Source organism: Arthrobacter sp. 2RAF22 (assembly GCF_052115325.1).
Classification (GTDB): Bacteria; Actinomycetota; Actinomycetes; order Actinomycetales; family Micrococcaceae; genus Arthrobacter.
In genome coordinates, this window is sequence record NZ_JBFRGL010000014.1 from 56,864 (window position 1) to 98,782 (window position 41,919).

Sequence of the window (41,919 nt, forward strand, 5' to 3'; positions counted from 1 at the left end):
GCTTGGGTCGCTCGCCGCGGCCGGGGCCTAACGACGAAGGGTCCAGACGCGCAGCCAGGCACAAAGCCCCGACGACGGCGGTCATCCCGCGTCGTCGGGGCCAAGGTGAAAGGCCTTAGAGCGGGAACTTGCCCGAGAGCTCGAGGGTTCCCGCGCAGGTCCACGCTTCCAAACGATCCGCATCCGTGGGGCCGCCATCCAGGGGGCTGGCCAGCCGTGGGCGGCGGACCCAGCATCCGGCCTCCTCAGCGATCAACGCACCAGCCGCGTAGTCGTGTTCGTTGAGCCCGCGTTCTCCGAAGGCGTCGTGCGTTCCATCCGCCACGAGGCAGAGATCCAATGCGGCGGAGCCGAGCCGCCGGAGATCGGCGAAGCCTTCCATGAGGTTCCCGAGACCGGCGAACTGCTCAGCCCTCGTGGCGGGATCGTAGCTGAACCCGGAGGCCACAATCAGTCCCGTCCGGCCCAGGAGCGGTCCGCTCAGCTGGGTGCGCTGCCCGTTCTCTTCAAGCCAGGCCCCATGGCCGCGTGCCGCCGAGTAGATGCGTCCCAGCGCGGGGGCGTTGACGACGCCGGCCAGCCAGACGCCGTCGGCATCCGCAACGGCCACGGACGTGGCGTAGTAGACGATGTTCCGGATGAAGTTGGTGGTGCCGTCCAAAGGATCGATGGACCATCGGTAGCCGCTGGGCTGCTCCGGCCGGGTGGTGCCATGTTCCTCGCCCGTGATGGTGTCGTGCGGGCGTGCTGCCGTAATTGCGTCCCGCACAGCGTTCTCCGCCGCGACGTCGAAGGCCGTCACCCAGTCGCCGGCGTCGCCCTTGTTCACGACGCCGAGGTTCCGCGCCGAGCCGGGGCCGGCTGGCCGGGCGGCGAGCACCTCCGCTCCTGCCGCCGCCGCCACGCGGGCAACAGCGAGAAGCTCCAAGACATCGGCCGTCATTCGGCAGCGTCCACTTCCGCCGCCGCAGCGCCCGCCAGGGCAACGGCTGCGTCTTCATCATCCGGAGCCGTGCCGCCGGCGGGTTCCAGGACGCCGTCGAGCAATGCCTTGAAGCCGTCCTCGTCCAGTACCCGGATGCCGAGTTGCTCAGCCTTGTCCAGCTTGGAGCCTGCGTTCTCGCCGGCCACGACGTAACTGGTGTTCTTGGAAACCGAGCCCGCCGCTTTGCCGCCCCTGATGATGATGGCTTCCTTGGCTTCGTCCCGGCTTAGGGTGGGCAAGGAGCCTGTCACCACGATGGTGAGGCCTTCCAGGTTCCGCTGGATGCCGGCGTCGCGCTCGTCAACCATGCGCACCCCGGCAGCTGCCCAGCTATCCACGATTTCCTGGTGCCAGTCAACGGCGAACCATTCCTTGAGTGCCGCGGCGATGGTCGGTCCCACCCCGTCAACGTTGGCCAGTTCCTCCTCGGAGGCGGCCCGGATGGCGTCCATGCTCCCGAGGGCCGTGGCCAGGGCACGGGACGCAGTGGGGCCGACGTGCCGGATGGAAAGGGCAACCAGGACGCGCCAGAGAGGTTGCGTCTTGGCTTTCTCAAGTTCCTTGAACAGTTTCTCGGTGGTGGCGGTGGGTTTGGAAGGGGTCTTGGCGGTGGCCTTGGAATAGAAGTAGGGCACCAATTCGAACGTTCCCGTGCCCACGCCTTTGGAGCGCTTCTCGCGGTGGATGCGGACGTCGGCGAGGTCCTCCGGCGTGAGGCTGAACAAGGCCGCCTCGCTGCGCAGGGGCGGAGTTTCCGGTTCCGCAGGCTGGGTGAGTGCGATGGCTGCCTCCCACCCGAGAGCCTCGATGTCGAAGGCTCCCCTGCTCGCGACGTGGAAGACACGCTCGCGCAGCTGGGAGGGGCACGACTTCGCGTTGGGGCAGCGGATATCGACGTCGCCCTCCTTCGCCGGAGCAAGGGGCGTGTGACAGGAGGGGCATTCCGTGGGCATCACGAACTCGCGCACAGGAGGATCCTGCTGATCGCGCAGCGCCAATACCGGCCCGACGATCTCAGGAATGACGTCTCCGGCCTTCCGGAGAATCACGATGTCGCCGATCATGACGCCCTTGGCCTTGACCACGTCCTGGTTGTGCAGGGTGGCCATCTCCACAGTGGATCCGGCCACTTTGACCGGTTCCATTACCCCGTAGGGAGTGACGCGGCCGGTGCGGCCGACGTTGACTTGGATGTCCAGCAGCTTGGTGTGGACTTCCTCCGGCGGGTATTTGTAGGCAACGGCCCATCGCGGCACGCGCGAGGTGTAACCGAGGGCACGCTGCGTGGCGAAGTCGTCGATTTTGACCACGATGCCGTCGATCTCGTGCAGGAGGTCGTGCCGGTGTTCGCCGAAGTGCTTGATGAAGTCGAGGACCTCCTCGAAGGAGTCCAGGACCTTCAGGTAGGGGCTGACCGGCAAGCCCCATTCCTCCAGCAGCTTGTACGTTTCCGACTGGCTCGTGGAGTCGAGGCCTTCGCGTGCCCCGATGCCGTGGACGAACATCCGCAACGGACGCTTGGCGGTTTCCGCGGGGTCTTTCTGGCGCAGGGAGCCGGCCGCGGCGTTGCGGGGGTTGGCCAACGGCGCCTTGCCGGACTCGATCAGCGCTTCGTTGAATTCGGCGAATGCCTTGGACGGAATGAAGACTTCGCCCCGGATTTCCACCTCGGACGGATATCCGCTGCCGCTGAGCTGGCGCGGGATCTCCTTGATGGTGAGCACGTTGTGGGTGATGTCCTCGCCCGTGGTGCCGTCTCCGCGCGTGGCGGCACGGACCAGCTTGCCGTCGCGGTACAGCAGGTTCACTGCCAGGCCGTCGATCTTCAGCTCCGTCAGCCACGCAATGCGGGAAGCCGCCGTGCCCAGCTTTTCGACCGAAGCCTCGGCCTTGCGGACCCACGCTTCCAACTCGTCGAGCGAGAAGACGTCCTCCAGGCTGTACATCCTCTGGAGGTGCTCGACGGCGGCGAAAGCAGCCGACACCTCGCCGCCTACTTCCTGTGTGGGCGAATCGTTGGACACGAGCTCGGGATGCAGGGCCTCGAGCTCCTCGAGGCGGCGGTACAGGGAGTCGAACTCGGCATCCGAAACCGTCGGCGCATCTTCCTGGTAGTACGCGTAGCGGTACTTGCGGACGAGGTCTGCGAGGTTTTCGTACTCTTCCCGTACGGCTTCCGTTGGAACTGCGGTTTCGCTCTCTGCTGTGCTCACGTACCTATCTTGCCGCAAAGCCGCGACAAAATACGGCCCCCGGACGGGAAGCAGGAATCACAAGCGGGTATCAGTGCGTAAAGCGGTGGCGGCTCCACAAGGCGAAGGCAATGCCTCCGGCCGCCACCAAAAGCACGCCGCCCATGATCGCGATCACGGCGAACATGTCCGAGCCCGGTCCTTTGGTGCCGCTCACCGAGGCAGCTTGCGTGGCCTTGAGCCCGTCCTGGATGGGGGTATTCCAATTGGACGATGCCGACGGCGAGGCGCTCGCCGTCGGGCTGTTCGACGGGGTCGCCGGGCTGGAGGCGACAGAAGCCTCCGACGGCGCCACGCTGGGTTCCGGTTCCACGGTCACCTGAGTCATGGGGGCCGGTTCGGGCGCGGCGGGCGCGGGCGCCACCGGGGCTGGTGCCGGGGCCACCGGCACGACGACGGGTGGCTTGGAGGGCGCCGGGTCCACGATTATCGGCTGGGTTGGCGTGGGCTCGGTTGGTGCCGGGTCCGGGGCCGGGGTCGGGGCAGTGGTCGATTGGCTATTCTGAGGAGCCAGAGTGGTCTCGGCATGGGCCGAAAGCAACGGGAAGGCGCACATCACCACGGCCATGGCAATGCCCGCGAAGGCAACGGAGAACGGGCGTCGCACGGCGGCACGGGTCGCGCCGCCAGAGCGCGCTGAGGAGCGTTGGGTCATGTTTACCTCTGCAGGACGGCACGGGCCGCCCGGAGTTGGGGTGGTATTGACCGGAATCTTCCTACATAGTCCGGGCATGTCGCAAATCCCGTTCCCTGCAAAGGCCATCAGGAAGAGCCGGTGCCGGTCCTTGCGGCGTCGTTCAACTCGATCCTGGCATCAACCACAATCGCGGTCACATTGTCCCGCCCGCCACTCAGCAACGCCTCGTGGATGAGGGCATCCACCGCGTCCTGGGGCTTCTCAACCGTGCTCAAGATCCGGAACATGTGCTCGTCGCCCAGCTCCCCGGTGAGTCCGTCCGAGCAGATCAGCATCCGATCCCCGTCCTGGATGGGCAGCAACCAGAAGTCCGCTTCGTTTTCGCCCCCTGTGCCGAGGGCGCGGGTCACCACATTGCGGCGCGGATGCACCGTGGCTTCTTCCCGCGTGATGCTTCCGGCCTCCACGAGTTCCTGGACTTCCGAATGGTCCACGCTGATCTGCCTGAATTCGCCCCCGTTCACCCGATACGTCCGTGAATCGCCGATGTTCATGACCAGCCAATACGGGACGCCCATATGCTCGGCGACGACGACGCCGGTGAGCGTTGTTCCAGCGCGGCCACCCGTGGCATTCCGGATCTGGGAGTCGGCAGCCAGGATGCACCTTTGCAGGGCAACGGCAGTTGCCGAGCGGACTCCCGGCGCCAATTGCGGCATGCTGCCGAGGGTACGCACGCACAACGCGCTGGCAATCTCGCCTGCCTCATGCCCGCCCATGCCGTCAGCCACCGCGAAGACCGGATCCTTTGCGATGAGCGAGTCTTCGTTGAGTTCCCGGCTGAGTCCACGGTCCGTCCCGAAGCCATAGCTCAACGTGAATCCCGGCTCAGGGGCGGTTGCTGCGGACGGTGAATTCATCAGTCGAGGACCAGTCCCTTGCCAAGTCCGCGGGCAAGCCGGACGGGAAGGATTTCCCCGAAACCACGAACGTTTTCGGCCGTCTGCGGAACCAGGATGAAACGTTCGTCCTGGCCCAGCGCTGCCGCCGTCATCTCGTCCACGAGGACCGTGCCAGGTTCAGCCAAGGCCGTGAGGCGGGCCGCCAGGTTGACGGTGGGGCCGTAAATATCGCCGAGACGGGAAAGGATCCGTCCCCAGACCATGGCCACGCGGGCTTCCGGGAGGATTTCGTCTTCGGTGAAGGCCTGGGCAAGCGCCAAGGAGATCTCGGCACCAGCGGCCGGCGTCTCGGCGATGTAGAGGACTTCGTCGCCGACGGTCTTGACCAGGCGCCCCCCGCCGATGGAGATGATCTCCGCGCACTTGTTCTCGAAGCGCTGGACCAACTGGGCCAGGGTTTTCTCGTTCATGCGGCGTGACAGGCTCGTGTAGGAGACGAGGTCGGCAAAACCTACGGCGCGCGCCAAAGGCAAAGGAGCGTCGTCTTCATCTCCTTCGCGGCCTGCTTCGCTCGCCTGCAAACCTGCCTCTGCACGGACGGCCAGGCGCTGCACACCGGCGTTCATCTGGCGTCGCCATGAGTACAGCAGGATCTCTTCCATGGCGTCCACAAGGTTGGGCAGTTCATTGACCAGCTGCTTGCGGGCAACGGCATCGGGGATGCCTTGCTGCACCACCATGTCTTCAATCAGCGCCTCGACTTGCCACACCACCATACGGTCGGTCATCTGACCGATGGCGCGCGTCACGGAGATGGCAGCTTCCTCGGTGAGCTTTCCGGCGCGGACCAGGTCGAGGATGGTGGAAAGCGCCGCGAGGTCGCGCTCGGTGAACGCTACATCCTGGTCACCGAAATTCGGGAATCCCAGCGCCCGCCACAGCTTGCGGGCTGACAACAGCGAGACGCCTGCTCCGGCCGCGACTTCGCGCCGCCGGAGTTTGCGTTCGCCGCCCAAGAGCCGCGTTTCCAGCGCTTTAATGGCAAGCCGTTCTGCTGACAATGCGCCGGTGGGCGGGGACACCACGGGGAGGACCCCCGTAGGTGCTTGGTCCACGGAAGGTTCGGGCACGGCGTCGGGCTCGTGGTCCATGTACTCAGGCTCCTGCTCGTCAACGCTCATCTCTTCCACCTTCTCTCACATCCCAGGGCAACGCGGCACCAGAGTAGTCAACTGGTCCAACAAAACCGTCAAAGTCGCCATGCTCCGGTACGGCGCCCGGGCCGAACCCGAGATTTGTCGGAAGCTCGGCCATGGCATCCAGGATGAAACTTCGAAACTTGCCGACCTCCGGAACATCCGCGAGAACGGCCTCGCCGGGGTGCCCGGTATCCAAGGATATATTCCCGGAGCGCAATATCCGTTGGAGCAGCGATTGTTTGATCCCCACGCTGCGCACCGCGGCCAGCGGGACCTGCCAGTCTCCCCGGCGAAGCATTCCGAAACGGGCAACTATCCGGCCGCTTGTCAGGATGTACCGTACGCCGCGCCAGCGGATGAATCGCGGAAGGCTGTAGCCAAGCAGCACGATCGCCACGATGGCCAGGCATGCGGCCACCAACCACTGGGTCCAATCACTCGTGATGACCGGAAGCAACTTACCGGGTCCGCCCTTGACTATCCATGCACAGGCGAAGGCCGCCGCGGCGGGGACCAAGATGAACGCCAGGACGGGACCGAAAAGCGCCCTGGGCTGCTGCCGCGTAATCACGATGACTTGCTCCCCGCGCAGGAGCTCTTTACGCATAACCGCTTTCGGTAGCCCTCAGATGGACGACGTCGCCGGCGGTCACAACGTGCTCGCGGCCACCATGGTCCACCACCAAAAGGGAACCATATTCATCCAGCCTGGACGCATGCCCCACCAATTCGTGGTCGCCGGGCAAATGCGCCTTCACTTCGCGTCCCAAGGTGACCATGACAGCTTCCACCCGTTTGTGCAGGGAAGATCCGCCGGCCAATCCCGCCGTGGGGTCGCCGTCGGCATTGCAGAAACTGCGGTAGAGCGCCGCGAAGCGTGACAGGTAGTTCCGCAGAAGCACGGTGCGGTCCGTGGTCGTGGCACCCTCGAGCACAAGGGACGTCGCTGTCGGGACAGGCAACTCATCTTCGCTGAGCGTCACGTTGAGGCCGGTGCCCAGGATCACGGCCGGAACGGATCCATCCCCCATCGGTCCCATCTGGGCCAGGATCCCGGCGATCTTCTTGCCTCGGACCAGGACATCGTTGGGCCACTTGATCTCGGCGGGCAGGCCGGCGGTTTCGAGGAGGGTCTCGCGCAAGGCCAGCGCGCCCAGGAGGGACAGCCAGGAATAGCTCTGGGTGGGAACGGGGAGGCCTTGGGAATTCACGGGACGCAGGACGATCGAAACGGAAATCGCCGAACGTTCGGGAGACTCCCAGTGACGGTCGAGCCGGCCCCGGGCCGCCGTCTGGTGCTCGGCGGTAAGGACCGCGAGGTCTGCCCATTCCTTAGGCTCAATGGTCACGGCGCGCAGCAGATCGGCGTTCGTGGAGCCTGTGGTCTCCACGATCTTCAATTGCGAAATACCGGCGGCCGCGAGGAAGTCGGGGTGAAGCAGGGCATCGCGGTCCAGGCCCAAGCGCCGGGCACGTGGTTCGCTGCTGGCAGGCTGTTCGACGTCCATAGACAGAATCCTATCCAGCCAGGCCGGTCCGGGAAGAAGTTGTCCGCTTAGAGGAAGATATCCGGTACCAGCTTCTCCTCCGGGGCACCCAGACTGTAGGGCCTGAAGTCGGATACTCCGGTAGCCCTCAACACCTGTTCGTCCGTATAGAAGTTGCCTGTATTGCTTGCTGAAGCGCCTGAGTCTGCGGACAGGTTCGCCCCGGTCAGGACAGCGTGGGCCGCATCGGCCATGATTTCCGGGCCCCTGGCCGCTTGGACGATCTGTGCCCCGCCGGGCATATTCCGAATGGCGGCAGTGTCGATCAGCGTGCAGGGCCACAGCGAGTTGACCGACACGCCGTCGTTCTTGAGTTCTTCGGCCAGGCCCAGCGTGGTGAGGCTCATACCGTACTTGGCCATGGTGTAGGCCAGATGCATGCCTGCCCACTTCGGGTCAAGGTTCAGCGGCGGCGAGAGCGTCAGGATGTGGGCGTTGTTCGATGTCCGCAGGGCCGGAAGCGCGAGCTTGGACAGCAGGAAGGTGCCTCGGACGTTGATGTCCTGCATGAGGTCATAGCGTTTCATGTCAATTGCGTCAGTGCGGGAGAGGTCTATCGCCGAGGCGTTGTTGACCACGACGTCGATTCCGCCAAAGTGTTCGACGGCGGCGGCAACCGCCGCGGCAACGTCGCCGTCGTTGCGGACATCACCCACCAGCGGCAGCGCTTGGCCGCCCGCCGCTTCCAGTTGTTCGGCGGCCGTGAAGACCGTTCCTTCAAGCTTGGGGTGTGGCTCCCCGGTCTTGGCCATGATGACGATGTTGGCGCCGTCACGTGCCGCGCGGGTAGCGATTGCCAGGCCGATGCCGCGGCTGCCGCCGGACATCAGAATGGTGCGGCCCTTCAGTGATCCACGTGCCTGGTAGGGAAGGGCAGGGCTTGCAGAAGCATCGTTGCTTGAGGTCATGAGGACACTGTAGCCCAACTATGTTACTGGCGAGTAACATCACTCGATGCTCGACTTGAAGTCGGAAAATTGTAGGGTTTCTACAGCGGTCTGTGGCTTTTGCGTCATTAGACTAGCCAACAGGGCCCGCACTTTGTACGGATGCTACTTAAGAGCGCATGCCTAACAAAGCAGTGCCAGCGTAAATCAGCTACAGAGCCGGAGACATTTGATGAGCCACGATCTGACAACGACAGCGGGAAAGATTGCCGACTTCCGCGACCGCCAGGCCCGTGCAGAACAACCGTCCGGCCCCGAAGCCATCGAAAAGCAACATGCCCGCGGCAAGAACACCGCCCGCGAACGCATCGACATGCTCCTCGATGAAGACTCCTTCGTAGAGTTCGACGCTTTGGCCGTCCACCGCTCCACCGCGTTCGGCATGGAGAAGAAGAAGCCCCTCGGCGACGGCGTCGTCTCGGGCTACGGCACCGTCGACGGCCGCCTCGTAGCCATCTACAGCCAGGAATTCAGCGTCTACGGTGGCTCCCTGAGCCAAGTCAACGGCGAGAAGATCGTCAAGGTCCAGGAATTCGCCCTCCGCAACGGTTGCCCGATGGTGGGCATCAACGACGGCGGCGGCGCGCGTATCCAGGAAGGCGTCGCCTCGCTGGCGATGTTCGCTGACATCTTCCGCAACAACGTCCATTCTTCCGGCGTCGTCCCGCAGATTTCCCTCATCATGGGCCCGTGCGCCGGCGGGGCGGCCTACTCCCCCGCCCTCACCGACTACATCGTGATGGTGGACAAGACCTCCCACATGTTCATCACCGGCCCCGACGTCATCAAGACCGTCACCGGCGAAGACGTGGACATGGAAACCCTTGGCGGCGCACGCCAGCACAACGCCACCACCGGTACTGCAACATACCTCGCCAATGACGAAGCCGACGCGATCGAGTTCGTCCGCGAACTCCTGGACTTCCTGCCGTCCAACAACCTGTCCGAGGCGCCCGTCCTGGAGCACGAGCAGGAACTGGAGCTCGACGACGACGACCTCGCCCTCGACACGCTCATCCCGGACTCGGCCAACCAGCCGTACGACATGCGCAAGGTCATCGAGCAGATCGTGGATGACGCCCATTTCCTCGAAATGCAGTCGCTCTACGCCCCCAACGTGATCATCGGCTACGGCCGGGTTGAAGGCCACACGGTCGGGATCGTGGCCAACCAGCCCATGCAGTTCGCGGGCACGCTGGACATCTCGGCTTCGGAAAAGGCCGCCCGCTTTGTCCGCCACTGCGACGCCTTCAACGTCCCCATCATCACCTTGGTGGACGTCCCCGGCTTCCTGCCCGGCAAGGACCAGGAATTCCAAGGCATCATCCGCCGCGGAGCCAAGCTGCTTTACGCCTACGCCGAAGCCACCGTGCCCAAGCTGACGGTCATCACGCGCAAGGCCTACGGCGGAGCGTACATCGTCATGGGTTCCAAGAAGCTCGGCGCGGACCTCAACCTGGCCTGGCCCACGGCGCAAATCGGCGTCATGGGCGCCCAAGGTGCCGTCAACATCCTGTACCGCCGCGATCTTGCCGCGGTCGCCGAGGCCGGTGGCGACGTCGAAGCCAAGCGCGCCGAGATCATCCGCCAGTACGAGGAAGAACTCCTCAACCCCTACCAGGCGGCCGAGCTCGGCTACGTCGACGCCGTCATCGCGCCGTCGGAGACCCGCCTGCAGATCATCAAGGGCCTCCGCGCCCTCCGCGACAAGCGGGCCAGCCTGCCCACCAAGAAGCACGGAAACATCCCCCTGTGAGCGTCGAACAGAACCCAGGCTCCGGGCCCGGTTCCACGGACGCGGTGCCCGCCGAGCCCTTGCTTTCGGTGGTCAAGGGAGACCCGACGCCGGAAGAGCTCGCGGCGCTTGCCGCCGTCGTCGCCTCCCTTGGAGCGTCCGAGGAAGCCGAAGCTCCAAAACCGAGCACGCGGCACTGGCTGCGCCGGCAGCAACTGCGCATGGATCCCACACCGGGTCCAGGCGCCTGGAAGCGCAGCCGGGGCTGAGTTTTGTGGTCACCCAACTGTCCCCACCGCCACCCTCGCCTCGCAAGGCCCCACCGGCTCCCAGCCTTCGCAAGCTCAGGCCGGGGCCCTCGCCGGTGTGGCCCCACGGCCAGGGAACCCTGGCGGCGTGGGCCCACGCATTTAATGCCGTTTTGAAGGCCCAGAACGACATTAAATGCGAGCAAGTTGGGTTGGCGGCTGGATCTTCTGCAACAACCCTTTCATAAGGCGCCTGGACGCGGTTAGGCTCTTGGGGTGACTACTCCTAACACCGCTCCGGCACGCCTCCAGACTGCCATCGACGCGGTCGCCGATGCCTACACGGACACCCTTCTTGCCCTCAACCCGAGCCTCGCCACCACCCTCGGCCTGCCCGGACACGAAACCGAATACCAGGATTTCTCGCCCTCAGGCGCCGCGGCCTTCGCCAAGGCAGCACGGGACACCCTCGACGAGCTCGCCACCCTCGAACCCACGGACGCCTCCGACGTCGTCACGCTGGACGCGATGCGGGAACGGCTCGGCCTGGCGATTGAGATCCACGAGTCCGGCTGGGACGCCGCGGACCTGAACAATATCGAGTCCCCGGCCCAAACCATCCGCGCGATCTTCGACCTCATGCCCACCGACACGGCCGAACACTGGGAGCACATCGCCGGCCGCGCGGCCAACGTCGCAGACGCGATAGACGGGTACATCGTTTCCCTTCGCTCGGCGAAGGACGCAGGGAAAGTCTCCGCGGTCCGCCAAGTCAAGATCGTCATCGAACAGACCAGCAAATACGCGGCCGAAGACGGCTTCTTCGCCAAGCTCGCCGCCGAAGCCACCATCGACGGCCAGCCGCTGCCGGCGGAACTGCAGGAAAAGCTCGACGCCGGTGCCGCCGTCGCGCGCTCCGCTTACTTGCGTCTTGCCGCCTTCCTCGAAGCGGAACTTCTGCCCTTTGCTCCCGAAAAGGACGCCGTGGGCCGCGAACGCTACGCACTGGCCTCACGCTTGTTCCTTGGCGCAACCGTGGACCTCGAGGAAACATACGCCTGGGGCGTGCAGGAACTCGAGCGGCTCATTGCCGAACAGGAACAGGTGGCCGAGCAAATCAAGCCCAGCGCGTCCATCGAGGAAGCCAAAGCCATCCTCGACAACGATCCCGCACGGCAAATCAAGGGCACCGACGCCCTCAAAGCCTGGATGCAGGAACTCTCAGACCGGGCAGTGTCCGAATTGGCCGACGTCCACTTCGACATCCCGGACATCATGAAGACGCTCGAATGCCGCATCGCCCCCACGGACGAAGGCGGCATCTACTACACGGGCCCTTCGGACGACTTCTCCCGGCCAGGCCGCATGTGGTGGTCCGTCCCCGCCGGCGAAGACACCTTCACCACCTGGGCCGAAACCACCACAGTGTTCCACGAAGGCGTCCCCGGCCACCACCTCCAGGTGGCCACCGCCGTCTACCGCCGCGAGCTCCTCAACAACTGGCGGCGGAACGTCTGCTGGGTGTCCGGGCACGGCGAAGGCTGGGCACTCTATGCAGAAAAGCTCATGCTCGAGCTCGGCTACCTCAAGGACCCGGGCGACCACATGGGCATGCTGGACATGCAGCGCATGCGCGCGGCCCGCGTGGTGTTCGATATCGGCGTCCACCTCGAGCTGGAAGTTCCGGAACGCTGGGGCAGCGGCACCTGGACCTCGGAGAAGGGCTTCGAATTCCTCAAGGCCAACCTCCCCATCAGCGCGGGCCAGCTCCAGTTCGAATTCACCCGCTACCTCGGATGGCCGGGGCAGGCTCCGTCGTACAAGGTGGGGCAACGGCTGTGGGAAGAAATCCGGGCTGAACTCGAACGCCGCGCCGGATTCGACTTGAAGTCCTTCCACACGGATGCCCTGAACATCGGCTCTGTCGGCCTGGATACGCTTCGCCGGGCGCTGCTGGGGTGACCCAACTGACTCGCATTTGTTGTCGTTTTGGAGGCTCATAACGACAACAAATGCGAGTCAGATGGGCTGAGACGTACGAGACATTCCCCACATTCCGTTCGGGAATAACTTCATAATTGGGTGGATTGGCGGCGAATTCTTGGGCCTTTTTGGTAGAGGGTCGAATGTGAGACCGTAACATTTCTCAACGTCGGGTCGCGGTGGTATTTTCCGGGGCCTAGTTTGTTTCGGTGAGCAATTCATCCAACACTTTGACTTCCGCCGGAAAGACTTCGTCCCGGCTTCCCCAGTGGGCAACGTCCTTCGGCGTCCAGATCATCGCGGCCCTCGTGATCGGCCTGGCCCTTGGCCTCCTGGCCAAAGCCACCGGCAGCACCACGAAAGCTCCCAACGGGCTTGGCGCCACGCTGCAGACCATCGGCTCGAGCTACGTCTCGCTGCTGCAGACCGCCGTCGTGCCCTTGATCTTCACAGCCGTGGTGAGCTCCATCGCGAACCTGCGCCAAGTGTCCAATGCCGCGAAATTGGCGTGGAACACCCTGCTCTGGTTCGCCATCACGTCACTCATCGCCGTGACGATCGGCATCGGACTTGGAGTGCTCTTGCAGCCAGGCTCCGGCACCGGCATCACCAAGAAGGCCGAGTACGCCGGAAAGACCGGCGACTGGTGGGCGTTCCTGACAGGTCTTTTCCCCAAGAACTTCCTGGGCCTGGGAGCGAGCACCACCGTCACGGACGGCGTCGCCAGCACGTCGATCACCTTCAACGTGCTGCAGATCCTGGTGATCGCCATCGCCGTCGGCGTCGCAGCCCTCAAGGTGGGCAAGCAGGCCGAACCGTTCCTGAACCTCAACGCTTCCGCCCTGGCCGTCATCCAGAAGGTCCTCTGGTGGATCATCCGCATTGCCCCGCTGGGCACCATCGGCCTGATCGGCAACGCAGTGGCCGTCTACGGGTGGGACACCATCGGTGCGCTCGGCAAGTTCACGGTGGCCATCTACGCGGGCCTCGCCCTGGTGCTGTTCGTCGTCTACCCCATCCTGGTCAAGACCCATGGACTGTCCGTCAAGCAGTACTTCTCGGGCGTGTGGCCCGCCGTGCAGTTGGCATTCGTCTCGCGTTCCTCGATCGGCACGCTGCCGCTCACGCAGCGCGTCACCGAACGCAACCTGGGCGTCCCCCAGGGTTACGCGTCCTTCGCCGTGCCACTCGGCGCCACCACCAAGATGGACGGTTGCGCCGCCATCTACCCGGCCGTCGCCGCGATCTTCGTTGCCCAGTTCTTCGGCATCAACCTGGACTTCAGCCAGTACTTGCTGATCGTGGTGGTTTCCGTCCTTGGTTCCGCGGCAACGGCAGGCACCACGGGCGCCGTCGTCATGCTCACGCTGACACTTTCCACGCTGGGACTGCCGCTCGCCGGCGTCGGACTCCTCCTGGCGATCGACCCCATCCTGGACATGGGCCGCACGGCCGTCAACGTGGCAGGACAGGCGCTGGTTCCGGCCATCGTCGCCAAGCGGCAGGGAATCCTGGACGAATCGCTCTACAACGCGCCCCGCAAGGGAACGGCATTCGCGGCCGAGGGTGAGTTCCCGGAGGCATCCGAGGAGACCCGCGAGCTCGCTGGCGCCAAGGCCTAGCGACGGCACACCGTCGCGCGGACAAATCCCCGGGAACCAGTTCAAAATGCCCCGGGGATTTGTCCTTTTAACGGGGTTGATTCTGGATAGGCTCTGTCCATGCTCATAGTCACCTCAAACAAGATTCCGGGCCACAAGATCGACGCCGTCTTCGGCGAAGTCATGGGCCTCACCGTCCGCTCACGGGATATCGGCGCCCAGGTAATGGCCGGCTTCCGTTCCCTCGGCGGCGGCGAGCTGCCCGAAATGACCAAGGCGCTCTATGAGAGCCGCCAGGAAGTCATGGCCCGCATGGTCAACGAGGCACAGCAGCGCGGTGCCAACGCAATCGTCGCCATGCGCTTCGACACGTCCGAGATGGGCGGCAACTGGACCGAAGTGTGCGCCTACGGGACTGCCGTTTTCGCCATTCCCCTGGCCGAAGGCGAGCCAGGCGCCACAGGCCAGTCGATCTACCTCACCAGCGCGGCAGCCCAACAGCCCACCCAGCAATCCACGCAGACCGCGACGTCGGCCGCGCCCCAGGAACACGAGATCCCACCGGAGACTTAACTTGCCCTGAGTGCAAAGTTGCACTTAGTGTAACTATGTGACGCCTTCCGATACTATCGCCCTCCCGTCGCGCCGCGAACAGAACAAACTGGCCACCCGCCAAGCGATCGCCGACGCGGCCCTCGCCGTGTTGCGCAGCAAGGGGGCCGGCAATTTCACCGTGGAAGACATCGCGGAAGAAGCCGGCGTATCCCGGCGCACCTTCTTCAACTACTTCCCCAGCCTCGAAGCAGCCTTGGCGTCCGTGACCAAAGGCTTCCTGGACCATGCCTTGGAACAGTTCCGATTGCGCCCTTCGGACGAACCCATCCTCGATTCCGCCCGGGCCGCCCTCACGGCGCTGGCTGACCCTATGACGGTTTCCCCCATGGCCGAACTCTTCAGCCTCACCCACGACAACCGTGCCTTGGTGCGTTCCGAACTGGAAGCCTGGGACCACTGCACCACTCAGATCATCGACGCTGCCCGTCGTCGCGTCGGCCCGGATGTCAACGAGCTATATCTGCGGGCTCTGGCCGGGTCCATCATTTCCTGCGGCAAGGCAGCCATGAGCGTCTGGTTCGAACAACACGGCCCGGATCTATCCGCTGAATCCCTCGCGAGCTTGCGGCAGCACTTGATCGACGCTATTGGCCTGCTCGGTTCAGGCTTCAAGGCACCCGCCCCTCAAACCCCGTCGGCGCACAGCCCTCAGCCCGCGGCAGACTCCCAACACTCGGCATAACCACACACCGACAGATCGGTTCCGATATGGCACTCCTGCTCTACCGCCTTGGCAAGTTCTCCTACCGTCACCGCTGGCTGGTGATCTCCCTCTGGCTGGCTGTGCTCGTGGCCGTCGGCGGCTCTGCCGCTGCCTTCCACGGCACCATGTCCAACAATTTCCAGATCCCCGGCACTGAGACCCAGCAGATGCTGGACAAACTCAAGAAGGACCTTCCTGCCTCCTCGGGCGGTTCCGCGGGGATCGTCTTCGAAGCCGGCGACGCCGGCTTCAACCAAGCCGGCAAGGACGCCATTGCGTCGGCCCTCGCCCGGCTGGAAAAGCTGCCGGATGTGCAGTCCACGGTCAACCCGTTCACGACCCAAGCCACCTTGGACAAGGCACCGTCCGATCTTGCTGCCGGGGAACAGAAAGCTGYCGCCGGGCAGGCTGAGCTGGACAAGGCGCGGGCCACGCTCGACGCAGGCGATGCCCAACTCAAGGCCGCCGAGCAGCAAATGACCGCCGTCGGTATGCCCGCGGCGCAGGTCCAGGCCCAACTTGCCCCTCAAAAGGCCGAACTCCTGGCCGGACGCCAGAAGCTCGATGCCGGCCAGAAGCAAGCCGCCGACGGCGCCGCTACCCTCGCCCTGGCCAAACGCCAAGTGACCGCTTCCCAAGGGATGCGCTTTGTCTCCACGGACGGTAAAGCGGCGATCGCACAGGTCCAGTTCAAGACCTCGATCAATGGCCTGACCCCCGCCGTCCGGCAGCAAGTCCAGGACATTGTCCATGGGGTCTCCTCGGCAGGCGTCACAGCCTTGGCCAGCAAGGAAATCACCGAGGACGTCTCCCAATTGTTCGGTGTCTCCGAAATCATCGGTATCGCCGTCGCGGCCATTGCCCTGATTGTGATGCTGGGAACGCTCGTCGCCGCCGGCCTTCCCCTGCTGATGGCGATCATCGGCGTGGCGGTGGGCGTCGGCGGTACCTTTGCCCTCACCGGCGTCATTGACATGAGTTCCATCTCCCCGATGCTCGCGCTCATGCTGGGACTCGCCGTCGGGATCGACTACTCGCTCTTCATCGTCAACCGCCACCGCGGGCAATTGCTTTCGGGGATGGACGCCGAGGAATCAGTGGCCCTCGCGACCGGCACTTCAGGCAACGCCGTCCTTTTCGCCGGCCTCACTGTCGTCATCGCGCTTGCGGCACTGGTGGTTCCCGGGCTGCCATTCCTTGCGGTCATGGGTCTGTCGGCCGCCGCGACGGTGGCAGTCGCCGTCGTCGTCTCCCTCACTCTGACTCCGGCAGTCCTCTCGCTGGTGGGCCGCAAACTGATCTCTAAGCGGGCCTGGGCCAAGGCAGAGCGGCACAACGCCGAGCCTGACCACGCCTCGGCGGACCGCGCGGCGGACCAGCAGCGAAGCAGCCGTGGTTGGGGCGGGCTTGTGACCCGGCATCCGGTGGTCTCGCTGCTTGCCGGCGTCGTGCTGCTCGGGGTGCTGGCCCTCCCGGCCTCCCAGCTGCGCCTCGCTTTGCCCGACGGCGGTTCGGAGCCGGTCGATTCGCAAGCGTTCAAGGCGTACGACCTCACCCGGACCAGCTTCGGCGAGGGAATGACCGGTCCCATCGTGGTTGTCGGCACCTTCCCGGACGGGCTCAGCGACGATCAGGCCAAGACGAAGCAGTTCGACGTCGCGGACAAGCTGCGCAGTGTCGACAACGTCGTGGCGGCCGTTCCGGTAGCCCTCAGCCAGGATCACCGCACGGCCGTTTTCCAGGTCATCCCCAAGGACGGGCCCGCGAGCGCCAGCACCGTCCAGGTGGTCTCGGAACTGCGGGGCAAGGGTTCCGAAATCCAGCAGGCGACAGGCGCCACCATCGGATTGACGGGGCAGACGGCCGGCAACATCGACGTCTCCGCGAAGCTCGGTGCCGCCTTGCCGCCGTACTTGGCGATCGTCGTCGGGCTCTCGCTGGTCCTCCTGCTCCTGGTGTTCCGCTCGATCGTCGTCCCGCTGCTCGCCACCGGCGGTTTCCTGCTCTCGCTCGCGGCAGCGTTCGGCGCCGTGGTGGCCGTGTACCAGTGGGGCTGGCTGGGCACCGTGTTCGACGTGCCCAACCCCGGAGCCGTGCTGAGCTTCCTGCCGATCATCCTCATTGGTGTGCTGTTCGGCCTGGCCATGGACTACCAGGTGTTCATCACATCGGGCATGCGCGAATCGTTCATGCATGGCGAGAATGCGAAGCAAGCAGTCCGAAGCGGCTTCAGCCATGCCGCAGCTGTGGTCACGGCCGCCGCCATCATCATGGTCAGCGTGTTCGCCGGCTTCATCTTCAGCCACCTGACCATGGTCCGGCCGCTCGGTTTCGCGATGGCGTTCGGCGTGCTCGTCGATGCGTTCGTGGTGCGGATGACCATTGTTCCGGCCGTGATGTACCTGTTGGGCGAGAAAGCCTGGTGGCTGCCGCGGTGGCTGTCCCGGGTCCTGCCCGACGTCGACGTCGAGGGTGCAAACCTCCAGCGCACGACGGCGGCGGGCGGGGCCAAGGAGCTGGTCCACTAAGCGCCTGGTTGCCTATCAGCGGGCGTCGGTTCTGTGTCCAGAACCGACGCCCGCTCACCTTTAAGGCCCTTTCCCCAAACGCCCGCTCACCCAAGTGAGCGAGCGTCGGGCCAAACACCCGTATAGGTGAGCGAGCGTCCGAGGAAGGCGTCGCGTACTACGCTTGAGCCGTGACCCGATTGATCCTGGCTTCCCAGTCCCCCGCCCGCACCAAGCTCCTCACGGAGGCCGGCATCCACCACGAGGTACTCGTCTCGGACGTGGACGAGGACGCCGTGCAAGCCCGGTACGGCGTCACCGATGCGCATGACACCGCTCTCCTCCTCGCCCGCGCCAAGGCCGAGGCTGTCGCTTCCCTGCCCGACGCCGAGGGGGCCCTGGTGATCGGCTGCGATTCCGTGTTCGAGTTCGACGGCGAATCGCACGGTAAGCCGTACACAGTAGACATTGCCAAGGAACGAATGCTGCGCATGAGCGGCTCCAAGGGCGTCCTCCACACCGGGCACTGGCTCGTGGACTGCCGCGAAACCGCAGCGGACATGAACGACGGCGAGACGGCCGTCGGCACCGGAGCAACGGTCGGTGCGGTGTCCAGCGCAGAGGTCCACTTTGCGGAGATGAGCGAGAAGGACATCGACGCCTACATCGCAACCGGCGAGCCCCTGCACTGCGCCGGTTCCTTCACGATCGACGGCTTGGGCGGGGCCTTCATCCGCAAGGTCGACGGCGACCCGCACGCCGTCGTCGGGCTCTCCATCTCGACCCTCCGCGATCTGCTCGGGCAAGCGAACGTCGGGATCACCGAACTCTGGACCCACAACGGCTCCGAAGCGGGCAGCGAATAGCGGCGGTCCAGGTCGCCAGCGCGACGGCCAATTTCCAGCCTTTGTAGCAACCCTACAAAGACAGGCCGTCTCACACACGGAATCCCCCATCAATATGGGCGGAACCCTCAAAATCACGCTAGGCTCCCTGAAGGACAGAAGGAGTCAACTTGTCAGCTAATCCGGCGCAGCCCATTTCCAGCCCTCTCACCAAGGTCTTGATCGCCAACCGAGGCGAAATCGCGGTCCGCATTATCCGCGCAGCCCGGGACGAAGGCATCGCATCCGTGGCCGTCTACGCAGACCCCGATCGCGACGCCCTGCACGTCAGGCTGGCAGATGAGGCCTACGCACTGGGCGGCAACACCGCTGCCGAGTCGTACCTCGTGATGGACAAGTTGATCGACGTCGCCAAGCAGTCGGGTGCGGACGCCATCCACCCGGGCTATGGCTTCCTCGCAGAGAACGCCGAGTTTGCCGCCAAGGTCATCGACGCCGGCATCACCTGGATCGGCCCGTCCCCGGACGCCATCTCCGCATTGGGCGACAAGGTGCAGGCCCGCCACATCGCCGAAAAGGTCGGCGCTCCGCTGGTTCCCGGTACGGCCGACCCGGTCGAGTCCGCTGACGAGATCCTGGCCTTCGCCAAGGAGTTCGGGCTCCCGATCGCCATCAAAGCCGCCTACGGCGGCGGCGGACGCGGCATCAAGGTGGCCCGCACCATCGAGGAAATCCCCGAGCTTTTCGAGTCCGCAGTACGTGAAGCCATTGCCGCCTTCGGCCGCGGCGAGTGCTTCATCGAGCGCTTCCTGGATTCCCCCCGCCACGTCGAGACCCAGTGCCTCGCTGACGCCTACGGAAACGTCGTTGTGGTGTCCACTCGCGACTGCTCCCTCCAGCGCCGCAACCAGAAGCTTGTGGAAGAGGCCCCCGCGCCGTTCCTGAGCCCCGAGCAGAACGAGCGCCTCTACGAGTCCTCCAAGGCCATCCTGAAAGAGGCAGGCTACCTCGGCGCTGGAACGTGCGAATTCCTGGTGGGCCAGGACGGCATCATCTCATTCCTCGAAGTCAACACGCGTCTTCAGGTGGAGCACTGCGTTTCGGAGGAAGTCACAGGCCTCGACCTGGTCCGCGAGCAGTTCCGCATCGCCCGTGGCGAGAAACTCGGCTATGGCGATCCCGAGGTCCGCGGCCACTCCTTCGAATTCCGCATCACCGGCGAAGACCCGGGCCGCAACTTCATGCCCGCACCGGGAACCATCAGCACCCTGAAGAACCCGACAGGTCCGGGCATCCGCATCGATTCCGGCGTGGAGCAGGGCGACGTCATCAGCGGGAACTTCGACTCCATGCTGTCGAAGCTGATTGTCACCGGCGCTACCCGCGAACAGGCCCTCCAGCGTTCCCGCCGCGCCCTTGAGGAAATGGTGGTTGAAGGCATCCCCACCGTCATTCCTTTCGACCTCGCAGTGGTGACCGATCCCGCGTTCGCTCCGGCCGAAGGCCCGTTCAAGGTGCACACCCGCTGGATCGAGACCGAGTTCGTCAACAACGTCCCCGCGTGGACGCCTACCGGAACCGGAACAGAAGCCGCCGACGCCGGTGAGCGCCAGCGCGTCGTCGTCGAGGTTGGCGGCAAGCGGCTGGAAGTTGTCCTTCCGGCGACCCTCGGCTCGGTTTCCTCTGTCGCCAACGCGGGCACCAAGGGCGCCAAGGTCAAGAAGCGTTCCCGCTCTGCGGGCGCCACAGCCGCAGTCGCGGGCGGCAACGCCCTCACCTCGCCGATGCAGGGCACCATCGTCAAGGTGGCAGTAGCCGCCGGCGACGTGGTTGCAGAAGGCGATCTGATCGTGGTCCTCGAAGCCATGAAGATGGAACAGCCCCTCACCGCCCACAAAGCCGGCACCATTCATGGCTTGGTGGCAAAGGCAGGCGAGACCGTCTCCGCGGGCGCCGTCATCGCGACGATCGAAGACTAGTCCCCACTGCCCCCCTAGCCTCGCTTCGCTCGGCCAGGGAACCCGGGCAGCGTGGGCCCACCCACTGGCTCCCTAGCCTCGCTTCGCTCGGCCAGGGAACCCGGGCAGCGTGGGCCCAATTAAAGAGCTCCGGCCCCGCACCATGGGTGCGGGGCCGGAGTCATTTAACCCGAGCCTGTTAATTCAAGCTCAAGCTACGTTGTTTTCGTAATCCGTGTCCCTGGTTTCCTTGGACAGGAACAGGGCCACGAGCGTCAGTACCGCCATGGCGCTGAGGTAGACACCCACCAGGACCGTGCTGCCCTTGGCCGACTCCCAGAGCCAGACCGCGATGAACGGAGCCACAGCCGCGCCGAGGATGCTGGACATGTTGTAACTGACGGCGGATCCGGTGTATCGGACGTTGGTCGGGAACAGTTCCGGAAGCAGCGCACCCATGGGGCCGAAGGTAAGGCCCATCAGCGAGAAGCCGATGATCAGCAACGCCATGGTGCCAACAAAGCCGCCACTGAACAACGGCACGAAGAGCAAGCCGAATACCAGGATTCCCGCGGTCACGGCCAGGAGCATCTTGCGGCGGCCATACTTTTCGGCCAGCGGACCGGCCACCAGGGTGAAAATGCCGAAGAAGACGACGCCGGCAATCAGCATCCAGAGGAAGTCGTTCCGGCTGAAACCCAGGCCTGGTACGAACGCCGCGGCAGCCGCGTCGGTCATGGGCTTTCCGGCCTTCACCGCAGCGGCTTGGGCGCCCACCAGGGTTGGTTTGGTGCCGTAGGTCAGGGTGAACGTGGTCATGAGGTAGAACAGCACGTACGTCGCAAGCATGATGAAGGTACCGAGGATCAGCGGGCGCCAACTCTTCTTGAACACGCGTCCGATGGGCAGCTTGGCCACTTCGTTGGACTCCAGCACCTTGGTGAATGCGGGAGTTTCAATGAGCTTGAGGCGCACGTAGAGGCCAAGGATCACCATGACGGCGCTGAGCAGGAACGGCACGCGCCAGCCCCAGGCGGCGAAGGCCTCGGGAGTCAAGGTGTAGCTGAAGACCAGGAAGATGATGTTGGCCAGGATGAAGCCGATCGGCGCACCCATCTGCGGGAATGTTCCATAGATGGCGCGTTTATTGGCCGGCGCGTTCTCTGTTGCGAGCAGCGCGGCGCCGCTCCACTCTCCCCCGAGGGCCAGGCCTTGGGCGAACCGCAGCACAACCAGCAATGTGGGAGCCAGGAAGGTCCAGCCCGGAACCTGTGCCGTGGGGAGGCAACCGATCAGGAACGTGGCAATACCCATGGTCAGGAGGGACGCAACCAGGGTTCCCTTGCGACCGAATTTGTCACCGAAGTGGCCGAAAACTATAGAGCCGAGCGGTCGGGCGACGAAGGCGACACCGAACACCGCGAAGGAGCTCAACAGCTGGGTGGTCTCGTCCGCCGTCGGGAAGAAGAGTTTAGGGAAGACGAGCACAGCTGCCGTGGCGTAAACGTAGAAATCGTAGAACTCGATGGACGTTCCGATGAGGCTGGCGAAGATCACCCGGCCCCGCGAGTTGACCGGCTTGACTGACTCGCTTTCCTTGGATTCAGCGATGGAAGACATGTAGTGGATGCTTTCGTTCACGCCGGCCCGGCGTCGCTGAGCCTGCCGGCAGATTATTGAGAGTTCAATAATAGTTCCCGGTATCCACCAAATGGACAATCAAGTCCAAGATGCGGACGCCCGGAAAAGTCTCACTCTGTGGTCCGCGCCACAACAACCTCACCATCGCCTCACGCAGTGGTGACCCCCTCCGATAGGTGAATGTCACAGCACGTTTACAAACCGCGACAGTCCGCGAAACGCGCCGTACCTAACGTGTAAGGACAACGTCCCCACAAAGGAGGCACTCCGTGACAGTTGACCGAAGCACCGAAATCCTCACCAACGAGCAGGCGCCCACCGCCCTCGTCCCCGAGCTTGAACACCGCCCTGGCCGCTGGATTGCCAACTGGGATGCAGAGAACAAGGAGCAGTGGGACGCCGTTGGCCGTTCCATCGCCAAGCGCAACCTGTACTGGTCCATCTTCGCCGAGTTCCTCGGCTTCGTCGTCTGGCAGCTCTGGTCGATCGTCGTCGTCCAGCTCCCGGCAGCAGGCTTCAAGTTCGACACCAACCAGATCTTCTGGCTCATCTCGATCCCCAGCCTGGTCGGTGCCACACTGCGCATCCCGTACACCTTCATGGTCCCGAGGTTCGGCGGCCGCAACTGGACCATCGTCTCGGCCCTCCTGCTGCTGATCCCGACGGCGGGCCTCGCCCTCTGTGTCTCAAACCCCGGCACCCCCTTCGGCGTCATGCTGCTGGTTGCGGGCCTTGCAGGCTTCGGCGGCGGCAACTTCGCCAGCTCGATGGCAAACATCACCTTCTTCTACCCTGCCCGCGAAAAGGGCTGGGCGCTGGGCCTGAACGCTGCCGGCGGAAACCTTGGTGCCGCCGTCGCGCAGCTCATCGTTCCGATCGCCGTCACGCTCCTTGCCGCCGGTACGGTCAACCTCCCCATGGCCGGCCTCATCTGGATTCCGCTCATCCTCGTCGCCGCGTTCGGCGCCTGGAAGTACATGAACAACCTCACCAGCGCCAAGGGTGACGTCGCAGGCTCCATCGCCGCGCTCAAGGAACCGCACCTGTGGATCATGGCCTTCCTGTACATCGGTACCTTCGGCTCGTTCATCGGCTTCTCCGGAGTCTTCCCCAAGCTCATCAAGGACTACTTCCCGGCCTTCTCCTCCATGCACCTCGGCGCGGTTGTCCTCTCGCTCGCCTTCCTTGGCCCGCTGGTCGGTTCCCTCGCCCGCCCCTACGGTGGACGCATGGCTGACCGCATGGGCGGAGCCCGCATGACCGTCACGGCGTTCGCAGCGATGGCCGTCATCACCTTGACCATGATCTGGACCCTTCCGCTCAAGAACTTCTGGCTCTTCCTGGTCCTGTTCCTGTTCCTCTTCACGGCGAGCGGCTTCGGAAACGGCGCGACGTACCGCATGATTCCGGTCATCTTCGCCACCTCCAGCCGCGCAGCTCGCTCCGGTGCGAGCGCCGCCAGCACGGCACGCCTTGCGTCTTCCTCGCTCGGCCTGATCTCGGCGATCGGCGCCTACGGCGGATTCGTCATCCCCCAGGTACTCAATGCATCCAGCGCTTCCGGCTCCTACACCCCCGCGTTCTATGGCTTCGTCGGCGCCTACGTGCTGATGCTCATCGTTTGCTGGGTCTGCTACCTCCGGAAGGCCAACCGTACCGCGATGGGACACATCTAATATGCCCAATGGCGCCAACACCCACTGCCCGTATTGTGCGCTGCAGTGCGCCATGACCCTGACCCCGGCGGCGCCCTCGGCGCAGCCGGGGTCAGACCCCGCTCCCGCGGCAAAGGCACTTCCGCTCCTGGACGTGTCCGGCCGCGACTTCCCCACCAACCGGGGCGGGCTGTGCCGCAAGGGCTGGACATCGGCGTCGTTGTTGAACCACACCGGACGCGTCACGGAACCCATGCTCAAAGGGTCCGACGGCGTCCACCGGCCAGTCACGTGGGACCAGGCACTCATGCTGGTCACCGGCGCCGTCAAGCAGACCCGCGAGCAGTACGGGCCAGACGCCGTCGGCGTGTTCGGCGGCGGCGGACTCACCAATGAGAAGGCCTACCAGTTGGGCAAGTTCGCCCGCTTGGCGTTGGGAACCTCGCGCATCGACTACAACGGACGTTTCTGCATGTCCTCCGCCGCGGCGGCCGGAAACCGCGCGTTCGGTGTGGACCGCGGCCTCCCGTTCCCCGTGGAAGACCTCGATTCGGCAAACGTCATTTTCCTTCTCGGCTCCAACGTCGCCGAGACCATGCCACCATTCGTCCAGCACCTGCAGGGCGTGCGCGATTCCGGCGGGTTGATCGTGGCCGATCCCCGCCGTTCCGCGACGGCCGCATTCACCGGCGACGGCGGCGGCATCCACTTGCAGCCGACCCCCGGAACAGACCTGGCCCTGCTGTTGGGTATCTCCCACGTGGTGGTCCACGAAGGCCTCGCCGACGCCGAATACCTCGAGGATCGCACCACCGGGTACCCGGCGATAGTTCGTAGCCTCTCCGCTTTCTGGCCGGAGCGCGTCCAGTCAATCACCGGCGTGCCCGCCACACTCATCCGGGAAACCGCCCGCCGCCTCGCCGACGGCGCCCGGCGCGGCGGCAGCTACATCCTCACCGGCCGCGGCGTCGAACAGCACGTCGACGGTACGGACACCGCCACCGCCGCGATCAACCTCAGCCTCCTCCTCGGCCTGCCGGGATCCTCCCGCAGCGGCTACGGCACACTGACCGGCCAGGGAAACGGCCAGGGCGGCCGCGAGCACGGCCAAAAGGCCGACCAGCTCCCCGGCTACCGCAAGATCACCGATCCCGCCGCCCGCGCCCACGTCGCAAAGGTGTGGGGCGTCGACGAATCACTCATCCCCGGCCCCGGTCTTCCCGCCGTGGAGCTGTTGAAGTCTTTGGGACAGCCCGACGGCGTCCGTTGCCTCTTCGTGCACGGCGCCAATGTTGCGGTGTCAGCCCCCGACGCCGGCGCGGTGATCGAGGGCCTGCGGAGCCTGGACTTCCTGGTTGTCTGCGACTTCTTCATGTCCGAGACGGCGCTGGAAGCCGACCTGGTCCTCCCGGTCACCCAGTGGGCCGAGGAAGAAGGTACCCTGACCAACCTCGAGGGCCGCGTGCTCCGCCGTCGTAAGGCGCTCACCCCTCCCCCCGGCGTCCGCAGCGAATTGTGGCTCATGGCCCGGCTCGCCGAATCGCTCGACGCTCCGTCCACGTTCAGCGACGATCCCGAGACCGTGTTCGAGGAGCTCCGGCTCGCCTCGGCGGGCGGCCTGGCCGACTACTCCGGAATCGACTACGCCATGCTGGATCGAGGAGAGGCTGCCTACTGGCCTTATCCCACCGGTAGTTCGGGAACGCCGCGACTCTTCCTCGACGGTTTCGCGCACGCCAGCGGGCGCGCGGTGATGGTCCCGGTGGCACCGCGGACGCGGTCCCGGCGATCCGCCGTCGTCGGCTCTGATCCTGACCCGCTGACGCTTGTCACCGGGCGGTTGCTGGAACATTACCAATCGGGCGCCCAGACCCGCCGCGTGGCCGAACTCGCCGCCGCGCAGCCGGAGGCGCTCTTGCAGATCCACCCCGCGACGGCGGCCGTCAGGGACATCACCGACGGCGACTTTGTCCGGGTCTCCAACGAACGCGGAGAGGTCCTGTGCAGGGTGGAGCTCAGCAACAGCATCCGGACGGACACCGTCTTCCTCCCCTTCCATTTCCCTGGACTGGGCAGCGCCAACCTGCTCACTGAAGCGGTTACGGATCCCATCTCGGGCATGCCGGAGTTCAAGACCAGCACGGTCTGGGTCCGGAAGGCAGCACTACCAAATATCGAATCGGCGTTGGCTGGCCAGTTGGCTGTTCCAGCGGGCGCCGGCTTGTCAACGCAGGTCAAGGAGGCATCGTGAGCGAGCGAATTGTGGTGGTCGGGTTCGGACCGGTCGCAGCCCGGCTGGTGGACGAACTGTTGCCCGCCGTGCGCGGCGGCCTTGTCCAGCTGCTCGTCGTCGGGCAGGAAAGCGAAGCGGCCTACAACCGTGTCATGGTGGCGGAACTCGGCGTGGGTCGTACTACCGCGGCAGCCCTCGCGATGGCGGACGCTGCCGATTTGGCGGCGGACGGCGTCGAAGTCCGGCTGGGTGTCACCGTCAAACGCATCGACCGCGCACGCCAGCAGCTTGTCCTTTCGGACGGGACCACGCCTGGCTACGACCGTTTGGTGTTCGCCACGGGTTCGCGACCCGTCATTCCGAACCTCACGGGTATCAACCCCGATCCTTCACACCCTGTCCTCCCTCCAGGGGTGACCGCCCTCCGGGACCTCCGCGACGCCGCTCAATTGCGCGACGCCGTGACTGCCGGCAAGCGCGTGATCGTGCTCGGTGGCGGTGTACTCGGCCTTGAAACGGCGTTGGCCGCAGCCGAAGAAGGTGCCCTGGCCACGGTGGTGCACAACGGTTCCTTCCCGCTGGGCCGCAACATCGACCGCGGCGGTGGAGCCGTTCTCGCGGCGAGCTTGCGCAACAGCGGGATCACCATGGTGGGCAACGCCCGTTCCACGGCGGTGGAGCACAATGGCCCCGACGGCATGTTTTCGGCCCTCGTGCTCAACGACGGGTCGCGGATCGAAGGCGACCTTCTTGTCCTTTCCTGCGGCGTGCGCCCCCGGATCGAACTGGCCGAAGGCTGCGGGCTGCCCGCGGCCACCGGCATCCTTGTGGATCACCACTTGCGGACCTATCACGAGCCGCACATGTTCGCCATCGGGGACTGCGCCGAAGTCCGCTGCGCCGATGCCGAGTGCGCCGAATGCCGCACAGCACTTGGCCCCTCCGGGCTGGTGGGACCGGGTTGGCGGCAGGCCGAGTGGCTTGCCGAGTACCTGATCCTTCTTGCCGAAGGCGGCCAGGACGCTGCCGACACCTTGGCACCGCTGCCGCAGGAGAAGCCCGGCGTCGTGGTGTTGAAGGCGCGAGGCATCAACCTGGCGGTCGCTGGCGACAACAGCGCTGAGCCGTGGGATGACGAGCTGTTGTCCGTGGGTGTCTCGGAGGGAACGCCCCGGCGCCAGGTCGCCCAGTGGGCCGATCCCGAACACGGCCGCTACGTCAAAATGACGACGCGGGGCGGCGCGCTCGAAGGACTCGTCACCGTAGGCATGCCGCGCACGGCCGCGGAGCTCGTGATGCTGTTCGAACGCGGCTCCGAGTTGCCAGCAGACCGTTCACTCCTCCTACGCCTGGACGGGCCGGACCAGCTCGGCTCTTCCGCTTCGAATGATGATCCGCAGCGCACAGTGTGCCGCTGCGCAGGCGTCAGCGGCGCGAGCATCGAGGAAGCCGTGTTGGATGGCTGCTCGTCCGTGCCGGAAGTTTCCAAGGCGACCCGCGCGGGGACGGGGTGCGGAGGGTGCCATGGGGACATCAAGGGGATTATCGAGAAGCATTTCCAGGGCGTTGCGGCGTAGGGGTTGCCGCGCCGCGCCACGTGAACAGGCCCTCCCGGTCCCGGTCGGTGAGCTTCGCGGCGTCGAGGAAGGTGTGGAGATCGAATTTTTCCAAGGCATCCCGGAAGGCGCCTTCAGTTGTTGTGCCGTGTTGCCGGCATAGTTCCTCAAGCCTAGGTTCGACGTTGTTTCGCTCGCCTCTGGCCGCCCGCGCATCGCCAAGCCTGACGGTTTCCAGATAGTCATCGACGATGCATTCGGGGTCTGTGCCGATTGCGTGAAGCAGAGCCATGGCGAGCAGGCCAGTCCGGTCCCTGCTTTGTTTTCTGTCGGATCCCCCATGTGCCCTAGTAAACCAGAGCGTGCAAGTCGCCCTTCTGGATAATCACCCAAGCGCGCATCCTTGCAGCTAGGTCACCTCGCGGGCGCGTGGTCGCCATCTGGTCGATCGGACCCGGCACATCACACTCTCAAGGCAGGTAACACCGACACGCGCGATCACACATGGAAGTAGCGGTTCTTGCGTGGTTGTTGGCGTGGGTCGATGTGGGGTGGCGGGATGAACCAGGGCACGCCTGTTTGGACTTGGATGTGCCACTCTTCCTTGTGGATCAGATGGTGGTGGTGGCTGCACAGCAAGACACCATTGTCGACACTGCTTGGTCCACCCCGCGACCAGTACTCGATGTGGTGGGCTTCGCACCACGGGGCCGGCATGGTGCACGAAGGGAACGCGCAGCCTTTGTCCCGGGCGGTAATGGCCTTACGGATGTGCGCCGGGAAGATCCTGGAGGACCGGCCGATGTCCAGCACCTGGCCGTCGCCGCCGAGGACGACGGGAATGATGTCGGCGTCGCAGGCGATCTTCCGCAGCGTGGCCGCCGGGACCGGGCCGGTGAACGTAAAGCTCCCCGTGCCGCGTTGCGACCCGCCGGAGCGCCCGGCTTGTCCAGATTGCCCGAGGAACGTGAGCTGCTCCGCGTCTTTCAGCGCTGCCAGGAGCTCCCGGTGATCGATGGTGGCCATGATCTGGGGGCGTTGGCCTCCGGCCGCAGGCAGTGCACCGGTGGCGAGGGCAATCTTGCAGGCGCCCAGCAACCCGTCCAGGAGTTTTTGCGCCCTCGTGCGGCGGTCCAGGGACGCGGCATCATCACCTGAACCACCCGGCAGAGCATCCGCCCGGCCGTCCGTCGGAGCGTTTGCCGGCCCGCTCCCGCCGTCTCCGCCGCCCGCGTCCACCGCATGGTCCCCGGGTCCGGGCTCCCCGGACGTGCGGCTCCGGGGATTGGTGGCCGTGTTCATGACGGTGAGCAGGTGCTCGTACTGGTCCTGGGTGGCGAAGATCTCCACATGCTGCAGCCCGTGTTTGGGTTTCCGCAGGAAAGCGCCCTGGAGGTGGCGCAAGGCTTCTTCGCTGGGCTCGGCCCCGTCCTGGTCGATCGCGTCGGTCCAGCGGCGGGCGATCCTGGCCAGGAAATCGGCGTCGTTCTCGGCCGCCGTCATGGTCAGCGCGTGTTCCATGTCCGCGGCTGTCTCCGCGCTGCACCGTGGCCGGACCCGGTCCAGGGCCATCGTAATGGTGGTCGCCGGCCGGGCCGCGATGCTCCCGCAGGCCAGGGCCGCGGCCACTTCCCCATATCGCGGCTGGATCCTTTGACCTGTAAGTGAGCGGCCCGGCAGCAGATCCTCCGCCAGGGCAAGGCGGCGACGGGCCTCCGCCGAGCCGATCCGCAGCAGCGAGCGCAGGTGCTCGCCCGTGTTCCGGAACTCCCTGACCGCGGCCCGGGCGTCACCGGCAGCGAGCCCGCCGCCGTCGACGTCGACCCTGGCCCCGGCTGCTCGAGCTTCAGGTTCGGCGCTGCGGGGACCATCGCTGGAGCCGCCCTCCCCGGCGTCGGCTCCCCAGCCCGTCGTCCAGCCGGTCCCCCAGGCCGGCTCCTGCTGCCGGACCCGGTGCAACTGCCCCGCGGCGACGAGCTGCAAGTAGTCCAGGGTGCGGGAGAGTTCCTCCACGCCTGAGGCAAACGCGGCGGAGTCCTGCAACCCCAGCGTCCCGACGTCGTCCACAGCCGTCCGTGCCAGCGAGCGCAACGCCGCGAGTGCGCCCTCAAGAACACCCTGCGGACCACCGCGACCGCCGTCGTGACGGCTGTCGCGATCCTCGGGCGGATCCAGCAGAGCGAGCCGACGCGGCCCCGGCATTTGACCCGCCGCTTGAGCAGCCGCCGTCACCATCCGCGGCTCGCGCACCTTATGGAACACGACGAACCCGCCGCCGGGCGCAGCGGCCTGGCGGGTAGTGAGGTGTCCGATCGCTTCCATACCCAAAGCATCTCAGGAGGCTCTGACAAAATAGCCGACCCACTGATCTGGAACGCACATGCGATCTGGGCCTGACGTGAGCTACAACATCACGGTCCTGCCAGCGGCCCTTCGGCAACTGCGCAAGCTCCCTCCCGAGGGCCGCCGCCGGGTCCAAGCAGCCATCGAGTTGCTGGCCGAGACTCCGCGCCCACCCGGCGCCAAGAAGCTGGCAGGGCGGGTCGAGTGGCGCGTCCGAACGGGAGATTATCGGGTGCTCTACCGGATCGACGACGGCCGACTCGTCATCGTCGTCCAAAGTGCTTGATCTGGTTTCACGCGACGGAAAATGCCCCACGACACGCGAATTCGCGCGTCGTGGGGCATTTTCTGTGTCGCAGGATCGAATGCGAGTCGAGAGCCAAGCCCTACATATGCACGTGCAGCCGCCGCGCCGCTTCCGAGATGGAACCGGTCAGCGATGGGTACACCGTGAAGGTGCTTGCGAGGTCGTCGACGTGCAGTTTCTGCTTCACGGCAACGGCGATCGGATAGATGAGCTCGGAGGCATTCGGACCGATGACGACGCCACCGATCACGGTGCCCGAGCCCTTGCGCGCAATGATCTTCACGAAGCCGTCCTTGGTGTTGCGCATCTTGGCGCGGGCATTGCTCAGCAGGGACAGCATGACCACATCACCCTGGTACTTGCCCGATTCGAGGTCGGCCTCGGAGACGCCCACAGAGGCGATTTCGGGTGAAGTGAAGATGTTGGAAGCCACTTGGTGGAGCTTGATCGGCATGACGGCGTCGCCCAGGAAGTGCGCAACAGCGATGCGGCCCTGCATGGCAGCGACCGAGGCGAGGGCCAGGATTCCGGTGCAATCACCGGCGGCATAGATGTTCGGCGCCGTGGTGCGGGAGACGCCGTCGACCTTGATGTGGCCGGACTCAGTGACAGCCACGCCCGCCTCTTCGAGTCCGATTCCGGCCGTGTTGGGGATGGAGCCAACACAGACGAGGCAGTGGCTGCCCGAGACGGTGGTGCCGTCGCCAAGCGTCACCTTAACACCGCCGTCGGTCCTTTCAACGGCCTCCGCGCGTGAGCGGGACAAGACGCGCACGCCGCGGCGCTTGAAGACACCTTCAAGGACCTGGGCCGCGTCCGTGTCCGAGCCGGGCAGGACCTGGTCGCGGCTCGAAATCAGGGTGACGTTCGAACCAAGGCCGTTGTAGGCCGAAGCGAATTCGGCGCCGGTGACGCCGGAACCGACGACAATCAGGTCTTCCGGAAGTTCCTCGAGGTTGTAGATCTGTGCCCAGTTCAGGATGCGCTCACCGTCGGGCTTTGCCGTGGGCAGTTCGCGGGGGTGGGCGCCGACGGCGAGAAGAATGGCATCGGCGGTAATTGTCTTGACACCCTCCGAGGTAATGACCTCGATGGTGTGGTTGTCCAGGAGTTTTCCGGAGCCCATCAGGATCTCCACGCCAAGGTGCTCAAGGCCCACCCGGATGTCGTCCGACTGCTCCCGCGCGAGGTGCAGGACACGGTCGTTGATGTGGCCCAGGTCCGCGCGCATGCCCGGCGCCACATCGCTGCCGTCGACGGCGAACTTGACTCCCAGCTCCCCCGCCTCGCCGACGCGGGTCATGAGATCCGCCGTCGCGATCAGGGTTTTGGAGGGTACGACGTCGGTGAGGACGGCTGAGCCGCCGAGTCCGGCGCGCTCGATGAGGGTTACCCTCGCTCCCAAGTGCGCCGCGACCATGGCCGCTTCATATCCGCCTGGACCTCCGCCCAGGATCGCGATTCGTGGTGAGCTGAAGTCAGGATGCATGGTCACAATGTTCCATTCTCACTTAATGCGGGCGGACCTGCCACTAAGCCCCACCTGAGAACGCCTTTAGAGGCCGCTTACCTGCCCAACTGCGCCCTGTTCAACAACGCGCGCAGCACTGTAGTTTGTACCAGTGAGTAACACAGAGCTGATGAATACAGACCCATTCGAGGCCGCCAAAGCTGCGGCCGACTACATCGCGGCGGAGACCGGCGTCGAAACCCACGACGTCGCACTCGTGCTCGGCTCAGGCTGGGGCGCCGCTGCGGATCTCATAGGCGAAACGACGGCGACCCTCACGGCGTCGGAAGTTCCCGGCTTCCACGCTCCTGCCGTTGAGGGGCATGTGGGCACCATCCGCTCGGTCCTGACCAAGGAAGGCAAGCGGGCCCTCGTTCTCGGCGCGCGTACCCACTACTACGAAGGCAAAGGCGTCCGCGCTGTAGTCCACGGCGTACGCACAGCCGCGGCGGCCGGATGCCAGACCCTGGTGGTGACCAACGGCTGCGGTGGCCTGAACGAAGCCTGGACCCCCGGCACACCCGTGCTGATCAGCGACCACATCAACCTGACGGCGGCTTCTCCCCTTGAAGGCGCCACGTTCGTGGACCTCACGGACCTGTACTCCTCGCGCATCCGCGGACTGGCCCGCGAAGTGGATCCGACGCTCGACGAAGGCGTCTACGCCCAGTTCACCGGCCCGCACTACGAAACTCCGGCCGAGGTCCAATACGCCAAGCGAATCGGCGCGGACTTGGTGGGCATGTCCACCGCTCTGGAAGCCATCGCCGCCCGGCACGCAGGTATGGAGGTCTTCGGCATCTCCCTCGTGACCAACCTGGCCGCCGGCATCAGCCCGGTACCGCTGAGCCACCAGGAAGTCATCGAGGCAGGACAGACGGCGGGCGCACGCATTTCGCGCCTCCTGGCGGACATCATCGCCAAGCTTTGATCGAATAGCCGGGAGCCCAGGCTCCCGGCTATTCCGGAGTTCGTAGCGCAGTAGAATTTGAGTGATTCTCCGCCCCAAGCGCTCGAACCGGAAGGACCGCCGATCATGACATCCGCGCCTTTCCGGTTCTTGCGGACCAGCCTGGTCGGCTCGATCATTCTTGGATTGGCCGCGGGTGGGCACCTTGCCGGCGGCGGAAACCTTCCGGCACCGGCGATTTTGGCGGCGCTCTCTGCCCTGACAATCCTCCCTGTCGCCATCCTGACGCGCGCCCGGCTTTCGCTTCCCGTCGTCGCAGGGCTGCTGGGAGCCGGACAGCTCTGCCTTCACTGGGCATTCTGCGCCCTGTCCGGAACGTCCACCGCGGCATCGTTGCAGTCCGGGCATGCAGGACATGTTCCCTTGGCGTCAACCCCGGAAACCGTAAGCGCCATCGCCTCAGCCCACGCTGCCGCCAGCGACTGGCACATGCTCGGGGCGCACTCAGTCGCAACCCTGGGCACGGCCCTGGTCCTCGCGCGCGGCGAACAAGCACTGTGGGCACTGGCAGCGTGGCTGCGGCCGCTGGTCCAACTGCCTGCTCCAACAGCGATTCAGCCACTCCGAACCTCTGCTCCGTGCCCGACCCCGGTTGTGCATCCACGCAGCCTTCCCGGCCTTCGGCTTCCTTCCCTGCGCGGCCCGCCAGCCCTGATGCCCGCCGTCTGAGACTCTCCCTTTCACATATAGCCAGGGACAGGCGGCACCTCGCTGCCTTCACCGGTCCGGACCTCCGTCCGCCCCGGTCCCCAAACCGCATTTCCTTTGTGAAAGGGCATCATTGCCATGAAGACCTCCTACCGCCGTACCCTCAAAACCGCCTGCGCCGCGACGATGGCCGCCGGGCTGCTCGCCTTCGGCATCTCCGCAGCGTCCGCACACGTCAACGTCAATCCCGACGACCCCGCAGCAGGCGGCTACACCCACCTGACCTTCAACGTTCCCAACGAGTCCCCGACGGCCAAGACCAACAAGCTCGAAGTATCACTCCCCACGGATACGCCCTTCAACTCTGTGTCCGTGAAGCCGGTCGAGGGCTGGACGGCCGAGCTCGTCACCACCACCCTGCCAAAACCCGTCACGGTTGGAGGGGCAACGGTGACCAAGGCGGTCAGTTCGGTCGTCTGGACCGCGGACGCCGCACACCAGATCGGGCAGAACGAATACCAGGCGTTCTCGATCTCGGTGGGTGTACTCCCCGACGCCGGCACCACCGTGACGCTGCCAGCCACGCAGAGCTACACCGACGGCACGGTGGTGAAGTGGGACGAGAAGACCGTTGAGGGGCAGCCTGAACCGGAGCACCCGGCTCCCTCGTTCGTCACCACCGCGAGCGACGCAGCCGCATCGGCGGCTCCCGCGTCCTCCCCGTCCGTGACCCCGGCGCCGTCGGCCGCGGCATCGACGACATCCAGCGACGCAGGATCCACGGCTGGCTGGTTCGGACTCGCGGTCGGCCTCATCGGCCTGGCCGCGGGCGTCACCGCCTTGGTGCGAACCCGCTCCACGAAGGCCAAATAGCCCCCCTCGAACGAGCGAACTGCCCGCGCCGGACCCCGGCGCGGGCAGTTTTGTATCCCGCTCCAGCCGGACCACGAATCCCACCAACGACAGCCGTCCCCACGGCAATTTTCCGACTCCTGTCAAGTCAATTCGCCCCCGCGTTAATGGCATGTGAACTTTTCAAATAAATCAGATTTATTCAGAAACATTTGACCCGCCGCGCTTTCCATGGCACGCGCGCGGTGTAAAAATGTAAACGCTTGCGCACATATGTCTGACATGTGCTCCAGAGCCCGGAACGGCACTCGAAACACGGCTTGCAACCGCATCATGCGCACGTCAAGCTTTGAACGGTCCCGGCAAGTCGACGTGCCGGACCGAAGGATGGGGGCTTCCTAAGAATCCCCCGTCCACCCGACACGATGGCGTTCCCGACGACGCCATTGGTGTTACGGGAACGCCGGAGTGCGGACCAGGCCTTGCGCCAATTCCACGTAGTCCAACCTCCGCGAGAAGAGCAAGCATGAAATCTCACTCAACCCCCAACAGGCCACGCCGACGCCTGCGGTCTGTAGCCGCTTTTGCGGCCGCTGCCAGTGTGGCCGCGACGGTGCTCATGGCATCCCCGGCAGCCCAGGCAAACCTGCCTGCCGACAAGCCGGCCACCACGATGCCGGCTCCCACGCCGGGATTCCCGCTTCCGACGGTCCACACGCAACAAGCCTTAGATCCCGCCGCAAACTTCACGTCCAAGTGGACGCGGGCGGATGCCAAGCAGATCATGGCCCAGAGCAACCCGAACGTGACCGCCGGCCAGAACTCCATGAGCCCCAACGTCACCATGCCGGAGATCCCGAAGGACTTCCCGGCCATGAACGACGACGTGTGGGTCTGGGACACGTGGTCCCTGACCGACCAGAACGCCAACCAGATCAGCTACAAGGGCTGGGATGTCATCTTCTCCCTCGTCGCCGATCGCCACGCGGGTTACGGCTTCGACCAGCGCCACTGGAACGCCCGCATCGGCTACTTCTTCCGCAAGACCAACGCAGACCCCGCGAAGGACAAGTGGAACTACGGCGGACACCTGTTCCTGGACAACACCTCCATCGGCAACACCGAATGGTCCGGTTCCACGCGCCTCATGCAGGGTGACCACGTCAACGTGTTCTACACGGCCACCACGTTCTACGACCGTGCAGAGCGCAACGCGGGCGGAGGCGGGATCGCTCCGGACGCAGTCATTGCCAAGGCCCTCGGCAACATCCACGCCGACCAGAACGGCGTGACCTTCGACGGCTTCCAGCACACCAAGCTGCTCGAACCGGACGGAAAGCTATACCAGACCAAGGCCCAGAACGCCGGCTTCGCCTTCCGTGACCCGTACACGTTCGAAGACCCGGCCCACCCAGGCCAGACCTTCATGGTCTTTGAGGGCAACACCGCCGGAAACCGCGGCTCCTACAAGTGCACCGATGCTGATCTCGGTTACCAGGCAGGCGATCCCCACGCCGAAAACACCAACACGGTCAACACCACCACCGGTTCCTGGTTCCAGACCGCGAGCGTGGGCCTGGCCGTCGCAGACAACAAGGACCTGACCCAGTGGCACTTCCTGCCGCCGATCCTGTCCGCCAACTGCGTCAACGACCAGACCGAGCGCCCGCAGATCTTCATCCAGAATGAAAACGGCAAGAACAAGTACTACCTGTTCACGATCAGCCACCAGTTCACCTACGCCGATGGCATGCGTGGTCCCGACGGCGTCTACGGCTTTGTTGGCAACGGTGTCCGTTCGGACTTCCAGCCGGTGAACAACTCGGGCCTCGCGCTCGGCTCGCCGACCGACTTGAACCTGCCGGCGAACAACCCGAGCGGCACCCAGTCGGCACAGCAGAACGGCCGTCAGTTCCAGGCCTACTCGCACTATGTGCAGCCGGGCGGCCTGGTGCAGTCCTTCATCGACAACGTTGACGGAGTCCGTGGAGGGTCCCTCTCCCCTACGGTAAAGATCAACTTCGCCGGTGGCGTCACGCAGGTTGACCGCAGCTTCGGCAAGAACGGCCTCGGCCCGTTCGGCTACCTCCCCACCAACGTCCGCGTCGGCGGGGAAGGCCTCTACAAGTAGGCCACAGGCAAAAACAGCCGGGCAGGCAGGGGATTCGCTGCCTGCCCGGCAACATGGGGCGCCCGGTTCACCCCGGGCGCCCTGCTCCACAACCCAGGAAGTCCCATGCTCCACTCCCCCCAACGCCCGTTCCGGCCCGCTCGCAAGGCGGCACTCGCCGTCGTCGCCGTCCTCATCGCAATGTTCGCGAGTTCCTGCACCCCGACGCCGGACGCGTCGCCATCCGCCGGCGGCACCACCGGCGGCACCGCCGTCGGGATGGCTGCCCCCGCACCATCCGAATCGGACCCATGGCGGCCCGCCGCTCACCTCACGGCGTCGCAAAACTGGATCAACGATCCCAACGGGCTTGTCTACGAAAACGGCACCTATCACGCGTTCTACCAGCACAATCCGCACGGCAACTTCTGGGGAGACATGTCGTGGGGTCATTCCACCAGCACGGATCTGGTGCACTGGACCCAGAAACCGGTAGCCATGGAGGGCACCGCCAGTGAGGAAATCTTTTCCGGCGCCATCGTTCCGGACACCAAGAACGCCTCCGGCCTGGGCACCGCTGGAAACCCGCCGCTGGTAGCCCTCTACACCAGCTCGTACGGCGACGGCGGGGCGCTGCCCAAGGGCAGCCAGGCCCAGTCCGTGGCCTACAGCCTGGACCATGGAACGTCCTGGACCAAGTACAAGGGCAATCCGGTGCTCAGCCTGAATCCGGCGTCGAACAACTTCCGGGATCCGAAGATTACCTGGTACGAGCCCGGCAAATACTGGGTCATGACCACGGTGGTAGCTGACGCCCAGGTGGTGAAACTCTTCAAATCCACCGACCTGCTGCACTGGGACTTCCTCAGCGACTTCTCGGGAGTGGGCGCCCAGGGCGGGCTCTGGGAAGTTCCCGAGCTGCTCCAGATGGACGTCGACGGCGGCAACGGCCTGAAGAAGTGGGTCATGATCCTGAGCATCAACCCGGGAGGCATCGCAGGAGGCTCCGGCATGCAGTACTTCGTGGGCAATTTCGACGGCACACGGTTCACGGCGGAAAACGCGGCAAAGCCGGGCGACGCGCTGACGGAATCGCAATGGCTTGACCATGGTGCGGACTTCTATGCGGCCAACACCATCACCGGGGCTCCTGGTGGAAAGCCGGTGCTTCTCGGCTGGATGGGGAACTGGGACTATGCGCAATCCGTCCCGAGCACGCCATGGCGCGGGTCAATGGCCATCCCCCGGCAGCTCACCCTCGCAGCCACAGGAAGCCGTTTCGAGCTCCATTCGAGCATCGCCCAGGCTGCCGCGGATGCGCTCACGGACACCAAGACCAGTGAAGTACATGGCAAAAACCTCACCGTCACCGATTCAACGGAACCCCTCGGCGGCGATTTCGGAACCCGAACCCAGCTGATCGACGCCGAGATGGACGTTGCGGGCGCCTCCGAGGCCGGATTGGTACTGCGGGCTTCGGCGGACGGGAAGGCAGGCCTCCGGATCTCGTACAACCGCGCAAGCCAGACCCTCAAAGTGGACCGCTCTGCAGCCGGGACCTCCAACTTCTCGCCGAAATTCAGCCCCTACCACCAAGCCTCCGTGCCCCTGAAGGACGGCAAGGTCCGTCTCCGCATCCTCTTGGATTCCTCGTCGGTGGAGGTCTTCACACAAGACGGCTCGGTAGTCATCTCGGACATCTTCTTCCCGCAATGGGGGAACACGGGTGCGGCAGCGTTCAGTGCAGGCGGCCCGGCGAGCTTCGTCCTCACCACCACGCGGCAGCGACCCTGACGCTGGGGAGCCCAACTGACTCGCATTAGTTGTCGTTTAGACGCCTCATAACGACAACTAATGCGAGTCAGTTGGGTGGCGTGGGCCGGACTGTGACGGCTGACATAGCCGGTGACCTCGGCATTCATTCCCTTTGACGATAGCTTTATCCCTATGACATCGAGCGATGCCGAATTTGAAAAGCTGATATCCGACGCCGGCGAGTGGGCTGCCCAGGACCCGGACCCGGTCACTGCGGCAGCGCTGTCCGAGCTGGCCGGACTCGCCTCCAATGGCGTCGCCGCGGCCCGTCAACAGCTTGAAGACAGCTTCAGCGGAACGCTGCAGTTCGGTACCGCTGGGCTCCGTGCCGCCCTCGGTCCTGGTCCCAACAGGATGAACCGCGTAGTGGTGCGCCGGGCAGCGGCAGGTTTGGCGGCCTTCCTCAAGGACGCCGTTGAGGCGGCTGCCCCGGGAACGCGGCCGCGCGCCGTCGTCGGCTATGACGCTAGGCACAACTCGGACGTCTTCGCACGGGAGTCCGCAGCCATCTTCACGGCCGCGGGAATCGAGACCTTCCTGATGCCTTCGGCGCTTCCCACCCCGTTGTTGGCTTACGCGGTCCGTTCGCTTGATTGCGACGGCGGTGTCATGGTCACAGCGAGCCATAACCCGCCGCAGGACAACGGTTACAAGGTGTACTTGGGCGGCCGGGCCGTGGAGGAAAGCGGCCGCGGGTCCCAGATCGTGGCACCCTACGATTCGCAGATCGCGGCAAGCATCGAAGCCGTGGGCCCTTTGGATTCCATCCAACTGGCCGAGTCCGGCTGGACTGAACTGCCCGCTTCCATCACCGGGGAGTATGAGGCCGCGATGGCCGGCCTCGCCGACGTCGAGAATTTCCCGGCCCGTCAACTGAAGATCGTTTTGACCCCCATGCATGGCGTGGGTGGTGAGACTGCGGTGTCTGTGCTGAATGCGGCAGGCTTCACCGACGTCTCAGTCGTGGAAGAGCAAGCAGAACCGGATCCGGACTTCCCCACCGTCAGTTTTCCGAACCCGGAAGAGCCCGGCGCACTGGACCTGGCTTTGGCGGCAGCGGCGCGTTTGGGTGCCGATATCGTGCTGGCGAACGACCCCGACGCCGACCGCGCGGCCGTAGCGGCACAGGACCCGGATACGGGTGCTTGGCGGATGTTGCGGGGCGACGAAGTGGGCGCCTTACTTGGGGCACATGTGGTGGCCCGGCACGCCGCGGATGTGCGGCAAGGCGATTCAACACGGGGCGTTTTCGCCAACTCAATCGTCTCGTCCCGGCTGCTTTCCCGCATCGCGGCGGCGGCCGGCTTCGCCCACGAGGAAACGCTCACGGGATTCAAGTGGATTTCCCGGGTGCCGGGACTTGTGTACGGCTACGAGGAAGCCCTGGGCTACTGCGTTGCACCCGAACTCGTCAGGGACAAGGACGGCATTTCCGCCTCCTTGCTCATCGCCGAACTAGCGGCGGCGGCCAAAGCCGAAGGAAAGACGATCTTCGACACCTTGGATGAGATCTACCTGGTGCATGGATTGCATGCGAGCGACCAGCTCAGCATCCGGGTGGCGGACCTTGGTTTGCTGGACGCCATGATGAACCGGCTCCGGGCCGATCCGCCGGAGTCCTTTGGCGGTTCCGCCATCGAGACCTTTGTGGATTTGGCCCAGGGAAGCGAGCAACTGCCGCCGACGGACGGCCTCCTCTACCTGACCAAGGACCTAAGCCGCGTCATCATCCGGCCCAGTGGCACCGAGCCAAAGCTCAAGTGCTACCTGGAGGTCATCAAGTCGGTCGGTTCGGCGGCGGAACTCGCCGAAACCCGGCACGCCGCGCGGACCACTTTGGACCACATTCTTGCCGATGTCCGCGAGGCGCTCGGGCTCTGAGCGCTTCGGCTCCACGACGGACGACGGCGGTGCGCGGCTGGGGGCTCCGGGCTACAGTTCGACTTCGATGAAGCCGTCAACCATGCGGGTCTTGAATGCCGGAAGCCGGAGCCCGGGGTTGGAATAGCACTCACCGGTCTGCAGGTCGTAGACCTCCTTGTGCAACGGCGAGGCGATAGTGGGGCGTGATCCCCGGGAGCCGGTGATCCCCCGGGCCATGACATTGGCCAGGGTTGCAGGGTCCTGCTGGGCGACTGCGTAGACATTGTCGGCATCGAGGCGGAAGAGCGCCACCTGCACGCCGTCGATCAACGCCGCCTCGCCCCAAGCCGGTTCCAGCTCGTCCAACGGGCATACACGGTGCCAGCCGGACTCGGTCGGCGCGCTCGTCAGTTGTTCTTCCCGTTCCAGAATGACGGTCATGCCAACCCCTCTCGCTATGCCTGCAGCCGGACAAATGCTGTCCTTTCCTTCAGGCGGTGGCCGCCGAGCGGCCATATCTTCAAGGTAGGCGGGGAGTGTTTCACTCGAATGCAGTCAATGTGTCGGGTGCGTAAAAGAGACCTCACGGGTCCCGACATCCAATCGTGACCCAGAAGTTAAGATCACGAAACAAAAGGGAAACTGAGGAGAAACTGCCCGTCCGTAGTCTGAAGTGACAAGTTGCGGAGCACGTTCTGCGGCGTATGCGAAAGGCCACCAGTGACCGGACACACTTCCACCCCAGAAAACCAGCGCCGTATTGTTGTCGCCGGCGGAGGCCCTGCGGCCCACCGTTTTGCCGATGCCATGCATACCCGCGGTCTCGAGGGCTGGCACGTCACGGTCCTGACCGAGGAAGCCCACGTTCCGTATGACCGGGTCACCCTGAGCAAGGCGCTGACCGATGTGGACTATGACCTCACCTTGGGCGACATGTCCATGTGGGAGCACGAATCCATCTCCCTGCGCACTGGCGAGCGGGTGGTCAAGATCAACCCCGAAGCCAAATCCGTGGAAACCGCGGCCGGCAACACTTACGACTACGACCACCTGGTGGTGGCCACCGGCTCGGACGCGGCACAGCTCCCCTTCCCTGGCGGTGAGCTCGCCCATGTCTACCGCACCCTCGACGACGTCTGGGCCATCAACAAGGCCATCGCCGAACTCACGGAGAAGCTTGGCCGGACCGTCAGGACCGTGACCATCGGCGGCGGCCTCCTCGGCTTGGAAGCAGCGGCGGGCACCATGGAGTTGGGCGCACAGGCCACCGTCATCAACGGTTCACGCTGGCTCATGAACGCCCAGCTGGACGAGGGCGCAGGCCAGGCACTGGGCCGTCTGGTCACCGCCAAGGGACTCGAAGTCCTGACGGGAACCTACCCCGCCGAAGTATTGTCCGACGACGACGGCCAGGTCACCGGCGTCCTCATGAAGGACGGCCGCGTCATCCCCGCCGACATGGTTATCGCGTCCATCGGCATCCGCCCCCGCGATGAACTGTTCCGCGGAACGGAAGGCGCCGCGGACGGCCCCACCGCTGAACAGCTGTTCGAACTCGGCAAGAAGGGCGGCGTGGTCATCAACGACCACTGCGCCACCCCGGTCCCCGGCATCTTCGCCATTGGTGAAGTCGCCAACTTCGATGGCATGTGCCTGGGGCTCGTGGCTCCGGCGAACACCATGGCTGAGATCGTGGCCGACCGGCTGCACGGCGGCCAAGCGACGTTCCCCGGCTTCGACACCGCCACCAAG

33 protein-coding genes and 1 pseudogene (1 of these 34 running past the window's edge) are annotated in these 41,919 nt (G+C 65.0%); 21 read left to right on the forward strand and 13 right to left on the reverse strand.

The window, feature by feature from the left end; genetic code table 11:
* Positions 1-31: the 3' portion of an LLM class flavin-dependent oxidoreductase gene (locus tag AB4068_RS11930; protein ID WP_306961308.1), read on the forward strand. The gene continues 1,325 nt to the left of window position 1, outside the view; only the last 31 of its 1,356 coding nucleotides appear in the window; the start codon falls outside the window, past its left edge; it ends in the stop codon at positions 29-31.
* 84 nt (positions 32-115) lie between these two features.
* Here AB4068_RS11930 and AB4068_RS11935 read toward each other — a convergent pair whose 3' ends face one another.
* The 8 genes from AB4068_RS11935 to AB4068_RS11970 all read right to left on the reverse strand — a co-directional run bounded on the left by AB4068_RS11935 (position 116) and on the right by AB4068_RS11970 (position 8,430).
* Entirely contained in the window at positions 116-943 is an 828-nt protein-coding gene (locus AB4068_RS11935) for an inositol monophosphatase family protein (protein ID WP_307052598.1), read from the reverse strand.
* Positions 940-3,216 (reverse strand): NAD-dependent DNA ligase LigA, encoded by a 2,277-nt coding sequence (ligA, locus tag AB4068_RS11940; RefSeq protein ID WP_441433487.1) that lies wholly within the window; start codon positions 3,214-3,216, stop codon positions 940-942. Before ligA ends, AB4068_RS11935 begins: the two co-directional genes overlap by 4 nt.
* Before the next feature lie 52 nt (positions 3,217-3,268).
* Positions 3,269-3,892 carry a hypothetical protein gene (locus tag AB4068_RS11945; RefSeq protein WP_441433488.1) on the reverse strand — a complete coding sequence of 208 codons (624 nt, stop codon included), beginning with the start codon at positions 3,890-3,892 and terminating at the stop codon, positions 3,269-3,271.
* A 107-nt stretch (positions 3,893-3,999) separates the two neighbouring features.
* Positions 4,000-4,794, reverse strand: a complete 795-nt coding sequence (locus AB4068_RS11950; protein ID WP_441433489.1) for a PP2C family protein-serine/threonine phosphatase — start codon at positions 4,792-4,794, stop codon at positions 4,000-4,002.
* A complete protein-coding gene (locus AB4068_RS11955; protein WP_059387890.1) occupies positions 4,794-5,957 on the reverse strand; it encodes an adenylate/guanylate cyclase domain-containing protein in 1,164 nt (387 codons plus the stop codon). The genes AB4068_RS11950 and AB4068_RS11955 overlap by 1 nt, the downstream gene beginning before the upstream one ends.
* The gene (locus AB4068_RS11960; protein WP_441433490.1) at positions 5,947-6,582 is read right to left on the reverse strand and encodes a PH domain-containing protein; all 636 of its coding nucleotides are present in this window, start codon (positions 6,580-6,582) and stop codon (positions 5,947-5,949) included. Before AB4068_RS11960 ends, AB4068_RS11955 begins: the two co-directional genes overlap by 11 nt.
* Positions 6,575-7,483: a biotin--[acetyl-CoA-carboxylase] ligase gene (locus AB4068_RS11965; RefSeq protein WP_441433491.1), complete on the reverse strand. Its 909-nt coding sequence runs from the start codon at positions 7,481-7,483 to the stop codon at positions 6,575-6,577. Before AB4068_RS11965 ends, AB4068_RS11960 begins: the two co-directional genes overlap by 8 nt.
* A 47-nt stretch (positions 7,484-7,530) precedes the next feature.
* A complete protein-coding gene (locus tag AB4068_RS11970) occupies positions 7,531-8,430 on the reverse strand; it encodes an SDR family oxidoreductase (RefSeq protein ID WP_284989781.1) in 900 nt (299 codons plus the stop codon).
* Positions 8,431-8,641: 211 nt separating this feature from the next.
* Here AB4068_RS11970 and AB4068_RS11975 point away from each other — a divergent pair, with 211 nt between their 5' ends.
* From AB4068_RS11975 to AB4068_RS12015, 9 genes are all read left to right on the forward strand, one after another.
* A complete protein-coding gene (locus tag AB4068_RS11975) occupies positions 8,642-10,225 on the forward strand; it encodes an acyl-CoA carboxylase subunit beta (RefSeq protein WP_307052603.1) in 1,584 nt (527 codons plus the stop codon).
* Entirely contained in the window at positions 10,222-10,473 is a 252-nt protein-coding gene (locus tag AB4068_RS11980) for an acyl-CoA carboxylase subunit epsilon (protein ID WP_059387894.1), read from the forward strand. Before AB4068_RS11975 ends, AB4068_RS11980 begins: the two co-directional genes overlap by 4 nt.
* Positions 10,474-10,728: 255 nt before the next feature.
* On the forward strand, positions 10,729-12,414 hold the full coding sequence (locus tag AB4068_RS11985; RefSeq protein WP_441433492.1) for a DUF885 domain-containing protein: 1,686 nt from the start codon (positions 10,729-10,731) through the stop codon (positions 12,412-12,414).
* Positions 12,415-12,644: 230 nt separating this feature from the next.
* Complete coding sequence (locus tag AB4068_RS11990) at positions 12,645-14,057, forward strand: dicarboxylate/amino acid:cation symporter (RefSeq protein WP_441433493.1); 1,413 nt, start codon at positions 12,645-12,647, stop codon at positions 14,055-14,057.
* A 99-nt stretch (positions 14,058-14,156) separates the two neighbouring features.
* Positions 14,157-14,609, forward strand: coding sequence for a YbjQ family protein (locus AB4068_RS11995; protein ID WP_441433494.1), 453 nt, complete (start codon positions 14,157-14,159; stop codon positions 14,607-14,609).
* 37 nt (positions 14,610-14,646) lie between these two features.
* A complete protein-coding gene (locus AB4068_RS12000; RefSeq protein WP_441433495.1) occupies positions 14,647-15,333 on the forward strand; it encodes a TetR/AcrR family transcriptional regulator in 687 nt (228 codons plus the stop codon).
* A 26-nt stretch (positions 15,334-15,359) separates the two neighbouring features.
* The gene (locus AB4068_RS12005; protein WP_441433496.1) at positions 15,360-17,882 is read left to right on the forward strand and encodes an MMPL family transporter; all 2,523 of its coding nucleotides are present in this window, start codon (positions 15,360-15,362) and stop codon (positions 17,880-17,882) included.
* Positions 17,883-18,052: 170 nt separating this feature from the next.
* Positions 18,053-18,727: a Maf family protein gene (locus AB4068_RS12010; RefSeq protein ID WP_059387898.1), complete on the forward strand. Its 675-nt coding sequence runs from the start codon at positions 18,053-18,055 to the stop codon at positions 18,725-18,727.
* Between the two features lie 149 nt (positions 18,728-18,876).
* Positions 18,877-20,685 carry an acetyl/propionyl/methylcrotonyl-CoA carboxylase subunit alpha gene (locus AB4068_RS12015; protein WP_284989788.1) on the forward strand — a complete coding sequence of 603 codons (1,809 nt, stop codon included), beginning with the start codon at positions 18,877-18,879 and terminating at the stop codon, positions 20,683-20,685.
* 189 nt (positions 20,686-20,874) lie between these two features.
* Here AB4068_RS12015 and AB4068_RS12020 read toward each other — a convergent pair whose 3' ends face one another.
* Positions 20,875-22,284 carry an MFS transporter gene (locus tag AB4068_RS12020; protein ID WP_441433497.1) on the reverse strand — a complete coding sequence of 470 codons (1,410 nt, stop codon included), beginning with the start codon at positions 22,282-22,284 and terminating at the stop codon, positions 20,875-20,877.
* A 290-nt stretch (positions 22,285-22,574) separates the two neighbouring features.
* On the opposite strand from AB4068_RS12020, the gene AB4068_RS12025 reads away from it, so the two are divergent.
* The 3 genes from AB4068_RS12025 to AB4068_RS12035 are packed head-to-tail and all read left to right on the forward strand — an operon-like array spanning position 22,575 to position 27,770.
* On the forward strand, positions 22,575-23,981 hold the full coding sequence (locus AB4068_RS12025) for an MFS transporter (protein ID WP_370872196.1): 1,407 nt from the start codon (positions 22,575-22,577) through the stop codon (positions 23,979-23,981).
* A 1-nt stretch (position 23,982) separates the two neighbouring features.
* Positions 23,983-26,211 carry a molybdopterin oxidoreductase family protein gene (locus AB4068_RS12030; RefSeq protein WP_441433498.1) on the forward strand — a complete coding sequence of 743 codons (2,229 nt, stop codon included), beginning with the start codon at positions 23,983-23,985 and terminating at the stop codon, positions 26,209-26,211.
* A complete protein-coding gene (locus AB4068_RS12035; RefSeq protein WP_332601487.1) occupies positions 26,208-27,770 on the forward strand; it encodes an FAD-dependent oxidoreductase in 1,563 nt (520 codons plus the stop codon). The genes AB4068_RS12030 and AB4068_RS12035 overlap by 4 nt, the downstream gene beginning before the upstream one ends.
* Here AB4068_RS12035 and AB4068_RS12040 read toward each other — a convergent pair.
* Positions 27,736-28,053: pseudogene (locus tag AB4068_RS12040) on the reverse strand (tyrosine-protein phosphatase); the annotation flags it as partial. The gene AB4068_RS12035 and the pseudogene AB4068_RS12040 overlap by 35 nt on opposite strands.
* A 194-nt stretch (positions 28,054-28,247) precedes the next feature.
* A complete protein-coding gene (locus AB4068_RS12045; protein WP_441433499.1) occupies positions 28,248-30,071 on the reverse strand; it encodes a DUF222 domain-containing protein in 1,824 nt (607 codons plus the stop codon).
* Between the two features lie 58 nt (positions 30,072-30,129).
* Between AB4068_RS12045 and AB4068_RS12050 the strand changes: the two genes are divergently transcribed.
* Positions 30,130-30,378 carry a type II toxin-antitoxin system RelE family toxin gene (locus AB4068_RS12050; protein WP_370872622.1) on the forward strand — a complete coding sequence of 83 codons (249 nt, stop codon included), beginning with the start codon at positions 30,130-30,132 and terminating at the stop codon, positions 30,376-30,378.
* 100 nt (positions 30,379-30,478) lie between these two features.
* Here AB4068_RS12050 and AB4068_RS12055 read toward each other — a convergent pair whose 3' ends face one another.
* Positions 30,479-31,894: an NAD(P)H-quinone dehydrogenase gene (locus tag AB4068_RS12055; RefSeq protein WP_059387905.1), complete on the reverse strand. Its 1,416-nt coding sequence runs from the start codon at positions 31,892-31,894 to the stop codon at positions 30,479-30,481.
* Between the two features lie 145 nt (positions 31,895-32,039).
* Between AB4068_RS12055 and AB4068_RS12060 the strand changes: the two genes are divergently transcribed.
* From AB4068_RS12060 to AB4068_RS12085, 6 genes are all read left to right on the forward strand, one after another.
* On the forward strand, positions 32,040-32,840 hold the full coding sequence (locus AB4068_RS12060; RefSeq protein WP_306961275.1) for a purine-nucleoside phosphorylase: 801 nt from the start codon (positions 32,040-32,042) through the stop codon (positions 32,838-32,840).
* A 105-nt stretch (positions 32,841-32,945) separates the two neighbouring features.
* Positions 32,946-33,548 carry a hypothetical protein gene (locus tag AB4068_RS12065; RefSeq protein ID WP_441433500.1) on the forward strand — a complete coding sequence of 201 codons (603 nt, stop codon included), beginning with the start codon at positions 32,946-32,948 and terminating at the stop codon, positions 33,546-33,548.
* Between the two features lie 117 nt (positions 33,549-33,665).
* The gene (locus AB4068_RS12070) at positions 33,666-34,400 is read left to right on the forward strand and encodes a YcnI family copper-binding membrane protein (protein ID WP_441433501.1); all 735 of its coding nucleotides are present in this window, start codon (positions 33,666-33,668) and stop codon (positions 34,398-34,400) included.
* A 505-nt stretch (positions 34,401-34,905) separates the two neighbouring features.
* Entirely contained in the window at positions 34,906-36,510 is a 1,605-nt protein-coding gene (locus AB4068_RS12075) for a glycoside hydrolase family 68 protein (protein WP_441433502.1), read from the forward strand.
* A gap of 105 nt (positions 36,511-36,615) precedes the next feature.
* Positions 36,616-38,283, forward strand: coding sequence for a glycoside hydrolase family 32 protein (locus AB4068_RS12080; RefSeq protein WP_441433503.1), 1,668 nt, complete (start codon positions 36,616-36,618; stop codon positions 38,281-38,283).
* 153 nt (positions 38,284-38,436) lie between these two features.
* A complete protein-coding gene (locus AB4068_RS12085; protein WP_441433504.1) occupies positions 38,437-40,185 on the forward strand; it encodes a phospho-sugar mutase in 1,749 nt (582 codons plus the stop codon).
* Positions 40,186-40,236: 51 nt separating this feature from the next.
* Here AB4068_RS12085 and nirD read toward each other — a convergent pair whose 3' ends face one another.
* Complete coding sequence (gene nirD / locus AB4068_RS12090) at positions 40,237-40,608, reverse strand: nitrite reductase small subunit NirD (protein ID WP_284989798.1); 372 nt, start codon at positions 40,606-40,608, stop codon at positions 40,237-40,239.
* Positions 40,609-40,887: 279 nt separating this feature from the next.
* On the opposite strand from nirD, the gene AB4068_RS12095 reads away from it, so the two are divergent.
* The coding region (locus AB4068_RS12095; RefSeq protein WP_441433505.1) for an NAD(P)/FAD-dependent oxidoreductase at positions 40,888-41,919 on the forward strand (1,032 nt) is incomplete at its 3' end.

Excerpts from the sequence above, each read along its gene's own strand:
- AB4068_RS11935 (WP_307052598.1), bottom strand. The coding sequence starts at position 943 with ATGACGGCCGATGTCTTGGAGCTTCTCGCTGTTGCCCGCGTGGCGGCG.
- AB4068_RS12030 (WP_441433498.1), top strand. The coding sequence starts at position 23,983 with ATGCCCAATGGCGCCAACACCCACTGCCCGTATTGTGCGCTGCAGTGC.
- AB4068_RS12065 (WP_441433500.1), top strand. The coding sequence starts at position 32,946 with ATGACATCCGCGCCTTTCCGGTTCTTGCGGACCAGCCTGGTCGGCTCG.
- AB4068_RS12080 (WP_441433503.1), top strand. The coding sequence starts at position 36,616 with ATGCTCCACTCCCCCCAACGCCCGTTCCGGCCCGCTCGCAAGGCGGCA.
- AB4068_RS11965 (WP_441433491.1), bottom strand. The coding sequence starts at position 7,483 with ATGGACGTCGAACAGCCTGCCAGCAGCGAACCACGTGCCCGGCGCTTG.
- AB4068_RS12075 (WP_441433502.1), top strand. The coding sequence starts at position 34,906 with ATGAAATCTCACTCAACCCCCAACAGGCCACGCCGACGCCTGCGGTCT.
- AB4068_RS11970 (WP_284989781.1), bottom strand. The coding sequence starts at position 8,430 with ATGACCTCAAGCAACGATGCTTCTGCAAGCCCTGCCCTTCCCTACCAG.
- AB4068_RS12070 (WP_441433501.1), top strand. The coding sequence starts at position 33,666 with ATGAAGACCTCCTACCGCCGTACCCTCAAAACCGCCTGCGCCGCGACG.
- AB4068_RS11950 (WP_441433489.1), bottom strand. The coding sequence starts at position 4,794 with ATGAATTCACCGTCCGCAGCAACCGCCCCTGAGCCGGGATTCACGTTG.
- AB4068_RS12060 (WP_306961275.1), top strand. The coding sequence starts at position 32,040 with ATGAATACAGACCCATTCGAGGCCGCCAAAGCTGCGGCCGACTACATC.
- AB4068_RS11995 (WP_441433494.1), top strand. The coding sequence starts at position 14,157 with ATGCTCATAGTCACCTCAAACAAGATTCCGGGCCACAAGATCGACGCC.
- AB4068_RS11945 (WP_441433488.1), bottom strand. The coding sequence starts at position 3,892 with ATGACCCAACGCTCCTCAGCGCGCTCTGGCGGCGCGACCCGTGCCGCC.
- AB4068_RS11955 (WP_059387890.1), bottom strand. The coding sequence starts at position 5,957 with ATGAGCGTTGACGAGCAGGAGCCTGAGTACATGGACCACGAGCCCGAC.
- AB4068_RS12050 (WP_370872622.1), top strand. The coding sequence starts at position 30,130 with ATGCGATCTGGGCCTGACGTGAGCTACAACATCACGGTCCTGCCAGCG.
- AB4068_RS12020 (WP_441433497.1), bottom strand. The coding sequence starts at position 22,284 with ATGTCTTCCATCGCTGAATCCAAGGAAAGCGAGTCAGTCAAGCCGGTC.
- AB4068_RS11960 (WP_441433490.1), bottom strand. The coding sequence starts at position 6,582 with ATGCGTAAAGAGCTCCTGCGCGGGGAGCAAGTCATCGTGATTACGCGG.
- nirD (WP_284989798.1), bottom strand. The coding sequence starts at position 40,608 with ATGACCGTCATTCTGGAACGGGAAGAACAACTGACGAGCGCGCCGACC.
- AB4068_RS12045 (WP_441433499.1), bottom strand. The coding sequence starts at position 30,071 with ATGGAAGCGATCGGACACCTCACTACCCGCCAGGCCGCTGCGCCCGGC.
- AB4068_RS12085 (WP_441433504.1), top strand. The coding sequence starts at position 38,437 with ATGACATCGAGCGATGCCGAATTTGAAAAGCTGATATCCGACGCCGGC.
- AB4068_RS11975 (WP_307052603.1), top strand. The coding sequence starts at position 8,642 with ATGAGCCACGATCTGACAACGACAGCGGGAAAGATTGCCGACTTCCGC.